The organism is Candidatus Stoquefichus sp. SB1 (assembly GCF_001244545.1).
Taxonomy (GTDB): Bacteria; Bacillota_I; Bacilli_A; order Erysipelotrichales; family Coprobacillaceae; genus Stoquefichus.
Genome location: NZ_LN852694.1, coordinates 249,843 through 305,390, shown reverse-complemented (window position 1 = coordinate 305,390; position 55,548 = coordinate 249,843). Strand labels below are relative to the sequence as shown.

The window sequence follows — 55,548 nt, the reverse complement described above, 5'->3', positions numbered from 1 at the left end:
TACAATTTTTTTGAGCCATTTTGAAACTACAATGTTAATAAAACCAAATGAATAAGTTTCTTTTACATACCTATCCTCCAATGACCAATTTTCAAAATCTTGTATAAAATATAATTTTTTATAAACATTATTTATTTCTTTAAGTTTTATAGATGTATATACACTTGTTGCAAAAATAATATCATCATTACAAAAATATTTTTTATTGATATTATAAATCGATTTTTTTTGTATAGTTTCATTTAACTTATACCATGTAGGTTCTAAAATGCACAATATTTTTCTTACTAAAACGCATATAAAACCGGGTATATTTTTGCTATTCTTTCCTCTGTTGCAATCATAAAAAATACACACCGCATACCCATTTTCCGACAAATAATTAGCATATGTGTATACCATTTTATATCCTCCAACTATTTTTTTCGTTATAGCCGGCAACACAAAAATAATTCTATTTGTTTTCATATAACTCCTTCTATTCTTTTTTATAAATTTATAAAATCTATTACCTCTTAATCTTCTTTGTCCCTTCGACTTTCAAATCAAAAAACAATAGAATATCTATTATATTCATCGTTTATATTTTGAATTTAGGAACACATAATATATTACATATTACTTTAATAATAAATATAAATTATTAGACATTCACAAAAGAAATACCAAATCTCATAATTTCTTTAATTTATTTCTTTTTCCCTTTTCCAAACTCACCTTTTTTATAATCAATCCACGCATACATCAACATTGATAATTTTTTCTTCTTCTTGTTTTCATATAGTACAATTAAAAATATATGTCTTGCTGTTTGTAAAAAATTTATAATAATTCTTTTGATAAAAGAATGAACATATTTTTTATTAAAATAAAATCTATTTCTAAACAGATAATAGTGTCTTATGGGATTATGATTAGGATGCATGTGTCCACTATCTTCACCTAATCTTTGATGTAATAATGAACCATTATATTGATATATAATATAATTTTTATTAATTAATTGCTGACATAAATCTATTTCAAATTTATCAATAAAATAATTTTCATCATATTTTATATTCTCTTGTTTAAGAATCCTAATGTTTAAAAAACTTCCTGATGTAATTACCCATTTTCTTTTTTGTAACTTTTCTTCTATCTGAACATTTGAACTATGATATATAACTTTTGGAGCCATTATTGCAATATTAGTCATATCTATATGATTGATTTTATAGATAATTCTTTTAATATCTTCTTTACTAAAAATACTATCCTGATCTAATGTACATAAATAATTCACATTAACAGGCATTTTACTTATAATTTTATTAAAAGCATATGGTAATCCCATATTCTCATACTCTGATAAATATATTATGTTACTGATATTTTCAAATTCGTCTTTATTACTATTTGACAATTCAGTATTATCAAAAACATATATATAATCAAATACTTGAGCATATTCCCTTATTCTTTCAAAAGCATTATAATCAGGGTTATATAAAGTTACTCCTGCCACAAATACATTACCACTCATTTTTCAACTCCATAATTTTATTAATCTTTGTATTATCGCCCCATACTGCTTTTGAATCATATGCTCTATCTGGAAATACACCATACTCCAATCTAATTTTAAAATCATTGTCTTTGATAAATCTCTCTACTCTATCTGATAGCTTTTCTGGATAACCTGAACATGCATTAATTATTCCATTGATTTCTGTCTGATTGACAACTGATGAAATCTGTTGACAGAACTCCTCATAGTCAATAAAATCCCATTGATTTATTCCTGTCGTAAAAGGGAATCTATCCTGTCCTTCTCTTTCTGCTTTTGTTATCTTAGAAAATATTGATGATCCATATTGAGTATTTCCGACAATATAAAATCCTCTTATCCATTGACATATGACTTTGTTTTCATTGCATAATAAAAAGACGCTTTTGCGTAAAGCATCTTTTGCTATTCCATATAAACTCTGTGGATTTGTGGGTGTATTTTCATTTATACTTCCTTCATAGAAACCAATCTCATGCATTGTACCTAATACAGCCAAATGTTTCAGCCCACTTTCTATCATCTGTTTTATAAACAGATAGTGTGATGATAAATCTTCTATATGACTGATTGCATTATGTACAAATCCATTTCTCCATGCCAGATGTAAAAGGACATCAGGTTCTTTAAAGTGTTCAAATGGATGAGAAACAGAAAATATATCACTCTCTATCAGTGTAGCCCTTTTGTCTACATTTTCTAGAGATAGATCAGTTGCTATTACCTGATGACCATCTTCAATCAATTGTTTGACAATTCCTTGACCTAAATAGCCATTGGCTCCTGTTACTAATATCTTCATCTTTACTTTCCTCCCAGTTCCCTATCAGATACAAAATCAACTCCCATTAATCTTCCAATTCCCTTTAATGGCTTTTTTAATATTGCTGGTGAATATTCACTAAAATACAGTTTACTTCTATATTTCACTGTTTCCAATAATGACATTTGTTCTCTATCCTTTAAATTGAAATAATATTTTTGTCTCTTAAAAGTTCTTACTGCTTTTCTTAAATATTTACTCTGTACTACAGTATGGGTGATTTCCAGTACATTTCTATCATCAGCAATACAGTTGATATATTTCTCATTTTGTATTTTATTTTCTATTTGATTCAATTCAAATATCCATGCATTATAATTTTCATTTCCTAGCAATGTTAACAAAAAGTCTTTATTCCAAATACTAGGTTGTAGACTTATGCCATAATTTTCATTCTTATCTATAATATGAAGATAACTATAATTTTGAAAACAGATGCCTTTTATTTTTGATTGATTCAATAATTTACAATAATCAATATTATTTTTTTTGATAATATCAAAAAGTTCAACAAAGCAATCATTATTGACAAATGTTGTTGTAAAAAAATCTTCCAATAATAATACTATATATTTTTCTTTTATTTTGTTTGAAGCAACATAAACTTTTTTACTCCACTCTGCATTTTCACCTACCGGAATAACTTCTACATTATCATAGACAGGTGTTAGGGAATTAGTTGCTAAATAAGTTTTTGGTCTTATTTTCCAATATTTGTTTAATAAATCAAAATAGTGATTCCAGACATCAACATAGGGATCATATCCTATAATTAATAAAGCAATATCGTCAAATTTATATTCTTGCTTAGAATCATCCATATTAATCCCTCCTAAATAGATCTCTTGTGTAGATTTTCTCTTCTACATCTCTTATCTCTTCTGTCACTCTGTTGACAACTACTACATCACTTATCTTCTTGAATTCCTCTATTTCTTTGATCACTCTGCTTTTATAGAATTCCTCTTCCTTTAGTGTTGGCTCATAGACAACAACTTCTATTCCCTTTGCCTTGATTCTCTTCATGATGCCCTGTATTGCACTCGCCCTAAAGTTATCCGACCCACTCTTCATTGTCAGTCTATAGATTCCTACTACCTTAGGCCCTCTATCAATGATTTCCTGTGCTATGTGATCTTTTCTTGTTCTGTTGCTTTCCACTATTGCACTGATGAGGTTCTCTGGTACATCCTGATAGTTTGCCTTTAATTGCTTTGTATCCTTTGGCAGACAGTATCCTCCATATCCAAATGATGGATTGTTGTAATGACTTCCTATTCTTGGATCAAGACATACTCCTTCTATGATATCCTTTGTATTCAGTCCCTTCATCTCTGCATAGGTATCAAGCTCATTGAAGTATGAGACTCTTAATGCCAGATATGTATTGGCAAACAGCTTGATTGCTTCTGCTTCTGTACTGTCTGTAAACAGTACTGGTATATCCTTCTTGATGGCTCCTTCAGCTAATAGATTGGCAAACTCTCTTGCACGTTCTGACTTCTCTCCTACAACAATTCTTGAAGGATAGAGATTATCATATAATGCCTTTCCTTCTCTTAAAAATTCAGGTGAGAAGATCAGATTCTCTATTCCATACTTTTCTTTCATCTGCTTCGTGAATCCAACAGGTATCGTTGACTTGATAATCATGATAGCCTGTGGATTAATCTCTAATACAGATTCAATGGTTTCCTCTACACTTGAAGTATCAAAGTAGTTCTTTGACTCATCATAGTTAGTCGGTGTACTGATGACAATAAACTTTGCATTTTTAAAAGCAACATCTTTATCAAGAGTTGCTTTTAAGGTTAAATCCTTATTTTTTAAATAATCTTCAATTTCCTTATCCTGGATAGGTGAGATATGATTATTAATCATATCTACCTTTTCCCTGATAATATCTAAAGCAACAACATCATGATGCTGTGCTAATAATGTAGCGATACTTAGTCCTACATATCCTGTCCCTGCAACTGCGATTTTCATTTGATTATTCCTCCAAATTATTGACGTGTTGTTTTTGATTTCTCCCATGTTGCTTTAGATTTTCCTAATAATGTATTTTTAATTGAAAAAACTTGTGCAACTATTGTTAAACAATAATGATAAGGTAAATAAAATAATACAGATGTTTCTTTATTACGCAAAAAATATCCCACTAAAGCAAAAAAATAAAATAATAATTGCATATAAAACGTTATATCATAAAAAATATTTATACCTAATAAGACATAATTAACTATTAACAAAACAGGATGAAATAAATATAATAAATACTTCAAGTATTTATGTCCTATATAAAAATATGTAAACCATCCATATTTAAAAACATTAAATTTTTTAATGTCATAATATTTTTTAAAAGGTTGTCCTCGTTGCATCCTTATTTTTCTTTGAAATTCGTCATTACTATCTTCACTTGCTTTCTCAAATGCAATAGCCATAGGTTCACTTTTAGCATTATATCCATTTATTACCATTTTGGTTGGCATAAATCCATCATGAGATAAAAGTGGTGGTAAATCGATATAATATTCATTTCTAATAGCATAAATTGATCCATTTCCACCTACAATATTAGAAATAGACGATTCCATTTCTCTTATTTTTAAATCAAAATTCCAATAACTACTTTCTGCATAGGAAGTATTATCTATGCTTGAATTTATATATTGTAAATTACCACTTATGTAACCTATTTTTTTATCTTTAAATCTACTTATTAACCAATATAAAGAATCATCTTTCCAAAGACTATTTGCATCCGAAAATGCTATAATTTCTCCACTGCATATTTTTCTTGCTTGATTCTGTACAATCGTTTTTCCAACTCGTCCTTTAACAATATACAATTTTAAATTTAATTCATTATGATTTTGTATATATTGGCTCTGTGTCAAGAGTGGAGGATAAAGGAATAACTATTGAAAAATAGGGATTCCTTTTTTTCTGTCTTTATAAGTAAAAGTATAACTATATCCAAGATGTAAAAATATGCGTTTTCTTAAATTGTAGAAATATCTGAAACCATATGCATTCCTTTTGACAAGTTTGATTTTATTATTCATTCCTTCAATGAATCCATTATTAAAGCTCGTTCTATATGATCTGTTTCTTCTTTTGTATATGGTTGTATAGGATAATGAACATAAAAGAGGAATAAACCATCTCTTTCTAAAGTTTTTAGCAGTTATCTGATAATAACTATTTTGAGTATCAAAGATATAATCAAGCCATCTGTTTAATTCTTTTTTGTAGTCATTATGTTTTTCATGTATAAGTTTCAATAGATTCTGATAAATTTCATAGTTATCAAGCATTTCTAAAATGACAAGAGAATCGAACATAGTATTATCATCACAGTCTTTATCATTTCTTCTTTCACTAAGATCATAAAGATAATCAATATAGGAAGCACAGGTAAAGTATCTTTTCAGATGAAAATCATACCATGTCTTTTCATTATCCAGATCTTTTCTGAATTTATAGAATAATCGAAGCTGTCTTTTGATAGATTTAGCTAATGGCTGATAGTGAAGAGAAGAACAGGCATCGAGTCTTGACTGGATAAAATTCTGACCAGCAAGTCTGACGTAATGAAACCTGTCACATATAATCTGGGCATGAGGGAAAAGAGAATGCATAATACAGTAAAAAGGACCAGAAAGATCCATAATGATAAACTTAACCTTCTTTCTTTCAGAGAAGGGAAACCTAAGGAAATAGTTTTTCAGGAAGGAAGCTTTTCTATCTTCGATAATATCAAGAGTTTTACCAGTGATAGGATTGACTATATTAAAAGCATAAGTTCCCTTATCGCTGGTAGCCTTAAATTCATCAATAGAGATAACAGAGGAAAGATGATAGAATCTATCAGGAATATGGATATTTTCACTGAAGATGCGATACATAGTATTTTTACCAAGGCCATGCATTCTGGAGATGGAAGCCATAGAATGATTTTCATTCAATTCAAAAAGAGCGGACTGAACATTAGGAATAGTAGCCTTTCTATTGTAAAACTGAAAAGGAATATCTTCAACGAAATAGGAAGAACAGTCATGACAAATATATCTGTGATAGGAAACCACAAGAACGACAGGGAGAGAGCCAAAGGAGAAATGCTTAAGATTGATAGATCTTGTTCCTTTAGATATGTGATGATTATATGAACCGCAGTGAGGACAGACAAGAGGAGAGACTTGAGATTTAAGATGGATGAATAAAGTGAGAACACCGTTAGAATCAGGAACTTTTTTAAGACATGAAGAAGAATCATCAAAGGGAGCAGGAATAAAAAGATGAGAAAAATGATTAATTTGTAGAATTTCAAGAATAAGATTGATATAATCAGAAGTGGACATAATATATAACCTCCAAAGAATTTTAGTTAGCACATAAATTTTACAGTAAGGTTATAGTTATGTCTATTTTTATATAAAAAATAAAACTGAAAGATTTATTTAAATCCTCCAGTTAAATTATAGAGCCTATATATTCATTTACGATTTCGTGTGTTTTATCATTGCTATCATCTGATGCAATGATATACTCAACTTTATCCTTAGGATATTTTAAAGACATAATATTTTCTAATTTTTTTAAAATGACATTTTCCTCATTATAAACTGTAACAATATATGATATTTTAGGTAGTTCATCTAGAGAATATCTATCCTTTTTTTCATTCTTATAAAATATAGATATTATGTATAGTGATAGTGGATATATGCATAATGGATATAAAATTAAAATTATTAAGAGCCAATATACGATTTTCATTATTTTACCTCAGTTAGCCATTTCATATATTTTTTATTTTTGCCTCTAACAATATCCATATATAAATTATAAATTTTCTTTGTTATTTCTCCCATTTTATTATTAATCTCATAACCATCAACCGAATATATTGGAGTAATTTCCATGGCTGACCCACATAAAAATGCTTCATCACAAATATATACTTCAGTTCTATCAATTTCCCTTTCGACCACTATTAAATCTAAATCAGTAGCAATTTGTATTATTGTATCTCGGGTAATCGATTCTAAAATTGACGATGATAAAGAAGGAGTTATCAATTTATTATCACGAACAATAAATAGACAAGAGCCTGGTCCTTCAGCAAGTTTACCATTTTCATTTAAAAGAATAGCACAATCATAATTATTATCCCAAGCCTCTAACTGAGCCATTCTACTATTCATATAATTTGCTCCACATTTTATTCTTGGTGATAAATTTTGATCACTAATTCTACGCCATGTAGAAATGCAACAATTTAATCCTTTTTTATTATATTCCACACTAGATAAACCCTTAGGAATTGGAGCAACAAACATTCCAGCTGGTCCTTTTGAAGACCATGAGCCATTTCCATCAACAAATACAGTCTGTCTCACAGCAATATCCTCATCATATTGTTCTTTATTGACAACATCAAACAATGCTTGTTTCATTTCTTTCAAAGAATACTTTTCTTCAATTTTTAACATTCTAATAGATTTTTGTAATCTTAAATAATGTTCATCTAATCTGAATCCATATAGTTTTTTATTATCAGAATTCCAATAACATCTAATTCCTTCAAAGACATTTGCTCCAAATTGAGAAGTAGGTGACAAAATATTTATTTGAGCATTTTTAAAATTAATTATTTCACCATTAAGCCATATATATCTATTTTCAATTGTATTAATCATCTTAATTCCCCTCTTTATCATATGCACCTTCATTTTTCAGTACTTTAATAATAGTTTTAAAAATAATTTTTAAATCTTGTATAAATCCAACAATACCATGACAAGATTCAACATATTTCTTATCATATATAATTTTTTCATCCCAAGACAATTCATTTCTACCATTAACTTGTGCTAATCCTGTTATTCCAGGCTTAACTGTAAATCTAATTAAAAATTTTTTGTCTATATTAGGATAATTTATGAACGTTTTATATACAGGTGGTCTCGGTCCAACAATACTCATATCACCTTTTAAAATATTAAATAGTTGTGGAATTTCATCTAAACTAGTATTTCTTAAAAAATATCCTATTTTAGTGACACGAAAATCATCTGAATAGCTATCTAATCCTGTTCCTACATTTTCAGCATTCTCTATCATCGTCCTAAATTTATATATTTTAAATTTTTGTCCATTAATTCCCATTCTGTCTTGTAAAAACAGAATTGGTCCTCCATCTTCTTTTTTTATCAATAATGCAATAATCCCCATTGGCAATAGTAGCACTATTAAACCAAATAAAGATAATGTAAAATCTATAATTCTTTTGAAAACTTTATACATTTACATTCTCCTTTGATTTATCTATTATTTTATTTTCAGTGACTTCTATGATAGAATTAATAAAAACATCTCCACAAAAATTCAAACACTCTTCTAGTTTGCGCAATTTGCATAATTCATTATTAAAATCTTTTTCAAAACTTGTATATGAACTATATTTATCAAAATTACAAAAACTTCTTGATAAAATAACTTGTGATGAATGCAGTTTAATATGTTTTGAAAGAATGAATTCTGCTGGAATATCTCCATATCCTATTTTTGCTATACCACCAAAACCATATGGTATTTTACTATTTTTAAATGTTTCACATAATCTATCAACTTTACCATTCACCAATAATTCAAACATGAAATTGAGTTTGTATGATAAATGTAAATCATTAAGTCCTATATGCACATAATCTATCTTTCCACAATTTAAAATTTGTTCTACATTTTCAACAGATTCTTTAGTTTCAAACAAAAGCATAGTTTGACATCTATTATTTACAGTATCAAGAAAGAATTTAACATCTTTTTCGTCTTTAAACATAGGAAGCATGATAATGTCTGCTCCTGCTTCAATAACATCTTTAATTTCTTCTTTTGAATTCAAATTTATTGGATTTATTCTTACTAATAATTTACTATTTTTTAAATACGGTTTTATTTTTCTTATATCTTCAATTGAGTGGTTTGATTTGACAGTATTCATTCCTTTTTGTCGTTCTTCTTTACCTAAATATTCTAAATCTATCCAAGGTATAACACCGTTTATATCACAAATTTTTGCTATGTTTACGTCATTTGTAATATATAAATAATTCATATTTTTCCCCATATTAAATTTCCCCTCCAATCCTTATTAAAAAAAGCTTGGTTCTTCACCAAACTGTCTCTTATAATCCTCTTGCCAATCTTTTGATTCATTAACTTCTTTTAATTCAAAAACTATATAGTCCTTCTTTATATCAATAGATTTAATCACATAATTGCCTTCCATAGATTCATAAGCTTCTATACCATTTCTAAATTCAAATTCTCTTTCTTTAACTATACACAATACTTTTGAAGTCACTTTTTTTTAATACTGATAACATGAATTTACCTCCCTAAAACAAAAAAAGAATATAGTTATCCAGTCTCGTAGCTTATTGACTACGTGACTTGTTATAACTATATTCAAATATGAATAGTAGGTGGATACCCCTGCGCTACGCTTCTATATCTTGCCTTAATAATAAACATGCGAGTATTGGTCTATCTAAAAATGATATATTTAATACTGCACATCTTTCCTTTGTATTGACTTTACTAATTTGATTTTGAAAATGAATTAATGGTCCTGATGTAATTACAGTTTTACCATTTTGTTTATAACCCTTACTCATTCTAAGCACTTTCTTTTCATCTAATAATTGATCTAATAAATGAATTTCATCATCTGTTAGTGCAGATACATCTGGTTTCTTTAATTCTTTGATAATACCATCTCTTCTTTCATTAAGACTCATTAACAAATCATTAAAACTCAACTGATTGAAATCAGTTTCAACAAACAAATAACCAGGAAACAAAATATAATCATCAATGATTATATCCTTAGACCCTATATATTTTTCCATCCTTGGAATATATGCATGAATGTTTTCATTTTGATTAAGTGTTCTACAGATTTTTTCTATCTTTGCTATTTGACAATATAAGACATAACAGTTCATATCATTTTGCTTTTGAGATTCGCTTATTTGACCAGCTTTTTAAACAATTAAAAACCTGTTCATAAGTTAAACATTCACATGAATCATTAATTAAAACAATTTCATTATCTATAGCTATTTCTACCAATTCCCTAATCGCAAAATCAAGCATGTTTACTATGTGCTCTTCATTATCATCAAACAATTTTTGATTTTGTTTTGAAATTGGACCATATATATCATCTAAAGCCATAAGTAAATGCCCCCTCATCCATGAATTTGATATAATTACTTAGTTGAATGCATAAATAAATAGTAATTTCATTTTCATCATTTTTCGCAGAACAATTAATTCTGCGAAAAGAAATCTTACTTTCTTGAATTTTCATTTATCTAACAAGAATTGAACATATAAGTTAAGTATTATATTAGACACAAAATTTTGTTAAAGTTAAATTCACTATATAATGTAAAAAAGATTGTCTATAAGAGAAGATTATAGTAAACAAAAAAGTAATTGAATAAATTTATTTATTGTTAATCATTGTCTGTGTACTTACTTCTCTTATTAATATCAATTAACAAATTATATTTGATTATATCCTTAAATATAGAGATAAGATAAAATGATGTTAAAGCAAGAAATACGAATTCATCCAAAATATACTATTTTTGATTGAAAAATGAACCAAATGTGCTATAATTGCTTTCGTAGAATTAATTGTTCTACGAAATATAGACAAAAATATAACAAAATGAGGTCAAAACTTAAGTATTATACTTATTTTCTGACCTCTTTTATTTAATTATATTTATTAAAAATGTTAATAACAAATCCAAATATATTCTATAATGATTTATCAAAATTATCATAATTAGAAAAAACACACCTTGATTTTATTATGGTTTACAGACATTTGTAACTTATTTGTAACTTTTAAACTAACTTTTATGAAACTTATATATAAAAAAAGCACACAAATGTGTGCAAAAACTACCCCTTATCAAATTGATGTTTTGGGTCAAAAGCTAATATATAAAATATATTTTCATAGTTAACACCAAATATGACAAAACTTCCTTTTCCGTTTTTCTTTGTATGAATATGAATTATTCCAGATTCCAATAACCCTTTTTCATTGGGATAAGCCTTTTCAAATTTTTTTATTATTCTTTTAATATATCTGTTACTATCATCGATTTTACTACCCTTTGGTGATGTATAATCTGTTATCATTTCTTCTAAAGAATTACAATTATCTATCTCATTCAAAAACTTTTGTAAATCATCAAATATACTAGGATCCCTATCCTTACGGGCAATTTTATTTAAACCTTTAAAGCAGCATACATCACATTTATATAAATATTTAAAACTTATTTCAGGATGATTATGTTTATTATCATTTTGAATTAATAGAGAATCATCTGATTTCTGGTTGATTTTTTTATTTGTATTAGTTAATTTCATTATTCTATTACTCTTGAGCGATAATATTCTTTCATAGTACTCTCTGAAATTTCATCATTACAACTTTCAAATTTTCCTATACCCTTTCTTTTCTCTAACCACGGTTTTTCTTCATGTGTCATTTTTTCTAATTCATCAGCACTGAATTCTCCATAAGTTTCCCAAACAGATTCGAGTATTTTATTTTGACTTTCAGAAAATTTTGTGTTCAATATTTCTCTAACACGTTCTGGCTCAGTAAGTTGAAATTCGCTCCACCCAAAACACTTAAACCTATTCCATAGTGTTTTGTTAACAGGACCATGTACCCACGCTTCAAATTTACTATCCGTAGCAATTGGAGAATCATAAAGAGCTAAACTCCATGCCTGTGCATAATAGCATAATTTTTGTACTTTTTTATTTGACATAGCACCTTTTAACATGAACCAATCAGCAACATCATTAATATTTGCATTTACTTCTTCCTTGATTGCTTCTACTTTTTCCATATGATTTCCCTCCGTCTTTTTACCTCTTACCATCTTCATTATAATTGCACCTATTCCCAAAATCAACACCATTCCACCTAAAAAATTGCGTTTTTGCATATTTTTTCTCCTTTTTTAGTATATTTTAATACATATTTGATTATGTTTTCATACATTTTTGAGTATATTTTTGTTATTTTAAATATTCCCCTCTACTATATATACGCAATTATTTCCCATTTTTCTTTTTTTATTTGAAATTTTTTTAATTTTTCTCAAAACGTAAAAAAGCCCACTCCCTAATTAGGGACTAGGCTACAAAAATCTATCTATATACTTTTTATCAAAAATATAAACGCTATCACTATGTTCATACTTCACGAACACAGTTTTTTCTGTTTCTCTTACTATTTCTAAATCTTCATCATACATAAAGTTAGGCATACATCCACCATCCACTTTAATTGCAGACTGTTTTATTCTACATCTTTTTTGTATACCCATGAGACAATTTCCTTTAACAATACTTTTCCCCCATTGATTTTTTTAATAGTATGAGTTTTCTTTTTAACCCAATCAGGAATTATCTGTCCAGTTGCATACTTTTTAGCACTAGATTTAATCTTCACCTTAGAACCGACTTTTAAAGTACTTTGTGATTGAATTACAATGCATGAATCATTAACCCAACCAATGTTACCATTTTCTAATAAATAAGGGTTTCTAGCATTAGCAATAATTTTTGTAATCTTTCCTTTTTTAGTGTAGGGATTCAATTTCTCGTTACTGTCTGATGATGAATAAACACCATTGATAGAAACAACATCCCCTACTTTATACTTTAATGATGTAGATGTGTTTTCTTCTTTCTTGGGTGTTTCTACCTTATCTACAGTTTGTTGCTTAGAAAAGCCATTTAAGCCTTTATCTTTAATTGTTTTCATAACAGAAGCATCATATAAAACATTTGCATCATATTTACCCTTATATTGAGAAGTAAACTGATACATTTTATACTTTCCATTATTGAAATCTTTTTGAACAGTACCATCATTAGTGCCATAAGATGCAATCCACAACCAAAATCTATCAGTTGCATTCTTTAAAAAGTATTCATAAGAATACAAACCTACAAAGTAACCATAACTTTCTAATTTCTTTCCTAGACTTTCAATTACTTCATTACATTTCTTAGTACCTAATGAATTAATGACTTTGCTATATTCATAATCAATAAACAATGGTAATTCAAATTTTTCATTTTTCAGCAATGAGTGAATGAAATCTGCCTCTCTTTTTGCATCACTTTCATTCTTTGCACAAGAATAATAATAGAATCCGTAAGGGATATTTGTTTTCTTAATCTCCCTTAAGTTTCTATCAAATTTTTCATCTTTGTAACACTTGTTGCTTGTCTGGCCAGTATATCCACAGCGAATAATAACAAAATCTTTTAAAGGTGCATTGTTGAAATCAAAGTCACCCTGATATTTAGAAATATCTAAACCATATAATAAACTCATAAATAATCCTCCTTGTTTTATGTAAAATTAAAATAGTGCAAAAAATGCACTATTTGTGATTTTTATCTGTTGTCGGCATTTCATCCGTGAATGTTTCCAAGAAATTCTTGATCCATGCATTAACACTCTTGAACATTGGTAATCCTAATAAAGTCCAGTTCTTTATAATGCTTAAGCATTCAAAGACGATAAACAGTAAACCAAAAATATCACTCGCCCCTACATTTTTAATTCCAATATTAGAAAATAACTCTAAAATCTGTGCTGGTAGCCATCCGATTAGATTAAGTTTTAATAGCCAGTCAACGACGATTAGAAAGCCTAAGCAACCAATCATTGCTACTTTTCTAATCATGCCATCAATTCCTATTGCACTATTTGTTCTCTTGTCCTTAAATGCAAGCATAACACCTACAAATAAGTCAAATAAGATTGCGATAATAACAAATACAATCATTTTATGATTGCTCATATAAAATAGTAATTTTTCCATATTCTTTCTCCTTTAATTTAAAAGAGAGACTTTTGTCTCTCATTATTGTTGTTCTGCATCTTTAATTGTATAGATAACCTTCATAGTTTGACTAGCTGTCTTTGTGACAGGTGTTGCTAGGTTATCTATTGTGAATTTTATATATGGAGTAACTGCCATAGTATTTCCTTTACCAGATGCATACACACTATCTCCACTAAATGATCTGCCAATCATAAATGGATATTTAAAATATTCTTGATTGATAGGCATGAACTTATTAGTATCATAACTATTATCTATTTCATATATATTCAAATCACTATCAACAAATGTTGTTTTACATATAGATAATTCTCCGCTTGTTCCTGGTAAATAAATATGCCGTATATATAAGTAATCGCCTATATAACTACACATTGTAGCCGTATATATTCCCTTATATTTATGACTTGAATTATATAAATCATATGATATTTTCTTATGAATTGTTAGATTGTTTCTATTTATAAATAATAAACTTACAAAAAGTTCATTTGAATTAAATTGGGAAACCACATAGTAATTCTTATATACAAAAATAGTCCTAGCATAACTGTTAGGTATTCCATTATTTAATCCCCCTTGTTCAAATGACTGTTCCAGATTTTCAACTACATCAAATGTTGATAATGATATCTTTTTAACTTTTATTATTTTATCATATGCATTAGTAAAATAAATATTATTATCATAATAATAAGTTGACCAAACAATTCTTGAAATATCAAAATTATCATTACTAATTATCATATCAGAATAGCTTATTGATTTTTCTAGTAATAGTGTAAAATAGTTATTATTATATTCCAATTTATCATCTACAATAACTTCGTTTAAGTGTATTTCATTTTTTATCTTGTATTTTCTTAATATAAATGATTTTGAAGTAGTATCAATTGTATGAATAACAACAATTTCAAAATTTTTTGTAATTGTAATAATCGCTTGTTTATTATTTATATGATAACCTTTATATGATAATGAAGAATAATTTTGATTGTTATTTATTATTTGTTCAACTGGATTAATTCTATTGAACTTATAATTATTATATAAATTCGGGTCAGAAGATGATCCACCACTAAAAAAGTCAAAGCAAAAGTTATTATTCAATAAATCATTTGCTCCTACATCTGTCGTTAAAGAGACACTCCTAATTGTCCCATTACCTTTATTTGTTGCAAAATCAAAAACAAATTTTATACCAATAATTTTACCATCATCATTATAAATGACATTAGATTCACTAACGTTCCAAATTCCTATATGACTATTATTTATATCTGATGTTGATAAACTACAACTACCAACAATTTTAGCAAAATTTGGTATAATATTATCTACAGATTCTTCTTGTATATCACTAAACAAATATACTCCACCTATTAACCTTTGAAGAATAGGAGTAGATAAATTATAATGTTTTAATTTTGTTGATATATTAAATAATTTCATAATCATATTATCATCTATATTAACTAAATTTGACATTCCATTCGTCACCATATTCTTATCTTTGGTTCTTTGAACAACATTCCCTTGCTCGTCACGTAGTTCTATTTCACACACACCTTGCAAAGCCATAACATCACCTTCCTTAATTTATAAAATTGACTTTCACTTGCTCTATATTGCATACTGCATTGATATTTAAGTAGTCTATAATAATCGCTATTCTAAATTTAAAGACATCTTGTATTAAGAAAATACTTTCTAACTGTTCTTGTGTTAGATTTTCCAACACTTCTTTAGTCATACCACTATTCAAAAACACTTCTTGATCAGCAATATCTATTACAACCCATGTATCATTTACAAATGAACAGTAAGTTGTATTGTCGAATGTTATTGCAAACCGTACATTAGCAAACTCATTTATCTCACCTATTACTTCAAAACTTCCTATTCCTTTTATTGTCTCATCAGAATAGAAAGAATCGTAGTTTTGCACGATTGTTTGTCTCTTTGGAATTGCCTTAACACTTGCATTTAACTTCACATCAATATCCATTCTTGAGTGCCACTCTAACAGTTTAGGATTAACTAATTCTTTCATAAAATTTCCATTAGGTATGTTTGTCATCCCATGCAAACTAAATAAAGAAGAAGATAACTCTGTTTCTTCTAACTTTACAAGACTAGAGTTATCTTCACTTATTTTATATAATCCATTGTTATCCTTGAGCAAATACCTAATTTCTATATCGGTATAAGTATACAGTTCTTCAACAAGATTAAATATCTTTCCATTTCCTTTATCTTCACAGTACATAGAAATATACTTACCAGGTCCTGGAGCGAATGTTCCAGTTCCACCTAACAAATCAAAACTATGTGTACCATTCGTTGGTATATCAATACAGTTCAGGAAAATATCGTTGTTGTCAAATATGAATAACTCCCATGTCAACTTGTTTTCGGTCGTTGTTGAATTATAGACAGAATATCCATCCCATCTATACTTAATACAATTGCATGTTTGCAATGCTATTTCTTGTCTGTAGAGGTTGTGACATTTTGCATCACGTCTACAAATCTTCATCTGCTCGCTTGATGTTCCAAATCCAATCCAACTGTTACCACTTATATAAATGTTATTTGCAATTATGCTATTGTATTTAAACCAATCAGCACCAGCACAAGAAACAGTCTGATCATCTTGTTGTGTAGCAAGCAAAGTCATTCCTTCGCTTGTGTTTAGATACTTTTCTAAATCATTCATCACATTACCTCCAACGATATATTCTCAACACTCTTGAACTGTTCTAAATCTATAGATAATTCTTGCAACTTACCACTATCAACATCTAATGGTGTTGATTGATCAAACGTATAATCTGTTATCAAACTTGCATTTTCATTAAACAATACATACTTGCTATCATATATGAAATTCTGTTTTGATAACGAATTGAATTTGATCTGTTCATCTACAATTATTTTAGAATATCCTATACCTGCCTCAATGCCTTTAATTGTTATGTTAGGACCAGCAAAACTAATAGATATTGGTTGTACTTCGTTTACCATGTTAAATCCTGATGGTTGACTATCTTTAAATTCTAAAGACGTTTCTATACCTTTAATAGTAATGTTAGAATTAGTAATATTTCTAATAGTGATAGGATCTACTTCTGTAATGATTTGAATTGTTCCATCCCAGTCATTTCCAACAACTTCAAGACCTTGTCCATTGACTGTAGCCTGAATTTGGTTTCTGCTAATACTTCCAGCTGCATCTAAAGAATTAACATACACGACAATGTCGTGTGCTTTATTGCCTTCTAGTTGATAAAAAGGTACAAATAGATGTAATGTACACCAGCCTTCTACTACACTATGCTTTGGATGTACATAGTACTCAAGATTATCTAAAATATATGTAAACTCAAGAAGTCCTGGTGTGTCTATTTTCATTATCAGATTAGCGTTAAAAAGTGGTGTTGCCTGAACCTTAGAGGTAAAACGAATTCTAATGATTTCGACATCTTGATTAGTTATCCTCAAAGTATCATCATTTGTGTAATAGTAGACAGCATCTTGTAGATCCTCAGTTGTATCTTTTATTAAGTCCTGTATGTTATTGGTCTTTGTGTAATCAACAATATATTGATTATCAATCTGACAACTTATCGTCTCATTAAGTCCTGTTGTAACCGTTATTGTATCTGACATAATTAAAGACTTATGAGCCACACCGTTTAGGTCTGTTATTGTTACATAATCATATGGCTCAAAGAATGTGTATCCAAAACTATCTAATTCAAATTGATAGAACTCAAGACCTTTAATTTGTTCAAATAACTTTGTTGAAAAATCGCCTCTTGAACTATTAACAATTACATTATTAATCAATTCTGTTTCATACAATCCATTTGTCTTTATAGAGTCTTCATCTTTCTTATAGCTTGTATCATTTTTAGATGCTATTGTTAGACCTAAACTGTTTAACGGTCCAAATTCATTAGAAATACTTAACTTCTTTAGATTGTTTTCATCTATCACATAATTTGTTTCTGTTGGATACTTAATATACAAATCAGATCCATTCAGATAGATAATTCCACCTGCTGCACCTGCTATATTGTTTAAGATATCTCTATAAGTGTATTTTATATTTCCTATAAATTTATCATCATGAAGAGCGGTATCAAAATTAGCGAACTCTTCTGTCTTGAGTGTATAGCCCAGCACATTGCAGATTGCTTCTAAATATCCTTTTAGTGTTGTAGGATATTCTATCTTCATTTCCTCATAATTCTTGCTTGCTTTTTTGAGATAGTCATATGCGGTAAATTTAGTCGTATTTGTATCTATTTTCTTTTCGATAGAGTCATTGTCTACAATATAAGTCCCCCAATTAATATACTCATATTCATCTGTTTCATCTGCCTTTACACCAAATTCTAATGTAAACTCCTTATAGCGTACGTTTATGGAGTTCTTTATCTCTATATCTACAAATTGCATAACAGTTTTAAAAGGCTCACAATCGAAAGCCTTTTGACAGTAAGTAATATCATCTTTTTCATAGATTGTTCCATCATTGAAGGTTATCCTAACAGAAATCATCTTACCAAACTTTAATATGTTGTTTTTGAATTGTTCTGATACCATTAGAGCACCCTCTTTTTGTTTGGAATAAGATTAAAACTAAATGGTTTGTAATTACCATTTCCTTTTAAAGAAATTGTGAAGTCATTTATATAATAGGAGATATTTTCACGTTTCTTCATTCCCTCTGCATCATACCATGTTACACTTAATTCTGCCTTATTTGCTCTTTTAAGAAACTCGGACATTTCGGACTTTGTAAACGATCCTACCTCAATTTGCAATTTAGGATAGATGCCTATAAGAGTAGCCTTGTTGTTTCCAGCCATATCTCTACCACTATCATCAGCCCATAAACGGTTATAGGCTACCTCATATTTGGTTAGCTTAGGCACAAGCCAACCGTCTATATAAAGCAATTGTTTTTGTGCCATATTCTAACCTCCCATTACAAAGTCATATTTCTTTTTCATGTTAATAAACCACTTGTAGAACTCTTTATCACCTATCTTAAGAACAATATTAATAGGCTGACTTGTATCAATTCTCTTAGCGATTTCTTCTGCGAAATCAGCAATGAATTGACTATCTGTGATAGGCATAACAGCCTCTGGCCCTTTTTCTCCTGCAATATAGTTACCCATATTAACTCCTGGACCTGGATTGTTTACAATACCACCTTTAGCAAGTTTAGGTATTTGTGGTACGCTTATTGTTCCTAAGAAACCGAATGGACTAATACCAAGAAAACTTATATTTCTAATTGATTTCAGAGCAGAATTAATCCCATTGAATGGAATCGCTATAACTTTATTAATTCCACTAATCAAAGCGTTAATGACTACCTTTAGTCCGTTCAGGATTCCGTCTTTAATACCGTCGAAAATTTTTCCACCACTAGAGAACACATTTTTAACTGCGGTCCAAGCCTTAGAGAAAGTTGATCTAAACCACTCGCTAATATTTCCGAATGCACTCTTGATATTAGACCAAACACCAGTAAAGAATAGACCAGTATCCTTGAAAGTAGTACAAATAGAATTATAAGCCTCACCGAATCTATCATTGAACCATTGTCCAATACTATCAAACACACCGTGAATACTATCTAGTATGCCACTAAAGAATTCACCTGCCTGATTCCATTTTTCACAAATCCAATCCCAACAGTCAGAGGCTGCTTTTGATACATCATCCCAATAAATAATTAATAAAGAAACAATCGCAATGATTGCTCCTATTGCTGCAACAACAAGCGCAATAGGTGAAGTTAAAAATGTCATAACAGCCGATAATGCTCCGCCTGCAACAGAAGCCGCATTAAAACCTACAACCATTATCCATGAAGCAATTCGAACTAATCCGAACGCTGTTGCAAGACTTCCAGCGACAACCGCCATTATCGTAAATGCTGTTTGATTATCACTTATCCAGTCGCCTATCGTTTCTAAAACAATTGCTAGTCCTTCTAAAACAGTAACAATAATGCCACCTGTCCAATTAGCTATTGGAGATAGAAAATTATCCCATAATGTCTGTGCTGGTCCACTTAATGCATCTAATACACTCGTGAGTATGTTAAGTGCTCCTGAAAGAATATCGATTGTTGCTGGTAATGTATCTTCTATTATCCAACTTCCTAAAGGTTCTAAGACATTTTCAAATGCCCACAATACTGCTCCGCTTATTAACTCTGTTAGCGGTTTAAGTTTATCTGTTAATTTCTCAATACTTTGTAGAATTGGTGTAAAATTAATCGAACCAGACCATTCTGACAATGATTTAGTTAATTTTCTAACACCATCTAATAAAATATTAACAACATCCCAAACGTTTTGAATAATCTTTGTCCCTACACCTGCAGATTCCCAAGCAATTCTAAATTGCCTTGCAATATTACCAATAGTATTAAATATATCAATTAATATCTGTAAAATTAAAGAACAGGTCAATTCTCCTGTTCCATTTAGCCATACTTCTTCAAAACTTTTACCAATACTTTTAATTAAATTCCAAATCTCACCTAATGCAAAATTGAAAGAATTTGTAAAATCTTCCCCATAATTAGCCCAAGCATTTTTTAAAGGTTCAAATAATTTTGACATCTTATCAGCAATACCAGATACATCTAAACTTTCAGGTGTGAATAATTGTAAATCACTGCCACCACTTGATGATTTATCTTTATCAAAATTAAGTTTGTTCATTTCATCAAACGAGGCAAGTTGCCGATTAGCATCTTTCGTAGCCTTAGCAACACCTTTTGTTGCATTTGCTTGGTTCTTTAACGCACTAGCGTTCGCTCTTGCGATTAAATCTACACCAGTCAACGCTTTAACAATCGCATTGATATAACTAATAAATTTGGATATATAGCCGACTATCGTGTTTATGATAGGACCTAGCACATTTCCCATAGTGGTCCATATGCCTTGAACTTGATTAGCCATATTTTCGTTGGTTTGCAGATACTGATTAGCTGCTTTGCTGACTAATGTATATGCTGTACGAATACTAAAGATTGCTAAAGCCATTCTACCAAGTTTTCTTATTCCTTTATCAGTTGTTTGCACAACTGTATTACCTAAATTCTTTGTTTCTTTTGTTGTATCCTTTAAAGAAGAGCGTGTTTTTTCAGACTCTTTTACCATATTTAGATTTTTCTTTAAAGATTGTAATTTATTAGATAAAATCTCAACTTTGTTTCTAGCCTTATCAGTTTCTTCTGATAATTTTTTAATATTACTAGAATAGTCATCTGATAACGTTTCTTTTGTATTTGCTAATGTTTTATTTAAAGTAGATAGATTATTCTCTGCTTTTTTAATACCTAAACTATATTCATCTATTTTAGCAACTAATTCATTCTCTTGAGAAATTAATTTTTGATAGTCTTTATTCATACTTAATGACTGTTCAACTCTACGATCCACATTTTCATCAGTATCATTCATACCGATTCTACTATTTTTAATTACATCATCAGTAATGGTTGACTTTTTGATATCTAATTCATCAAGTTTTCTTTCATACTCTTCAATTTTCTTTTTACCTTTTTCTATTTCTTTATTTGATTGTTCAATTTCCTTTTTGATAGATGACATTCCCTTATCAGCATCTATATTATTAAGCTTGTTTTGGTATGATTGTATCTGCTTCTCACTATCTTTAATGAATTGTTCATTCTCTTTAATAGCCTTGTTTAAATCATTTATCTCTTGTTGTAGGTCATCAGTTGTAACACCTTTAAAAAGCCTAGACATCCCCTTAGCACAATCACTAACCATTTTTTCAAGGTCCTTGATATCACCTTTAACCTCATCATTATCTAATTTGGTATTAATTCTTATACTTCCATCTGCCATAGAGTCACCTCCTATCTAAACAATGACTCAAATTCATCTATTGCCTCTTGCTCTTCCTGTGTTAATTCACTTTTTAATGCAACACTCTGTTGAGCCTTAATGATTTTATTTCTTTGTTTTTGGTCCTTGACTTCACTCAAATCATAATTGCGTAAATCTCTCACACGATTCATGACACTGTTTTCTGTAAAGCCTTGAATAAGATTAATAAACTGATACCAATGCATGTCACTTTCTACAAGATTTATGTGGTAATCACTCATAAAACTAGCGACTAAGTACTTAAAGTCTTGCTCAAAGTCCATATCTTTCTTGCGTTCTTTATGTTGCTCTTGCGACTCTCCACAAGCTAGATATTTCTCTACTTTTTCAACAAAGATAGGCATATCTTCATCTTTAGGAATGAAACCAAACAACTTATAGACAACTGCATAGGTTCTTTCTGTATCACTAATATTCTCATCATTAATGATGTCAAAACACTTTAATGCAACTCTAAAATCTGTATTGATTGGATATTTCACACCGTCAATAGTTACATGTTTTGGATATTTCATTACAATTCTTCTTCATCCTCATCTGTGTATTTATTGACGATTTCTTCCTTAAGTTTTTCTGCATTAAGTTTTAATGCGATAAAGTGTGGCTCCAACTGTTCAAACAGATCTTCAAACATTCCAATATAATTGGTATCACCAAATATTTTTTGACATGCATCTTTGCCTAAGAACTCATTAACAGCCTCACGCATTTTCTTAAACGTCTTAGCCAATAATTCGGCTTTTGCTCTATCATTCTTGCTAAGAAGATAATCAGTCTTTTCATCTTGACGTTTATCAATGATTTGTTCCTCGATTTTCATTTCACTTTCAAACTTCTTGACTTTCTGTAATGCATTGTCGCATTTTAGCATTAATTCAGGATCATCAGGATTCAATGAAATTGTTTCCCCTTTATCATTAACCTCAATCACATACTCATTTTTCCTTGCAACTCTTAATTTTTCCATAATTTCCTCCTATAAAAAAAGAAAAGCTACTATTTTGTAGCCTTTCCTTCATTCAATACATTTGCAGGTGCTGGTGTACTATTTTTAGTAAATGTGACAACTCCATCAACAATTGTTGCAGTTCCTGCCTCGGCTTCACCACAGAAACCAATATCATAAGATAAAGTAACTGCTCCACCTGCTTCTCCACCAAACTCATTTACAGAGATAGTCACTTCTTGCTTTTCTGCCTTATATTTACCCTCTGCTTCCTTGTCATAAATATAAACCATCAACAACTCAGTTTTCGCATCATTACCAACTGCACGAGTTTGACGCAAACTGTCAATATAGTCAAACACTTCATCACCTTTAAATGCTGTTTGTTCGCCTGCCATTGTTGGTGCGTAACTGTCTACTTCTTTATTTCCACTATCTTGATGAATATATTGTTCCTCATTGACTGTTGGGTTATAAGAAACACTAGCACTTGTAATACCCACACCCATTCTACCCCATTTTTGTATATCTCCTGTTGGAGTAACGTTTAAAAATGAGGCAAACTGACTTCTTTTAACTCTTACTGGTTTTACCATTTTAATTCTCCTTTACATATAATAGTTTTAATTGTATCTGATAGATTGCTCTATCTTTTTTTTCAGGTATGTAATATAAATAGCCTGTTGTTGTTACTTCAATAGAAAATGGATCAAGTCCTTCTCCTAAATTAGGATAGACTTCGTTTAATTCGTTGTTTTCTATCCACTTTTGGAAGTTTTCAAAGAATCCACTATTTTCTATGTTTGTTTCTAAATCTTCACTATAATCAAAAATACAAGCGAATACGAAGTTAAATTCTCTTTCAGTTGTTCCATCTAGATAACTTTTAACAATATTTCCATTAGGACTAGGTATTTCCTCAATCGAACAGTTATCAACATTCTTAGGCAAGAAATTGACATTTACTTTTTTCAAGTCCTTTAAATAAGGACATGAGAGAATGTAATTCCTAACACTTTCTATAATTGTCATTTCATTAATTTCCTTTCTAGATTTGATAATATTTCATCACCATGTTGCGCCCATGCTCTTTCAACCCATTTCGGACCTCTTTGTGGTGCTCCTGAATACTTCATAGGTGTTTCTGTCAAGACTTTTTGAGTATTAGGTCTAGACCAAAAGCCATAGGAAGGATTAAAGAAAGCGCCTTTCTTTGTTTGAGGATCAACCATTAGTTTTCCAAACCAATGATATCTTGCATATGGTGCCACATGTTCAAACCATGTGTAGTCATGTGCAAATACCACATGATTCTTAAGAAAACTACTATCAAACGGTACAAAAGGATCGCTTATCCTTTGTATCTCACTTGTTAGCATTTTCTGTATCATGCCACCAGGTGCCAAGCCATGTGATTTGATAATTTCATCAGCGTTCTTTAAATCAATATTGACTGTCGTTCTCATGATGCATAAACCTCAAAATGATTTAGACATGTTACAGAATAATCAATAACATCAACCGATTTAATTGTATAAGAATCGTCTAGATGTTTGAGATATTTTGGACTGTCAATATCATTTTCAATCACTCCAACAACAATGATATCTCCCTCTTGCAATGTCCATTTATCTAGAAAGTTTTCTTGATATTCTTTTGGTTTTACATATCCTTCAAAGGAAAAAGGAATGCTGACAAATAATGTATCATTTGCTCGCATTTCCTTATCTGTAAAATCGCTTGATTGTGTCATTTCTGTATGTACGCCTTTAAGAACTGTTCTTTTATAGACATCTGTTCTTTTTTCCTTATTATACAGTTTATTAAAGATTGTAATATCCTTATTGAACATATCCAATACCTCTATATAGCAAACCTGTCATAGATAGGTTCTTTCTAATAATCTTGCTAATCATTTCATCACGTTCCTTCTCAACAACTTTAATGTCTCTTAATGTTGCTTTTTGATATGAAACAGATTGCTTTCCAACCGTTTCACTAGCAACCACACCTTGAATTGACTTATCTTCGTACTCTTTGATTTTCTTGACTTCCTGATCATAGTTATAAAGCAAGTCAATGAGCTTGCATTCACACATCTTGACTTTATTCATCTTATCTTCATTAACGAAAGGAATTCGCATACGTGTGTAATAGTTGAGCTCATCACGTGCCTTTAATTCATATTTTGGATACTCTGTATCACTTACGAGTTCACCAAAATATTTAGTTGTGTAAAACTCGTAATCGGCATACATTTTTATACCTCCAATAAAGCGATTAATTCATCTTTTGTCATAGATGTTGTGTATTGAATACCTTGTTCATCTAACAACGCCTTTAATTCATCTTTTGTCATTGATTTATAAGGTGATTCTAATGTGTTCCCTTCATCTAAAGATAAATTAGCAGGTGCTGGTGTTGCTTGAGGTACATAAACAGCAAATGGGAAACGAGTTGCTTCATTTGGGCTTAATGCATTGATAGGGTTTGGTAATTCCCAACCTAAACGCATAACAAATCTTAATGCCACCATATCTTGTTGTGCTAAGTTGTAAATGATAGATCCATCAGTATCTTGAATGACCGCTTCTGTTAATAACTTAACTGTCATGTCCTGACGAATAGAGTAAACTGCTTGTGACATATCACCCATAATCATATGGGCTTTTGTTGTATCCCAAGCACCATTAACTAAGAATGACATAGGCATACCATCTAATGCATAAGTTGTATTACCATCTGACATAGATTTCATGAAGATAGGATTCTTGTTATCATCACGCACCCCTCTTAATTTACCTCTCATTTGTACACTTGAAATAGCACCATTAGGGATGAATCCACTATTTTCAACTTTCGCTTCCAAACCATCTTCACCAAATAAATCAATAAAGATATCACCTGTTGAAGTAACAACATTACCAGCTGCAATCGCAGATTTTACTAAACCGTCACGCCAAGTTGATGGCTTTTGTACATCAAACATAATTGCATTATCAATAACTTTACCAAATGATTCCTGTACACGAGGTGTAACTTCACTCCAAATATCATACCCACTATCTCTAGCATCATCTAATACAGCTTCTGGAATAGGTACGATAACTGCGATTTCTTCTGCAATAATATATTTATTTTTCCATGCCATTTTTGTTGTTTTCTTTTGACCTGTATCGCCATTAACAAAATATGCCATTGGTAGCATATCTAATACAGGCATTTTATATTTGTTTGATGCCATGTTAGGTAATCTTCTAAAAATACTTAACACTGCTGATTGTGCGACCGCTCCTTGAATAATCTCATGCGATACTTCTTCTGGAATAATTGCCTCTGTTCCACTTCTTAAAATTACATCTATTTCTGCCATTTTCTTTTCCTCCTATTTTTTTCCTGCTCCAACTAAGATAGCTTCTGTCATTCTCTGACTTGTAGATTTTGTTTTACCACCTTCACCATCTAAGTCTGGACCTGATTTAACTTTAATTTTTTGACCTGCTTTAAATTGTGGGTTGCTTTCAATGTACTCACCTAAAGCAGTATCGAAGTCTTTAGTCTCTGTTACAAGCTGATTGACTTCATGTGTCACATATCCTACAAATGATTGATCAATGCCTGCTTTTGTGACTTTTTCTTTACAGATATAACCATTTAATTGAGTAGACATTTTATTGATGTCTGTTTCATAGGCATTGACCTTTGTTGTTAGAGCACCTACTTGTGTTTCAAAATTTTGCTTTGCTGTTACAAGAGTATCTCTTTCTCCAACCACCTTGTTGTACTCATTAACACTCTTATAGCTTTTTAAGACGTCTTTTCTTAAATTTTCTTGTTGATCTTCTGGAATGGTAATTCCATAATTTCCAATAATATCTAAAATATCCATAATATCCTCCTCACCTTTTTATAGAGGTCGGTCCCTCTCTTGGATTCACACTTATACTCGTGTCGAGTAGCAAATAGTTTACTGACTTATTCAGGTCAAATTAAAAACCTATCTTCGTTTTAGAAAATAGGTTCTTTCAACATGCTCATATCCGCATATGGCACATTTGTAAATAGTTTTATGTACATTAATATTCAATTGTTGATCATAGAATGTTTTATCTTGCTTTACAACATATCTATGCCAGTGGTCTGTTAGACCGTCGTTTCTGTCTCATTTTATCAAGCCTCCTTAATAAACTCTTTCTCTCATATAGTCACGTTTCAATTCATCATGCTCATTAATGAACTGTTGTAAGCTATTTTGCCATTGCTTTATTTTCTTCTTACAACGAACAATGTTTATTTCATCATTCAATCCTTCATAGATTGCAAGTTGCTTTTTCCAATTACGAATACCACGTTCATAATATCGTTGCTTTTGAATCAATTCATACAATTTAGAGTTTTCTTCATCATCAACTAATCTTTTAGGCATTGTGCTAAAACCTGGAAAGAAAGCATAATGATAATGTCTGCAATTCACACCAGCCAATCCATCAACCTTGCCATATCCTGTTGTCAATTCAAAATTTTTGTAATGATCATCACTGCCATTAATAAGATAAACTTGACCTTGCCAACTTTCATGATTCTGCCAAGCAATACCACTGTTTCTAGCACCCATATGCTCACTTACATAAACATGTTTTGCTTGCATATCATAAATAAACTTATCATTCGCTTTGTTAGCCATCTGATTAGCCATTGTTAATGTATCTCTACGAACAACTGATTCAATCGACATCTTAACCTCTTTACCATTTCTTAGATAAGTCGCACATGTTATTCCTTGCTTAGCCATTTTCTTACAAGCATTTTGAATAGATGTATTGTAATCATAGTAGCCACCACTTACCTCTAAATAAGATTGATTTAGAACGTCCATGTAAGCCTTTTTTGTACCCTCTAATGCTTTTGTATGGATTAACTTAAATGTCTCTTGTGCCTCAATATATGAATTTTCTATAACTCTTGCTATATTAATGGCATCAGGATTGATTAATGTTCCACGTGCTTTATAGACTTCTCTAAACTCTGCAATAGGAATTGATTTATAGCCAGCATCATTTAACATCTGCTTAATTTTTGTTTCACTTCGTTTTGAATACTTAGCAATAATCTTAATAGCCTCTTGATTAAGACCACCTAATTCATCCAATTTAGCAACATACCATTCAAGGCTTCCACCAACATTACGATATGTTTCAAATCTTCTTGCTACTTCTAAAAGTAATTCGTACTCCATTTCATTGTACATATCAATAATTGGTCTTATAAGTTCTTCAAAATCCTTATCATTTAACATACTTTATTCCTCAATTGGTGGCTCTTCTTCAATTGGAGAACGATTTCTTATCTTATCAACAAATTCTTGTGCCTGTTCCTCTGTATAATTTCTTGTTATCATAAAATATTCTACACCATCAATAAGTCCAGCGTTTTTCTCTAATAACGCCTGACGCTTTTTCTCTGCTTTATCTTCTATAATGGAATCATCAAAATCAATTGTAATTTCATCATCTTCATTGACATCTAAATTAAGAAAATTCTTACAGATATAAATTATAGACTTAAACATATCTACTAGAGTATCTTCTAAAACAATTTCATGTTTCTTGATTGTTCTATATAAATCAGAGTTTTCACTAATGACTTCTGTTGCTGTTTTCACACCTTTACCATCAAAAGTATAATAACTATCTCCCATGCCACACTTACTTGATAATAAATTTAGATTAAGTTGTATACCTTCTTTATGTTCAGCGATTCTTAATGTCATATTAGACTCCATAATAGGCTGTCTATTCTTTCCTTCTCCCATTTCTCCTGTTGGTAATTGGTGGAATACAACATCATTTGTGTCAAACGTAAATTTCAATTGTCCTGTACTCTCATCAACCTTTGTCAGATCCTCTTCAATGAATATTCTTTTCTTTCCTAAAACAAATTCATTGATGAAACTGTCATATGTAATATCTGTTCCTTCTAATTCATCTATGGCATTAGCAAAAACAGATATACCAAATGGTGAGCCATCTTGAATATTATTGATAATATTAGGCTTTATAATAAAGAACCACGGTAAATGACTTTGTGTGTCAAACTCTCGTAGGCTGTCATCCATTTCATTACTTATATCTGTTAGATTTCCACCTCTATTAATCTTTAATAAATAGTTTTTAATAATATATCTATCTTCTCTTAATAGATGAATAGATACCACTAAAACATTCTTGTTTCCTATTTTCTTTTGAACTGCAAATGCACATTCTGTTATCTTACCATTTGCATAAGACAAAGGGATAATCTTATCAGCTGTTGCAAATTCAATCTTTAATTTAGATTCTTTTGAATCAATATATTTTGTATTAGAATCAACAATTAAATCTGTTAACGAAAGAACAAATGCTCCTGTACCCATTGAGAAAGATTTTTCAATGCTTTCATTTGCCAATACATAAAAACAGTTATCATTAAGTATTTGATCAATGCATTTTCTTGTCTTTTCATCCTTAAAATTGAAAGATACTTTTTCATTCATCAAGTGTCCTGAATAATCTTCACTTATCTTCTTTGCCATTTTAAGTGTCTTTCTGTGCATTGGAACATTTTTATTGCCATTGTAGATATAATAATGATGAAAACTAGCGACATCACCTTTATACCAGCTTTTCCACTTATCAATGTATGGCATCATGATTTCTCTAGGTTCTATATCATATCCTAGTCTTTTAAAGAAAGTATTTAGCTGCACTATTTATTCCTCCTTCTCAATTAAAAACGGAAGTAATCTTCTTAAATACTTCCAAACATACATTACATAATATCTAATTGCATCCATACAGTGGTCATTAGCCTTAATAGGTACTTCCTGACCTTTTTCAACAAGGTCAATATTCCATTCATATAGTTGAAATTCATCAATTGCATGTTTCTGTTTTGAGCTTAATGTCATTATAAAAAAAGACAACAACTTTTGTACCCTGTTGATGCCTTTTATAACTGTATTGTCTGCACTTATAAATTTTATATGTGGACAGACTCTTTTAATTTCTTCTGCTAATCCCTTTGCTGATGGATCAATGACTGCAAATGTAACTTTATTCATTGTTCTTTTTTCAATGTTTTCAACAAACTCTTTAAAGTCATTAGCATATTGACTAGGTGATTTCTGATGTCCGCTCTCACGTCCACTATGATAGTATTCATCAACACCCCTTAATTTTCTATTCTTAAAATCTATTCCAAAGCATTCAAATGTTGTTGCATTCATTTGACCATAGTCAATACCAATACCTAACATCTTTAAATCACTTAGTATCTCTTGTGTTGGTTCTTCAATATGCCTCTTATTAAACATATAATAAATAAGTTCATCTAAACCAGTGCATAAACCCAACCATACCCAGTTATACATCTTCTCGTCAGACTTAAGCATTTGTAAGGCTGAATCAATTAATTTTTGTCCCAGCCATTTTTTAGGAACGTCTCTATAATCTGTGTGAATATGAATTGTATCACTTCTTTGTTCCATCTTTTTAACCCACTGCATAACTGGTGCTTTTGGATTTCGAGGTGGATTGAAATAGTACTCCATACAGAATTCTTGATCATTGCCACGAATGAAAGTAGCCTCTATATTTGCTAATTCATCTTCGCCATCACCTTTATCAAAGAACTCTGTTAATTCGTCAACTTCAACAAGCTTAATAGGTTTGGATTCATCAATCATACCTTTTGTATCGTCAATACTGTCATTACCTGTAAAATAGATTGTATTTCCATTTGGTAAGTATTTAATTTCCATTGGTGATACTGTAATCTTAAAATCTCTTTTGTCTAAGCCTAATCTTCTTATTGCTCTTAATGTTTCTTTATAAACAGTTTTCTTTAATTTGTTATGGAACTTTCTCATAATGACCACAGAACAATCAGGATCACTTACAATCTTATATACTGCTCTTATCCCTCCACGTGATGATTTCGTTCCAGCGCGACCACTTGTGAATATCTTATGTACATATGATATGTCATTAAATGTATCATGATACTTAGGAATAATTAAATCACTCAATTTTACTGTCTTGCAAATCATTGACTATCACAACCCTTTCATCATTATTGCTCGCTTGATCCTTTGGATAGAACTTATCTACAATAATTCCTATTGAAGTTGCTAAAGCCTGAATACCTGAACGTTCTAGTTTTTCTTCTTTCATCATTTCCTTTAATGCTAAATCAATGAATTTCATTGCATCTTGTTTCTTTGAATCCATGTACTCTATCATGTCTTTGGTATTCTCTTCTTTTTTATGTTCGCATTTTCTTGCAAATTCATCATTTGAACAAATTATATTCTTTACTGTATTTGCTGATATCTTATATTTTCTAGCAACTGCTGAATAGTTTTGACACTCAACATAATCAGCTATAATTTTTTTCTTCTGTTTATCTGTTAAGCGTTTAGCCATTCAGTTCACTTCCTTTCATTAAAATAAAAAGCAACCAACTTTAAATTGATTGCTTAAAAGAGGTGGACGGATTCGAACCGTCATTTCAACCATAGTTTCACCTATATTATCTAGTCGAGTGCACACCATAAAGTGATTTTACTTAGACTATTCTCATATAAATGCATTTTTACAAACTATGCATTGCGTTTGCCTCTTAAACTACTACCTCTTACGCTTATTATTCCATAACTGTATTACTTTGTCAATTATGTCATTGTCACTTTTTGATGGCTTAAAAGTACCTTTTTCATCATGAAAATAACCATAATGCGAATGTGGTAAAACCCATTTGCCATCAATCTTATGTGGTTTACCTGATATGTCAATTTGTTTTGTTCTTTTACCACTTTTATCATAATATGTTATTGCTTTTAAATCTCCACTATCATTAACAGTAACATACACTCTACCCTTTGTCATGGTTTCTTGTGGTGTCTTTGCCGATTTAGAATCATTGTATTTTACAAACTTTATGTTTTCACTTTTCAGCAGTGTACTATATTCACTACCATATACTTTTCCTTTATCACTTATACCGCTGCTTGCGCCTCTGCCACCCATTTAATCATCTCCTAATCGATTGAATCTTTTTACAATTTTGTTTTCATAGTATATAACTTCTATATTCTTAAAATCATAGTCGACTTTACCACCATAGCATAATATACATGGTGGATTGAGAATCTTTATCAATTGATCTACTCCATCTTTCCATATTTGCAACGATTTATCATTACGTTTAACTCCTAAAGTCGATATAGCAACTATACTTCCTTTCTCTATACCATCAAAACAAAACTTAAATGTTTCTTTTTCTGCCCAACTAATCGTTGGTATAACATGTACTCCATTTTTTTGAAGATACTGTCCTATTATTCTACTTCTATAGACATTCCATAGTTTCATAGCTATAGGCATATCTAAATATAAAGAGAAATCAGGACTTAATACACATTCATATTCTTTTAATACATCTATATACTTATCAGGATTATTCCATAATCTTTCAAACTGACTATCATCAAGGAACATATGAATACCAACATTCTTATTTTTATAAGACTTTATATAATTAAATCCAACTAAATCTGTAGGTTTGACATATTCTTTCCTTATGATTGGCATATTATAGAATCCATCTACATGATCTTCGTTATAAATATCCAATCTTAGACGTTTGATTGTTAATATCTTTTCCTTGTTCATTGTATAGTCCTTTCTTTGTATAATAAAAAGCAATCCATAAAGATTGCTCATATAACGTTTTTAATGTTTGAATATATATTACTTTTGCTTTATATACATTATTACCAATATTATACTGCTAAGCATAACAGGAAGAATAAATAAAATATTCTCATCAGAAAACATATTTGGAAAAGTTATAACAATTGATATATAAATTCCAAGTATTGTACTAAACATAGCAATTGATCCCGCCAATTTATTTGATAAATCCATTTTTCTATCGAATAATGACTTTCTAGTTTCTGTGAAGTTTAAATATTCAGCTTCCAAAGACTTAGTTTCTTTTTCATTTAAAAAACTAAAACTATCCATTATCTCAATGATAAGTTCTTTTTTTGCAATTTCATCAATATACATAGTGTTTGAAATATCATATATTAATACACACATTAAATCTTTTAATGTCATAAATTTTTTATCGTCAATACTGTATTCCTTAATAATATTACTTCTTAAATAAAATAATACATCTTCTGATAAATTTATTTTTTTTATAAAAAACGGTCTAACAATATCAACTAGTTTCGTCTCCGCTATTTTAATTGTGTCTAATTCTTTTACTACTTTCTTTCTTTTCAAAATAATTCTTAAGATATAACCCAAAAAAACAACTATAGATCCCGTAACAATTGGAGCAACCCATATTTTTACTGTTTCACTATTTAAAACATTATTAATTATATCTATCACATAATTTCCTCCCAAACAATTAATATAAGGTATTATACCATTTTTTGTAATATTATGAAACTATCACAAAAGAAAAAGAAACCACATTTAGTGATTTCTTACTGTTTGGGAAAGATATAAGGACTTTGCCCTAAATCCTTACAATAACATTTTAACATATAATTTAGTGGATAAAATCCGAAATTATATAATTTTTAGTATCAAACTTTCTCTATCATCATATAATTGACTTCTTGATCGTGGAACTAAATCTATTAAGTCATCTATGCACTTATTATTACAATAATGTTCTTCTATAAGCGTTTTTTGCCATGCTTCATCTAATTTATTCAAACAATCCTCCACAAACTTAACACGTGCTTTAAATCCATATATATCTTTTTGCTTTAAATCAACAAGTTCATCACGTCTCTTTATGTGCTTCTCTTGCTCTGCTAATAAAGTTAGAAGTGGTTCCTTAACGCCAGTTGTTGGTGTATATCCATATTCAATACTTTTTGCATTGCCAGCATTTAATTGTATATCAATTTCTTTAATCTTTTTATCATACCATGCAATACGATCATCAAAAACATATTCATCTTTCTCAATCCATTCTTTCATTGAATTATAGCTACGCAATTCATTTTTTAAATATTCTGCTTTTTTATTTATTTTTGCCATAATATCTCCTTAAAACTGAATATCATCTTCCATGATATCAAATGAGTTAAAAGAATTATCAAAATTCTTTTCCAAATCAACTGAATTTATATCATAGAAATTATCCTGATCCACTTGAGATTGTTGTGAATTTTCTTTTTTCTTTGTTTCTAAGAATTGTACGCTACTACATATAACTTCTACAACATATACTTTCTGTCCTTGTGCATTATCATAACTACGAGAACGTAGTCTTCCTTCTACACCAACTAAAGATCCTTTAGAACAATACTTTTCAACATTTTCAGCCACTTTATTCCAAACAACACAGTTAATATAATCTGCTTGTTGTCCATCAGCAGATTGAAAATTACGATTCAATGCTAAAGTAAAACTTGTTACGGCATCACCTGTATTTGTTCTTCTTAATTCTGGGTCTCTTACTAATCTTCCAACACCAATAAATTTATTTATCATGTCTTTTCTTCCTTTCTATATTGTGAAATCTAGTATGCTCACCAAATTTCATTATTTTTAAATTTTCTATTCTATTATCGTTTTTTATACCATTTATATGGTGTACCACTTCATCATCTTTCAAATATCTACCTATACTTTTCTCAACAATAACTCTATGTTCCATAACATATCCGTTAATATCAGCTTTAGGATGTAATTTATCAAGGATCATAATATAACCCTTTTTAATTTGCTTTCTACCCCCATTCCAAAAATTACAATTCTCATTTTGCTTGTTTTTACTTCTAATAAGATACATTGCATCATCATCTTTTTTTAATTTTAAACAAGTTGCTTTATGTTGTATTGATGAAACACTCCTTCTAAAAAGTATTGATAGATCATTATTTTTATAGTAGGGATATAATTTTTTTAATTTTGCTATTTCATCTTTTCCCCATTTTTTTGACAATATAACACCTCCTAATTATTGTAACTTTATCTATTCCTCAAAAATACTTTTAACATCTATTTTTCCTTTTGTCTCAAACATAATATCTAATATTGCTTTTGGATCATGACCTCTATTATAAGCATCTTCTACAATATCAAATTTTGATGACTCCTTAACCATGTTATAAAAATCACTGAACGTTACTTCTACTCTATCTTCTCTTGATAATACATCTAATAATCCCATTATTCCTTTCTCCTTTCATTGTCATAAATTGCATAAATAATAATTGCTGCTAACTCCACTAATAAAGTGGCACCCACTCCTACCCAAAATTCACTTATGTACATATTCTAATCCTCCAAAAGTGTAATGCGATATTCTAAAGCACATTCATGCTCGATTCGACATCCACGTGCTTCTTCCCATCCTTCTGCGAAATATACATAATCTGCATCTGCTAGAACCATTAAAGACTTAGCTAGAAACTTTAGAGGTGTTGCACCTTTAAAATCTTCAAATACTGTGTCCAAAATCACGAATTGCTCATCTTCCATAATAGCTTCTATGTCGTTTATGATCAACTCACGTTCTTTCTTAATTTCTTCATTACTTTTGCCTTTCATAGGCTGACTAATAAATATTTTTTTCATTTTCTAATATCTCCTTTTGTTTTTTTAATTTTTTAACAATACCTGACCATTTGAAAATATTTATCTCATTAGGATAGTTTAAAATATAATCAATTTCTTCAACTGTTAGTTGAACTTCATTCATCATCTTTCACTTCCTCTCAAAAATAGCTCTTTGAATAGAACTATATTCATTACTAAAGAAGTAAGTAACAAAGTTCCTTGTATTGTATTAGTTAATAAATAATTAAATAAAAGCAATATAATAGCATGAATTAATAGTTCTTTTTTTGTCATTCTTTAACTTCCTTTCTCTAAAATTCTGTACTAGCAATTTCATAAGGCTCTGTGTATTCTCCACTTCTTTTCAATGCTTCTCTATAAGATATAAACTCAAATACTTCATTATAATTTCTAGTCATCAATGAACCAAATTTAGTTTCTGTCATTGTCTCTTCGATACATTCATTTAGAAATTCATGTATTCTATTTTCATCTGTTAGCAACCACCACATTCCCTCACTATCCAAATCAACTTCTCTAATATCTTCTATATCATTTACATCATCAAACTCTTTTTCATACCATGCGTTTGTTTCTTCAACAGATAGATCACTAGCAACAAAACTAAAATCATTCATTCGATAAACTTTAACCATACTTTCACCTCTCTTTCCTTGCAACATAACCACTATATTATGTTGCGTTATCTCAATGCCCCAAAGTCCTTATGTTTCAAGGGCTTTGAGACTGTTTCTAATGTTAAATAGTTTTTATGATTTTTTTCTCTAAAATTCACTTATTTCAATACTGTTTATATCTCCTTTACATATTACAGTTACATCATCTGTTTCAGGATAATAAATTTCGATATCATATTTACAAAATGCCACATCTTCTATTTCATCAATTTCTGCTTGTTGATTATTTTTATATTCGATTATTGCTTTCATTGTTTGCTATCCTCCCATTTCATGTCTATCTCCTATCGCCTCTGTTGCTTTACTATTAGAAAATCCAATCTTTTGACACTTGTGATAATTCTTATTGTTATAATGCATACATTCATGATATACACAATCTTTACATCTGTTTGTTTTATCATAACCATACTTCATCCTAAATTTGCCTTTTATTGTTGGTCTTGATATAGTTTTCTTTTTTAATTCTTCATTGAGTTTTGCTACATCTGTTTCTTTTCCAAAGATATCTAACTGTTTCACTGTTCTTTACCTTGATTTGCTTTTGATGGTGGATAGAAACGATTTTCTTTAAATTCTAAAACATTTTCATAATGATAATTAACGCTTATTCCATTAAATGATAGAATATCACATATTTGACAGCATATTTGTTCTTTATCGTCCCATACCCACATATCTTCATGAAGTTCTTCAAATTTGTATGGCTTAGGATTATTAAGTTCATACAACTCACAATCTAGCGAATGAATTGTTGCATGTAGTTCTTCTATTTTATCAAGCAAACTTTCATATTTTTCTTTAAGTTCAAAATAATCCACCACTAAATCATATAAGAAACCTTTTAAATCATTTACGTTGTCATCATCACGCATAAATTTATTATTCAAACAGTTTATACAATAGTATAAAAATTCTTTTTCACTAACACCATGTTTTTTTATATATTCTTCTTTAGTCAACATCTTCATCACTCCAATCTAATCTTTGACCACACTCAGGACAATAATTTAGTTTTCTGTCTGCGTAATAATTCCAACTAACTTTATGATCACAATTTGGACATCTTTTATATATTTTAGTTGGTTTCTTAGGCGTTGCTTTATCAACTAATTCCTGTAAAATATCACACTCTTTCGAATCGTTGTTTAGATACTCTTTTCTCAACGTATTTAAAGATTTTTGATATTTATTCATCTTTAATCACCATTTTAAGATATGCAAATGCATTATCTTCACCTAATTCATCTTTGTAGTAACAATCATAACAATCATGTATCCATGCTAAAGCGTTTTGAACTTTATCGCCTTGAATATTTGATAACATTTCAAATTCTTCTGCATGAGTGTTTTCATCTTTTTCCCATGAGCATCTATTCATCATATAAAATGCATCGTATTCATTCTTTAAATCATCTACAGCTTTTAATAGTTTTTCTTTATTCATCTTTCATACACCACTCTTTCCAACTTTCTGAATTTTCACATTGCATTCTACAAGTGCTCGTATCAAACTTATCATCAACGTTGCAATAGACATGGTCACACATCACTGCTTTTTTACCCATTTCAGCTAATCTTTTACATGCTTTATCCAATGCCTTATCTAAATTATCTATCTTCTTTAGTAAGTCTATTCTGTCACACATTTTAAAACTTCCTCCAACTCTTTTCCTATTATTTGCTCTGTTCCCAATACTACAAAACCGTCTTTTAACGCTATAAAGTTATCTAATACATACGTAACCTTAACGCAGATAAACACTCCTGTATAATTGCCATTCTCCCATTCATTTAATAGAAGAATATCTCCAACCCGATAATCTCTATCGTTATATCTAACTTCAAAATTTTTGCGTCCATCTACTTGTGCTACAAGATATTTTGTTGATATTTTTAGTCTATGTACTTTCATGTTTTCACTTCTTTCTTCAATTGTTTCAGCAATCTCTTTTTATGCTTCTTTAAATCATTTCTATTCTTGTAAGAAGTAGAGTTTCTAATTCTTTTCTCTACTTCTTTTAGTTTTTCTTGTGTTGTCATATTATTTGCTAAAATAAACTTAATTGTTCACATTCCATTTTTTTCTCAAAATCACCGCAGACATGCGACTTTAATTTTATATCGATTTCGTCTTGCGTTTCATCAAATCTTATTCCAAAACCAACATCACCACATTTTGAGCATCCATAAGAAAAAAAATCATATTCCTTTTTCTTTATCTTTTTATTTAAATGTTTGCATGTAAAGCATGTATCTTCTCTCCAAAAAAATGATTCCATTTCAATCACCTCAATTTTTTTCTCTTATCTAAAAACATTGTATAAATACAAACCATAAATGGCGTTGGATGAATACTTAATTCGATATTGTGTTGTTCACTATACTCAAACAGTTCATCAAGATTAAGTTCGTTTATTTTTTTCATGTACAATGGATTTTTTTCATAGTATTTAAAATAATCCTTTTCAATGTCATCATTGTAAATATAGTTCATACTCAAACGATAACCATACTTTTCGCCATCTTCCCATATACCGAACTCCTTTTCCCATAGTTCCGTAAACGTTCCATCATCAAGATATGGTTGCATTAATTTTTCGACAAGTTCAACAATATGGTTAATATCATCATCAAAACAAAATTTATCTTCGTTAATAAATTCAAATATATCTAATTGATCCACATCATCACTTCCATTCTTCTTTAATTCCATTTTCAAAAACTTTATCTGGAAGCATGGACATGCAATACGCTGGACCTGACTTCCTATCCATAAAGTACCTTACATAATCGTATTCAATGCATATACCACAAGAATTATTTTCATATGTTGTTAAATTTAGATACTTTTTACATAGTTCACAAAACTCATTAAAATATTCAATATATCTCGTTTGCCTGCAAAGTTCATTTTTGATTTTACCTAATGTTAATTGTTTTGGTTTCACCCTATTCACATAAAAATCATCAATTCCAAATTTAGACAAATGCTCTTCAAATATATGTTTTATGCATACAGATTTAGCAAAAGAAATTTCTTCTAATGATGGATTGTACTGATCAAATTCATTAAATAAATCAAATTGAAGTTGTTGCATATTGTCACTTCCTACTCTTTAATTTACGATACATATTTCTGTACATATCTCTTTCTTGCTTTAACTTAATAGCCATGTCACGATAATTTGTTGTATCATCGCCGATTGAACTTTTTAACTCATTGTATTTATTCTTGTAACGTGTTGCCTTGTTATTAAGCTGAATATTCTTTCTTCTTAATTCATCACATTCCATTTCAAGAGGGACAATGTAATTTACATTAATCCCTACAAGAAACTCTGTAAGAATTTTTTCGACTTCTTGTCTAAATTTCATACTTCATCATCTTGTGGCATTTGGAAAACAACAGTTGCAACTCTTTCACATGTATCCCAATCAGATCCATTTGAGTATGGTTTTATTTGCGTTCTTGTTTCTGTGCATGTCTCCATTTGTGCAACTATTTTATCCAAGACTTTTAACGCTTTTTCTTTTGTTGAGTATTCACCTAATGCAATCGTATAATTATTAGTTAATACGGACAATAGACTAAACATATCATTATTGTTATGTACAATACTAGCACCATAACATTTAACTATTTCTTCTTTATTTTGACTTCTAATCCACATCTTCTACCACCTCACAATTATTCAAAATATCTTTAATCTTGTACGGTTCATTATCTTCCCATTTTATGAATTTAAACAAATTGTCAAACGGTATTCGAGAAAAATGACCACCATCAAGAAACATCATTCTATCAACTTTTGATTTCATTGGTTTTCTTTCATGACAAAATAAATAATTATTTTCACCCCTTGCAATCCATTTAAAATTACTATCTATATTCTCTAAGATAATCTTTTCTGCAAGTGTTAATTTAATAAGTTCAACGTATTCGCTGTTAGCCCATATGTTTCTTTTTTCATCACATATACCTTTTCCTGTTCTAAACAAACAATTATCACATTCTAATATCGTACATTTACATAGTTTTCCTATACGTGTATCAAATGCAATGTTTTCTGGAGATTTCATTGTTACAATCTCCACTATCTCTTTTGCATATTTTTCTTTATTTAACATAGTTCTACCTCTTTTCTAAATATTTTTTGCATATATGTATCATAGTCGTGACCAGTTACTTTATTAAAGTCATGCTTACATTCTGCTAAAACATCACCTTGTGCATCTTTCATCTTGTGTAATATAAGACATATCATTTCATCTTCTCTATAATCGTAATTATCATCAAAATCATTATCATACTTTTTCATTAGAGATTGTTTACTCTCTAACAAATTGCTTGTATTGTATTTAGCAATCACCGACTTAACTTGTGCAATGTTAGGAGCAAACTCTCTTGTGTCTGTATAAATAATTTCTTTAACTGCTTTAATAACTAATATGACATCATTATTTTTGAATGCCTCATGCCACAATGACAAATAGTTATAACTTTCTTCGCTAGACATGCTTTTAAATGAATTAGGATAATTTGTTTTTAATACTTTTAGTATCTGTTGTGTTTCCTGTTCAGTCATTAGAATGCCATACCCCTTCCATTTGACTTATTAACATATCTATCCTCTAAAACCTTTGCCATGTTCTGTTGGTTAATAAGCCAATCAAAATCACATTTCCACCCTCTGTCATTAATGCCACATAAGAAATCACTTAAATTTGCTTTGTTAAATAATGTTTCAAAAATCGATAAATCATTGCTACATTCTTTAAACCTTGCACTCATTGATTTTTTTCTCTTATCTGTAAGTTTAATGACACTAGGTAAACGACTACAAATAGAATTGTAAAGACTGATGATTTCCTGATAAGGAACTCTTATCTCTATCTCTTTATCTATATCTTTACTCTTATCTCTATCTCTAAACTCTATCTCTATCTCTTGTGTTACTTCATTGTTATTTTGTAACTCTTCTTGTAACGGTTCTTCTGTTACATTATCGTTACATTGTAACGCCTTTTGACGTTCTCTATACTCTCTTACACGCTTTGCGCTTGATGTTTCTCCACCAACCATTTCATCAAAATTTGATATATATAAAACCCCTTCTTGAGACTCATATATAAGCCCTAATTTCCTATATAATTCCATAGCAATTAAAACTGTATCAACATCAAAATACTTTGTATCTCTCGATATTTTTTCGGCATCAAACGGTACAATCATTTCACCGATTTCTGTTGCTAGAATGCCATTGTTATTTGATGTTTTTAGACATAGCATTTGATATAAAACTATGTACTCACAACCGTTTTTTTGAGACAAAAGAAAATCAATTGTTGGTTCATCAAAGAAGTTATTTTTAAGCTTTATCCAATAATATTTTTTTGACACCTAATCACCTACGTTTCCAACTTTTATAAATAATTTTTGTGATACCTATTTCTAAATTCTTCTAATGTATGATTTTTCATATATGCACGTTGTGCTATTTGTTTATATTTCATGTCTAGTTGTGCATCTGAGTCATGCAATCTTCTATGGCAGTTAATACACAACAACACAAATAATCCATCTTTATCAGCCTTTGGTTTAATACCTATGCCATGTAAACAATGATGCAGATGTAATAAATTATGGCTACCACATTCCATACAACAATATGATGCTTTTTGAATAATTGATTTCTTTTTAACCTTATCAATACTATTCATTTTAATAACCCCTCCCAATATGGAGTATAAATATCTACCTCGCTTGCATAATCAAGCACAATGTCAATAAGATCAGTCATTTCTTTTGTGTTCATATGTGATGAACCTCAAAAGCATTCAACGTTTATATAATCAATACCATTTATTGTTTCTTTGCCTATCTCACGAGTTGCTCTAAATTGACGTTTAAGCATATCTAATCCATCTTCAACACATAGATAGAAATTAGATTTTGCATGAGCACGCTCAAGACATTGAATATAAATCTCTACAGGATTATTAGCCTTTCCACCATTGATTTTTTTATCAATTTCGGTTAGTAATGCCCACATATAAGAATTCTGCTCTAGTGACCTCTTAGAACGATATTCAGCAATATCAATCTTGTACTTCTTGCTTTCATCAATCTGTATAGGAGTAGGGCTTTCAATTGCTAAAACCCTATCTCCTATTTTTTTAATTGCTCCTACTATCTTCATTATCCAGTTCCTTAGAAAAGTCATATCCAATATTGAGGTAGAATTCTACAATTTTATTTTTTTGCTTGATGTCAGAACCTGCTAATCTAAGTGCTTCACGCCCTAGCCTTTCCCAACTTTTTATATATTCAATTTTTTTATCTTTTTGTACAACTTCCTTTATTCTTGAATTTTGATTATACAACTTGTGCCATTTGTGATTAGACATATTAACACAGTTTAGTTCTTCTTCTAGTTTTAACAATTGATATGAATTTAAATGCGATAAATCCGTCCACAACTCTTTAGATATGACATCATTTAACTCTGCTTGAATAATTCCATTTTTTCTAATAAGATCATAGATTGTTAATTTAATAATCTCCCTAGCATAACTTTCATCAACATACATGTCTAATGATATTTCAAATCTTTCATTGTCATTTTTGGGATTGCTTGTTTGTTGATCAGGGTCCTCTCCTGTTGAAATTTTATAAGATTTCATAAGTGCGTACTTATCAGCGTATGTCATTGCTTTTCCACTAGCTTTATCTCCGTTGTCTAAGCCATCTGCAAAAGTTGTTGTCTCTAACACCTCTTGAGGATTGTCTATATTTACAAATTTATAGATAACCTCAATTCTCATAAAGTATGTATTTAATTTATTTCCTGTTGATTTATTCTCTCTTTCAAATACATTACTTTCTACTATCTTTCTTTGCTTAGCATAAGAATAAACTCCATATTTTTGTTCTAATGGTTTAACGGCATTTAAAATAGCTGTTTCGCTTAACGCTCTATAGCTAGATTTATTGCCAGTACTGACAGTCAAATCCTTTTCTATATTTTTTAGTTCATTAGTAATGTGAGACATCTTTTCATAGATATTCATTTTTTGACGCTCTTCTAAGGACAATATTGTTTCTACATTAGCATCTGACATATTTAATACTCCTCCTCTTTCTTTTTTACTTCAATTAGAGCGATCTTTATGTAATCAACTTCATCTTTAAATTCATCAAAAGGTTTTAAGCAATCAATTGCATTTTCTAAACATGTGTGACATTCAATTAAACTTGCTTGTTTTTCATAGAAATCTTCACCTTTGTAGATTTCCATGTGATAATCGCTATTCATTTAACATATCCTCTAACATTTTGATAACCGTTTCTGTATGAAGTGTTTTGCCTATACATCTATAACGATTATCCAAATAGACAAAATACATCTGCGATTCGTTATCTTCGGAGTATCCTTCTTTATGAATAACAACATCAACATTATTTACATGTGGAGCATAATTAACAAATACATCTGCTTTTTTTGCAGTAGATACCTTATAAGCAAGTTCAGTAATTTTCAATAGACTATTCATTTCTTCATTCATTTAACACACCTCTTTCATTTTTAAATATAAAACTAACAAGAACGTTGTAATTGCTATTATCCAATAACATACAATGCGTATTATTAAATATGTATTATCTTCCATTTAGACACCTCTCAAAACTTATAAACGAACTAATCATAACCATTACAATAATTAATTGAACATTCATAGAACATTCAACGAAGTTTGACAAGAACAAAATTACAGTAAAGAATATCATTAACATTAAACTTATTCTTTCTTTCATAACAAAGGATCATATCCTCTCTTTGAAAGTTGCTTCTCTGTCATATTTGCCTTTGAAAGCATGTCATAAGCACGTGCCCTTAAATCGGCTGTACTTGCTCTTATAATGTTTTCATCAAGAGTAGCAATATACCCATACTCATTACTATGTGCGATATATAATTCTCTTTGTCCTTCTGCAAATAAAATATTGTTATAGGCAACAAGACCTCTAAATACTCTTTCATTCATCTTGTTACCACTTTGTTCTAATAACTTTAAAATAGTTTTCTTCTTACACCAGTTACTCATATCTATAACTTCATATAAAACAAAGCCATGATATACACTGTTTTCATTAATTTTCATTTACTTTTCCTTTCCAATCGCTTACAATATAAGCGATTAAATATTTGATATTCATTTAATCTCTTGAGTCATTGTTTGCGGCAATGGCTCTTTTTCTTTACGAACAAAACGTTCAGCAAAGTCATAAAACGCTTTTTTTGGTATAAAGAAATTTGTACGCTCTCGAACTTTTGCGTAAGCACCTGGTAGACTACCATTTATAATTGCCTGTCTTACAAACTGTTCACCTTTATGCAATGCTTTAGCAGCTTCTTGTACACTAATTTCTTCAATTTCGGCAACCAATTGTTATCACCTCCTTTCTGTTTTAAATAACTCTCACCCTCTTTTCGTGATATAATCAGTTTGAAAGGAGGTGATTATATGTCTGTTGAATTAACAACAATGTCTGATAAACTTCTTTGTGAAATATACAAACATTACTTAACACGTTTATCCAACAACATTTCAAAAGAAGTCGCTCAATCATTTTCAAATGATGAACTAGGTTCTGTTGAATCATTTCTACTTGAGTTTAATGGTGGAGATTATGAATATTATTTAGAAGAACTTAATAAACAAAATCTTATTGCTCAAGATATAATAGGTAACTTCATTATTACTGATGAAGCAATCGTTTATATGCAGAAAAGATTTAAGAATGGAATAAAAGATTTGGTTAGCTTTGTTTCAAAACTCAATCATTAGTGTGTTTATCTAAAACACACTTTCTATATTCATCTTTATTCAGTGTTTCAATATCACATTCAATTTCTAATAATAGTTTTGGATATGATCCACCTTTTTTTATTTCTGCTAATAATACATGGTTTAACTCAACACCATCTATACTAATGTGCATACAAGTTCCATTTGAATACATTTTAACTTTATTGTGTTTATTAATAACATTCACTTCCTTTCTAATTTGTATTGAATAGTTTGACAAACATATTTCGCTAAAATTCGACAATTACCAAATATTAACAAATAATAATGTGGTAAAATTTGGTATAATATATGTGGTCAGCAATTCCTATGAGTATCCTATGTGGATGCTCTTTTTATTCATAATCTACTCCTTTCTCTTTTTCTGTTTCATATTGAAACATATTAATTAAAAAAAATTTCTTCAACTGTTAAACCATAAAAACTAGCTAATTTAATTTTAACTTCATCCCTCGGAATTCTTACTCCTAATTCATAGTTCGTAATTGCCGATAACGATACTCCAATTGATTGAGCAACTTTAGATTGAGTTATTCCTTTTTTTAACCTTAAATTTCTCAATCTTTCACCTATCATAACATTGCTTGGCATTTTATCACCTCCTTTTTTGTTTCGATTTGTGTCTACGTATGTATAATACCACTTGTTTCATTATGTGTCAACACATTTTGAAACATTTTTGTGTTGATTATGACACGCAATGTGTTATAATATAGAAAAGAGGTGAGATTATGGGTGTTTTTGGAGAAAGATTAAAGCAACTTCGTACTAGTATGAATTTATCTCAGCAGGAATTATCTGACGAACTAAAAATAGGAAGAAGTACTTTAGCTAATTATGAACAAGGAAAACGCGAACCAAACTTTGAAACTCTTGAAATTATCGCTGACTATTTTAATGTCGATATGAATTATTTAACTGGTTGGAAACAAGATCAATACTTTAAAAACCTAGAAAACAATCCTGATGCATTAAAAGAAGGATATGATGAAAACATTAAATATCTAATGGAACATGAAGGCGGACATCTTGTTGACTTATACAAAGAACTTATTAACAACGAAAGTTTAATATTGCTAATGGATAAAGCAACCAAATTAAAACCAGCAGATGTCGCAAACTTAATAAGAATTGCTGATGCATTTGAAAAAGAAACATTCGGTGACAAAGATGAACCTAAATAAAGAAATTGGTAGGATATTAAAAGAGATTAGAATAAGTAAAGGTATGTCTGTACAGTATCTATCTTGCAAACTTGACATTGATCAAGATACTTTATTAGATTATGAAAACGGTAAAAGAATAGGATCAACTGTTCTTGAAAAGATATGTGATATATTAGAGGTTGATAAGATAAATGTTTTAGAAAAAGCAAAACTAAACGCAAAATATGTTATAGGAGATAAAAAAAACTTGAATAAAGAAGAACTCGTAATTAAATTTTTAGAAGAAAAAAATGAGTATGAATTAATAGAACTCTATAAAGAAATTATCGAAAATAATAGTCTAATGATATTGCTAGATGAGGATAAAGATTTATCTGTCGAGGAGGTGTATCAAATTTTAAAAATAATAAGAGATTTGGACTAAATCTTTAAAGTTGTTGTGTACTTTGACCAAAAGAATTGCTGACACAATAAAAAAGATTGAAGGGATATTAATGTATTTTAGTAATGATAGTATTGAGGAATTTTTAAAGAAACATAAAATAGTATACAGACCTATAAATATGCCTTATAGCAATATGAAAGGTTTTGCATACTATAAAAACAACACATATTTAGTAATTGTTAATAAAAAATATATTCAACATCAGATGGAGTTATATGGAAATATTATTAATATATTAAGAAACAACTTCATATACGAAGATGAGAACAAGGAACTTCACTATAATACAATAACGAAAATTATAAAGAATTTAGAACAACTGTGTAAAGAGACCGAAAATTAGTTTGTGAAGGAATAATTAAATAGTTAGATATAAAGTAATCTCACAAAAAATTTATTTTTACATTGGCAAAGAAAAGAGAGGCGATTTTACTTGAGAGTATATGCTCATCCAAAAAAAGAAAAGCTAAGTTTTATTAAATTAATCTTATGTATATCTTTTGGAATTATATTAATTAGTATATTTTTCTATGCTGGCATTATATATCTAATATTCATGTCTATTAAATATATAATACCTAAAATATACAAATATATAAAAAGTAAAACGCATATAGAAAAAGAGATGAATTTTGATGATGATTTAAGTTATTCTTTAATTAATACAGAATTTAATGATATATCTAATGAAAGCAATGATGCATACACTGCTATCAATTTTTATGAAAAAGATGAATTAAAATTATATGAAGAATGTAAGAAATTTATTATTCAAACTCAAATGGCAAGCACGTCATCATTGCAAAGAAAATTCAATATAGGCTATAATCTATCTGCTAGAATTATCGATAACTTAGAAAAAGAAGGTGTTATCGGTCCACAGATACGAGCACTTCCACGTGAAGTACTATGGAAAGAATATTATATTAGTAACTATCAATATGATTATGATATTAACATTTTTAAAGATAAAGTAATTACGTCTTCAAATCGTTACATAAATATTTTCTATAATACTATTAAAACAAAAGGATATGTAGACAAGGAATATTTTATGGACCTATTATCCCTTAATGAATATCAGTACGATCATACAATAGAAGAACTTCTAACTAATAATGTGATTGTGATGAGTGATGGAAAATATATTTTATCAAATATTTCAGTCAATTATGATTTTGTATATAAACAAGATGATGTATATGACACTTTTAGCAAAATATATGATTCAAATATTTATAAAGAATACGAAAAAATATCCAATGGTTTAGAATTTGAAGTTTTCTTATCAACATTATTAAATAAAATTGGTTACAAATCATATATAACTCAAAAATCTAATGATTTTGGTGCTGATATAATAGCAGAAAAAGATAACATAAAGTATGCAATACAATGTAAATTTTATTCATCGCCTATTGGAGTTTCTGCTATTCAAGAGGTATTAGGTGGAAAAGAATATTATAATTGTAATATCGGTATAGTAGCGACTAACAGTAGTTTCACAAGACAGGCAATAGAATTATCTAGTAAAAGTAATGTTGTTTTATGGGATGGTAATTATATTATTGAAAATTTCATGACCAGTGAATAGGAGATTATTATGAAGGATACTATAATTAAAATTTATGAAAAAAACAATCAAAAAATTGGTATGATGAAGTCCGCAGCAAAATATTTAGATGAATTAATGGAAATAGATGAAAATCCTATTTATGCTACAACATGCAATATAGAAAACAATAGTAATGATGACAAATTAAATATAAACAATCTTTCAATGAAAAATAAAACATCTGGAATTGTTGTGGTTACTAATAAAAGAATTATGTTTTGCCAAAAGGTATTAATGCAAGTGATATTTAAACAAATAAATATTAGCGATATAACCTCCATTGATAGTAAGACAACGCCACTTGCTGGATATGGAAAATTAAGAATAAAAGGTATAACAGAAATGTTGATAATCGATTGTAACAATCACACAGTTATGCAGAATATTACAAATGCTATCAATAAAGCAAAATCAATTAGCTCTAATCAAACTTCGAATAATACTTCTTTTGATAATTACGAAGAACTAAAAAAAGTAAAAGAATTATTAGACATGGGAATCATTACTCAAGAGGAATTTGAGATAAAGAAAAAAGAATTATTAGGAATATAAAAAAAGACACATGCTGGTAACATGTGCCAAAGAGATACTGGTAATATCTCTAATGTAAAAAGAATTTAACGTTATTAAGGATATCCTTTTACATACCCAATTTTAGCATATTTATCGGGCGTGTACAAGGTTTTAAAAAGAAAGGATGTTGTATATGCCTAAGAAAAGAAAACTCAAAAGACGTGCTAATGGTGCGTTATCTATAACACAATTAAAAGGCAATCGTTCTAAACCTTTTGCGATCCGTGAAACTGTAGAAATGTCTTATTCGCAAAAACAAAAATATATTGCGTACTTTGAGACAAGAGAAGAAGCAGAGGATTTTATAAAACTATATACTCTCATGAAGAAAAAGAAAATTAATGCAACTCAAGCAAATTCATTGGATCAGGATTTGACCGAACAAGTCATGCAATCAATCACTCCCGATATGCTTACATTTAAAGAAATATTTTATATTCTTTTTGAAGAAAAATATAAGTTTCAAAATAACAAAGCCTCTGTAAAGAGTTGGTTTAATAAATTAACAGACATACATAATAAAAATATAAACACTATTAATCTTTACGATTTACAAAGCATCTTTGACAACATTAAAGAGGCAGGACTAGGAACAGGTACTTTATCTCATGTGAAAGGTGTTACTATGGATATTTTCAAATATGCTGTTAAACATCAATATATTAGCCGCGATGATGATTATACTGAATTTATAGATATATCATTAAAAGGTTACGATAAAAAAGAAGATAATACGGATAAAAGAAAATCATTTACAGTTGACGAAGTGCGTAACATTATGAAGCATAATACATTAGAATCTAAATATGCATTATTATATATTTTTACTGGTTGCAGACCTAACGAACTTCTAGAAATAGACACAAGTAAAATTTATATAGATGTAGATTGCAATGATGATGGTGTAAAGAGAAAGATATCTTATATGATTACTGGCTCTAAAACAGAGGCAGGGAGAGATAGAATAGTCCCTATTCATGATACAATTAAACCTATTATAATAGATTTGTTGGAAAAACATCCTAATTATCTTATTATCAAACAGTGTGATAATATTGTAAATAAATATCATCGTGATTTATTTGAGCCATTGATGAAAGAACTGAATTATAACAAAGTTCCTTACGCATGTAGACATACATTTGTATCACTTGCAAAACTTTATAATATGGATCCGTTTGCAAGAAAAAGAATTGTTGGCCATAAATCTAATGACCTTACAGATGATGTATATACAGACATTTTTATTAACAAGTTGTATACAGAAATAAATAAAATAAAGCTATAATATTTGTAACTTGTTTGTAACTTTTAAATAAGTTTTTACTAACTTTAACTAACATTAGACCTTATAAAACCGTGGTTTAATGCTAGTTTTCTTTTCATAATTATAAAAATGAATGAACAATTAAAATTCTGATTAACTTTTATAGTTTATGTTATTTTTCTCTTATGTTTTGCGTTTTTTGGAGGTTTTATGTATTTTTGAATTGCGGAAATTGGAGGTACGCCATAAATATTAGTATTTTATTTAGATATAATACGATTATGAAGATGTTAAAAAAGAATATTCATACAGTTCTCATGGTAAAACTATTTTATTAATTGAAGGTGCTAGACGTGTAGGAAAGTCGACAGTTATTTTAATTGATTTTTCTACAGTCTCAAGCAATGTAAAAGAATTATTTGATGATATATCAGATGTTAATTATTTTTTCTACAACTTCAATTACAATAACATACTGAATTGAAAACTAGAAAATCTGTTACTATCTTGATGAAGTTCAACTATGTTCTAAAGCAAAATAAGCAAATGAAAAAAAAGGAATAAAGTCCTTGATAAAAACTTAATTTCCTCTTCTAAATTTATTTATATTGACACCTTTAAACAAGTAAGGACATAAAAAATAAATAATCTCATTATCTTCCATATTTTCTTATTCTACTTACAAATACTCTACTTTTCAACTCAAGCCAACTTATCTTTAATAAATTATTTATTCCTATATTTTTTCAATACTAAATAATTACCCAAAACTAATATGACACAACCAAAACCGACTATACACATAGCTATTTCCTTTTGATTACTAGCATCAATTAGTGAGACACCTGCCATTATTAATCCAAATATAAAGTACAGTATTGCAATACTTTTATTATATTTTTCTATATTTGAAATATCAGAATCTTGAATTGATCTCATTATGTTAAAAAAACTAACTGCATGTTTTGACTTTCTAGCCTGGTTACACAATATGAAAAAAAATATTGCAACAGCTGAGAAAAGTAAATGACTCATCATATTTTCCATATTCATAAACTAAATACCTACCCTTTCATTAACTAAATTATATCATAAAATTTGAAGATCATATAAAAAAACACAAGCAAATTTAATTATGTTATAATCTAAATAAAGACACGTGTATCTTTTATAATGGAGACGTTATTATGAAAAAAAACACGTTTATGATTGGACTCATCATATCAATAGTCGTATTATGTTTTGTTATATATATGATATATCTAGAATGGGGAACTAGATTAGTACCTCTTCTATTCATAATATTAGTAGCAAATATCTTCCATGTTTATTACTATTACAAAAACATGAAAAGATAAACTTATTTAAATGATTATCTAAGGTACGTGTGTTTTTATGATTGCTATTTGATTTAATCAATAATTATGATAAGTTCTACTAAAATAATAATCTATGAATAATTGATTATTATTTTTTCTTAATTTGTTTATATAATAACGTATTCTTTGCCTATTATCCTATAGTCTAGTTAAGAAATTTTTTTGTTAAAGAGATGACCTTACGCTTTAGAAGCTAAATTTTCTTTTTTCATATTAAAGTATCATGTGAACAAAACATATATTTTATATAACATATCTAAACCTTTTTATAAGTTACATAGCCAATTCATTTGAGTAAGCTCATAAAATATGACCTATAGAAAGATTATAGCAATTACTAATGAAAACTCTTTAATATAGAAGTTACACTATGAAGTATTGAGGATAAAGAAACAGTTTTAAAAGATGTGCTTACACCAATTCAAGATAACAGAGTAAATACACTTTTTAAATTTTGTCAGATTACATAAAAGACATATTTTAATATCTAATAATTGTATATAGTTTATTTGCATACTATAATTCAAATATCAGATGTTGATATGGAAGGAGCTTATTTAAATGAGAAAATTCGATATAAAAAAGATCATAAAATCTTTTCTTTATAGCAATCTTATATTAATCGTCATATTTGCAATAAATTCATTTAATTATATTAAGTATGGTGAAATAAATTTATTTATATTTTTTATACAAATTGTTATATGTGAATTTGCATTTGCTGTCATTGCGTTGTTCTACAGTAGAAATAAATAATAAAATGAATTATCAAGCTGAATATCTTAACTGAAATTATTATATTTTAACTCAACGTAGTATATATTCATAGTTAAATATTTTCTTATAATTATTCAATTTCACAATTTTCTATGATAGTTCTTATTGTTTCATTTTCCAGTAATTTCTCATGATTACCACTATTATCATATAAAATGATGAAAATCAGCTGAGTATTTTCAGATTATTAATAGTATCATTTCTGAGTTCAATCAATTTCTCCAGTTTTTTATCTCAATGAACTAAATTTATAAATACTCTAACATCTTCATCTCGTTGTCGATAATGCCATTGGTGAAGTCGTAGAAGCTTATTCGTACGCTAAATAACACAGTTCATCTTTGTGAAGCCCCTATTGATGCATTATCATTAGCCATTCTATTTACTTTAGATAAGATGGATTTTAATCATCATATCTTAGCATTATCTCAATTTCTAGAGAATCACCCACAAGTCAACCAGATTATTTTTCATCTTGATTTAGATAAAGTTGGTAGACAAGCCACAAGGTTAATTATTGAAAGTATGAAGTCAAAAATGCCAATATACAATTGTTATGATCAAACACCAAAATATTATAAGGATATGAATGATAGCTTATGTCTTAGAATTGGTATTACATCAAATAAATCTAGATTGAATGAAAAAGAAATTTGTAGTACCCGTTAAATATATTTCATTATCATTATTTTTCTTGACATGAAGTACACTCCAAGGTTTATAGTTTTCTTATTGAAGGAGGATTTTTTATGGAATATGTAACTTTAAATAATCATTTAAAAATGCCTGTTTTAGGATTTGGGGTCTTTAGAGTTCCTGATAAAAATGAATGTGCTGAAATAGTGTATCAAGCTATTAAAGCTGGGTATCGTTTAATTGATACAGCAGCAGTGTACACAAATGAAGATGCTGTAGGTGATGGTATAAGAAAAGCAATGTCTGAGGGTATTTGTAGTCGAGAAGATTTATTCATTACTTCAAAACTGTGGGTACAGGACATGAAAGATTTTGATAGTGCAAAACAAGCAATTGATACTTCACTTAAAAAAAGCGGTTTAGAATATTTTGACTTATATTTATTGCATCAAGCATTAGGCGATTATTTTGCTGCTTGGAGAGCATTAGAAGTTGCTTACAAAGAGGGAAAACTAAAAAGTATTGGTGTATCTAACTTTTATCCTCATATTTTAACTAACTTTTGTGAAACGGTAGAAATTAAACCAATGGTTAACCAAATTGAACTGCATCCTTATTTCATACAAGAAGATGCTTTGAAAGTGATGAAAGAATATAATGTAATTCCCGAAGCTTGGGCACCTCTTGGGGGTGGAAGATATAACCCCTTTGAAGATCAAATGCTTCAAGAAATTGCAACTAAATACAATAAAACAGTAGGACAAGTTATTCTTCGCTGGAATATTCAAAGAGGTGTTGTTGTTATTCCAAAATCAACACATCAAGAAAGAATTGTTGAGAATATAGATGTATTTGATTTTTGTCTTAATGATGAAGAAATGAAGCTTATTTCTTCACTCGATAAAGGATATGGTGGAAGCAGAACCAAGCACTTTGATCCGGAATTTGTAAAAACTGTTTTAGCAAATAAAATTCATGACTAATTTATTTTATTATTCAAATATCGAAAGCAGCAATTCATAAAACATTGCTGTTTTTTTAAAGTTATAAATACACCTACTATCTAATATGAATGCACTATACCAACAAGCACTGGATATGGATAGCCTCTATATCTTTTTAAGGGGAGTTTCCCCTTTTTTCATTGAACTCAACTCTTTAATCTGAGACAATGTTTTAAAAGATAATCTGATAATAAAAAATAAAGATGAAGCAAAATATCAATACTATATTCCAAAAGTTTATCTCAAAGCATGGTGCTTTTCCAATAATTCAGTATGGTATTATGACAAACACAAAATGAACAAAGAAATATTAACTCATTATCTATTCTTCTCAGTCATGTTTGGAAAACATTTTTTTGTTAGAGAAATGAGTTCAAGGAGTTCAACTCCTTGTTAGGAGAAAAGCCAAAAAAAGACATGTCAATGACATGTCTTTAGGGGCTTATTATTTAGCAATAAAACCCCTTAAAATGCTTAAAAATGGCGGTACATATGCGATTCGAACGCATGACCTTACGCTTAGGAGGCGTATGCTCTATCCTGCTGAGCTAATGCACCATATTAAATTTTTAGTATTTTGATAACAATTTGGGGAGTGTTCAACAAAACCCTAGGAAGCGTGTGCTCTATCTTGCTGAGTGATAAGGACATAATATTTTATAGTTATTTAAAAAAATAAAACAATGAAACATCCTCAATAAATAGCCAATCATCTATTTTCATAAGCATGTTTCATTTTAACATGAACAATTCATATTTTCAATATGAACACAAACAAATAATCATATCATACCCATTAATATATAACCTAATATTTGACGTATACGTTGATTAAATATAACCCCTATTCCTAATAAAAACGATGCTATTATTATATAACCCAATCCTATTTTACCATTAATTTCAATAAAAAAGATAAACCCAAACATACCAATACTCAATATAAAGAATATCATGGATAAAAAGGATTGATATTTTTTAAAGTATTTTTGAACTTGATGAAAAGAAGCTATTGATCCAAAACAAAGCAAAAGACTCATGCCAAATAAAAATTCATTAACCATATTATTGGGCTGACACCAAAAAAATAAACTTCCAAACATACCAAAAAGAAGTAATGTGATAGCTAATCGCCTTCTTGCATAAATTGACAAGAAGAAGTTTCTAACACTCTTTAAACTTAAAATAATAGGAACAAATAAAGAGAAAAAAGCCATAATTATTAAAG

The 55,548-nt window shown here is 29.3% G+C and carries 82 protein-coding genes and 1 tRNA gene (2 of these 83 running past the window's edge); 8 read left to right on the top strand and 75 right to left on the bottom strand.

Features of this window, described 5'->3' with window-relative positions:
• From BN1865_RS05265 to BN1865_RS04935, 70 genes are all read right to left on the bottom strand, one after another.
• Positions 1-468: the 5' end (the start) of a glycosyltransferase family 4 protein gene (locus tag BN1865_RS05265; protein ID WP_050636212.1), read on the bottom strand. 603 nt of this gene lie to the left of the window's left edge; 468 of the gene's 1,071 nt are visible here — the first part of the coding sequence; the start codon lies at positions 466-468; the stop codon falls past the left edge of the window.
• A gap of 220 nt (positions 469-688) precedes the next feature.
• Positions 689-1,525 carry a glycosyltransferase family protein gene (locus tag BN1865_RS05260; RefSeq protein WP_050636211.1) on the bottom strand — a complete coding sequence of 279 codons (837 nt, stop codon included), beginning with the start codon at positions 1,523-1,525 and terminating at the stop codon, positions 689-691.
• The gene (locus BN1865_RS05255; RefSeq protein ID WP_050636210.1) at positions 1,515-2,351 is read right to left on the bottom strand and encodes an NAD-dependent epimerase/dehydratase family protein; all 837 of its coding nucleotides are present in this window, start codon (positions 2,349-2,351) and stop codon (positions 1,515-1,517) included. Before BN1865_RS05255 ends, BN1865_RS05260 begins: the two co-directional genes overlap by 11 nt.
• A 2-nt stretch (positions 2,352-2,353) precedes the next feature.
• Positions 2,354-3,193, bottom strand: a complete 840-nt coding sequence (locus BN1865_RS05250) for a hypothetical protein (RefSeq protein WP_050636209.1) — start codon at positions 3,191-3,193, stop codon at positions 2,354-2,356.
• Between the two features lies 1 nt (position 3,194).
• Positions 3,195-4,361: a nucleotide sugar dehydrogenase gene (locus tag BN1865_RS05245; protein WP_050636208.1), complete on the bottom strand. Its 1,167-nt coding sequence runs from the start codon at positions 4,359-4,361 to the stop codon at positions 3,195-3,197.
• Between the two features lie 17 nt (positions 4,362-4,378).
• On the bottom strand, positions 4,379-5,275 hold the full coding sequence (locus BN1865_RS05240) for a glycosyltransferase (protein WP_338140352.1): 897 nt from the start codon (positions 5,273-5,275) through the stop codon (positions 4,379-4,381).
• Between the two features lie 21 nt (positions 5,276-5,296).
• Positions 5,297-6,739: an ISL3 family transposase gene (locus tag BN1865_RS05235; protein ID WP_050636206.1), complete on the bottom strand. Its 1,443-nt coding sequence runs from the start codon at positions 6,737-6,739 to the stop codon at positions 5,297-5,299.
• 112 nt (positions 6,740-6,851) lie between these two features.
• Entirely contained in the window at positions 6,852-7,157 is a 306-nt protein-coding gene (locus tag BN1865_RS19065) for a glycosyltransferase (protein ID WP_050636205.1), read from the bottom strand.
• Positions 7,157-8,080, bottom strand: coding sequence for a branched-chain amino acid transaminase (locus BN1865_RS05225; RefSeq protein ID WP_050636204.1), 924 nt, complete (start codon positions 8,078-8,080; stop codon positions 7,157-7,159). Before BN1865_RS05225 ends, BN1865_RS19065 begins: the two co-directional genes overlap by 1 nt.
• A 1-nt stretch (position 8,081) precedes the next feature.
• Complete coding sequence (locus BN1865_RS05220) at positions 8,082-8,687, bottom strand: sugar transferase (protein WP_050636203.1); 606 nt, start codon at positions 8,685-8,687, stop codon at positions 8,082-8,084.
• Positions 8,680-9,510 carry an aldolase/citrate lyase family protein gene (locus BN1865_RS05215; RefSeq protein ID WP_050636202.1) on the bottom strand — a complete coding sequence of 277 codons (831 nt, stop codon included), beginning with the start codon at positions 9,508-9,510 and terminating at the stop codon, positions 8,680-8,682. The genes BN1865_RS05220 and BN1865_RS05215 overlap by 8 nt, the downstream gene beginning before the upstream one ends.
• Before the next feature lie 24 nt (positions 9,511-9,534).
• The gene (locus tag BN1865_RS05210; protein WP_050636201.1) at positions 9,535-9,747 is read right to left on the bottom strand and encodes a hypothetical protein; all 213 of its coding nucleotides are present in this window, start codon (positions 9,745-9,747) and stop codon (positions 9,535-9,537) included.
• 136 nt (positions 9,748-9,883) lie between these two features.
• On the bottom strand, positions 9,884-10,390 hold the full coding sequence (locus tag BN1865_RS05205; protein WP_050636200.1) for a transcription termination/antitermination NusG family protein: 507 nt from the start codon (positions 10,388-10,390) through the stop codon (positions 9,884-9,886).
• Between the two features lies 1 nt (position 10,391).
• On the bottom strand, positions 10,392-10,622 hold the full coding sequence (locus tag BN1865_RS05200; RefSeq protein WP_050636199.1) for a hypothetical protein: 231 nt from the start codon (positions 10,620-10,622) through the stop codon (positions 10,392-10,394).
• Between the two features lie 741 nt (positions 10,623-11,363).
• Positions 11,364-11,840, bottom strand: a complete 477-nt coding sequence (locus BN1865_RS05195) for a hypothetical protein (protein WP_050636198.1) — start codon at positions 11,838-11,840, stop codon at positions 11,364-11,366.
• Complete coding sequence (locus BN1865_RS05190) at positions 11,840-12,430, bottom strand: Panacea domain-containing protein (RefSeq protein WP_050636197.1); 591 nt, start codon at positions 12,428-12,430, stop codon at positions 11,840-11,842. The genes BN1865_RS05195 and BN1865_RS05190 overlap by 1 nt, the downstream gene beginning before the upstream one ends.
• A gap of 195 nt (positions 12,431-12,625) precedes the next feature.
• Positions 12,626-12,814 (bottom strand): hypothetical protein, encoded by a 189-nt coding sequence (locus BN1865_RS05185; protein WP_050636196.1) that lies wholly within the window; start codon positions 12,812-12,814, stop codon positions 12,626-12,628.
• The gene (locus tag BN1865_RS05180) at positions 12,787-13,833 is read right to left on the bottom strand and encodes a GH25 family lysozyme (protein ID WP_050636195.1); all 1,047 of its coding nucleotides are present in this window, start codon (positions 13,831-13,833) and stop codon (positions 12,787-12,789) included. Before BN1865_RS05180 ends, BN1865_RS05185 begins: the two co-directional genes overlap by 28 nt.
• A 49-nt stretch (positions 13,834-13,882) precedes the next feature.
• A complete protein-coding gene (locus tag BN1865_RS05175) occupies positions 13,883-14,326 on the bottom strand; it encodes a phage holin family protein (RefSeq protein WP_050636194.1) in 444 nt (147 codons plus the stop codon).
• A 42-nt stretch (positions 14,327-14,368) separates the two neighbouring features.
• Positions 14,369-15,931, bottom strand: coding sequence for a hypothetical protein (locus BN1865_RS05170; RefSeq protein ID WP_050636193.1), 1,563 nt, complete (start codon positions 15,929-15,931; stop codon positions 14,369-14,371).
• A gap of 13 nt (positions 15,932-15,944) precedes the next feature.
• Positions 15,945-17,030: a hypothetical protein gene (locus tag BN1865_RS05165; protein ID WP_157844089.1), complete on the bottom strand. Its 1,086-nt coding sequence runs from the start codon at positions 17,028-17,030 to the stop codon at positions 15,945-15,947.
• A gap of 38 nt (positions 17,031-17,068) precedes the next feature.
• Entirely contained in the window at positions 17,069-18,919 is a 1,851-nt protein-coding gene (locus BN1865_RS05160; protein ID WP_157844088.1) for a hypothetical protein, read from the bottom strand.
• A gap of 44 nt (positions 18,920-18,963) precedes the next feature.
• The gene (locus tag BN1865_RS05155; RefSeq protein WP_050636190.1) at positions 18,964-19,335 is read right to left on the bottom strand and encodes a hypothetical protein; all 372 of its coding nucleotides are present in this window, start codon (positions 19,333-19,335) and stop codon (positions 18,964-18,966) included.
• 3 nt (positions 19,336-19,338) lie between these two features.
• Positions 19,339-22,266: a hypothetical protein gene (locus BN1865_RS05150; protein WP_050636189.1), complete on the bottom strand. Its 2,928-nt coding sequence runs from the start codon at positions 22,264-22,266 to the stop codon at positions 19,339-19,341.
• A gap of 11 nt (positions 22,267-22,277) precedes the next feature.
• Positions 22,278-22,823, bottom strand: a complete 546-nt coding sequence (locus BN1865_RS05145; protein WP_050636188.1) for a Gp15 family bacteriophage protein — start codon at positions 22,821-22,823, stop codon at positions 22,278-22,280.
• Positions 22,823-23,275 carry a hypothetical protein gene (locus BN1865_RS05140; RefSeq protein ID WP_050636187.1) on the bottom strand — a complete coding sequence of 151 codons (453 nt, stop codon included), beginning with the start codon at positions 23,273-23,275 and terminating at the stop codon, positions 22,823-22,825. Before BN1865_RS05140 ends, BN1865_RS05145 begins: the two co-directional genes overlap by 1 nt.
• A gap of 29 nt (positions 23,276-23,304) precedes the next feature.
• A complete protein-coding gene (locus BN1865_RS05135; RefSeq protein WP_050636186.1) occupies positions 23,305-23,850 on the bottom strand; it encodes a phage tail tube protein in 546 nt (181 codons plus the stop codon).
• 1 nt (position 23,851) lies between these two features.
• Entirely contained in the window at positions 23,852-24,229 is a 378-nt protein-coding gene (locus tag BN1865_RS05130) for a hypothetical protein (RefSeq protein WP_198527240.1), read from the bottom strand.
• A 53-nt stretch (positions 24,230-24,282) separates the two neighbouring features.
• The gene (locus BN1865_RS05125) at positions 24,283-24,720 is read right to left on the bottom strand and encodes a minor capsid protein (RefSeq protein WP_050636184.1); all 438 of its coding nucleotides are present in this window, start codon (positions 24,718-24,720) and stop codon (positions 24,283-24,285) included.
• Positions 24,717-25,106: a DUF6751 family protein gene (locus tag BN1865_RS05120; RefSeq protein WP_050636183.1), complete on the bottom strand. Its 390-nt coding sequence runs from the start codon at positions 25,104-25,106 to the stop codon at positions 24,717-24,719. Before BN1865_RS05120 ends, BN1865_RS05125 begins: the two co-directional genes overlap by 4 nt.
• Positions 25,096-25,512 (bottom strand): head-tail connector protein, encoded by a 417-nt coding sequence (locus BN1865_RS05115; protein ID WP_050636182.1) that lies wholly within the window; start codon positions 25,510-25,512, stop codon positions 25,096-25,098. The genes BN1865_RS05120 and BN1865_RS05115 overlap by 11 nt, the downstream gene beginning before the upstream one ends.
• A gap of 2 nt (positions 25,513-25,514) precedes the next feature.
• The gene (locus BN1865_RS05110; protein WP_082189907.1) at positions 25,515-26,627 is read right to left on the bottom strand and encodes a phage major capsid protein; all 1,113 of its coding nucleotides are present in this window, start codon (positions 26,625-26,627) and stop codon (positions 25,515-25,517) included.
• 12 nt (positions 26,628-26,639) lie between these two features.
• Positions 26,640-27,143 (bottom strand): hypothetical protein, encoded by a 504-nt coding sequence (locus BN1865_RS05105; RefSeq protein ID WP_050636181.1) that lies wholly within the window; start codon positions 27,141-27,143, stop codon positions 26,640-26,642.
• A gap of 291 nt (positions 27,144-27,434) precedes the next feature.
• Positions 27,435-28,550 (bottom strand): phage minor capsid protein, encoded by a 1,116-nt coding sequence (locus BN1865_RS05100; RefSeq protein ID WP_050636180.1) that lies wholly within the window; start codon positions 28,548-28,550, stop codon positions 27,435-27,437.
• Positions 28,551-28,553: 3 nt separating this feature from the next.
• Positions 28,554-29,999: a phage portal protein gene (locus BN1865_RS05095; RefSeq protein WP_050636179.1), complete on the bottom strand. Its 1,446-nt coding sequence runs from the start codon at positions 29,997-29,999 to the stop codon at positions 28,554-28,556.
• Between the two features lie 3 nt (positions 30,000-30,002).
• Positions 30,003-31,340, bottom strand: a complete 1,338-nt coding sequence (locus BN1865_RS05090; protein ID WP_050636178.1) for a PBSX family phage terminase large subunit — start codon at positions 31,338-31,340, stop codon at positions 30,003-30,005.
• Positions 31,312-31,716: a helix-turn-helix domain-containing protein gene (locus BN1865_RS05085; protein WP_050636177.1), complete on the bottom strand. Its 405-nt coding sequence runs from the start codon at positions 31,714-31,716 to the stop codon at positions 31,312-31,314. The genes BN1865_RS05090 and BN1865_RS05085 overlap by 29 nt, the downstream gene beginning before the upstream one ends.
• 204 nt (positions 31,717-31,920) lie before the next feature.
• On the bottom strand, positions 31,921-32,319 hold the full coding sequence (locus BN1865_RS05080) for a hypothetical protein (RefSeq protein ID WP_050636176.1): 399 nt from the start codon (positions 32,317-32,319) through the stop codon (positions 31,921-31,923).
• Positions 32,320-33,015 (bottom strand): DUF4417 domain-containing protein, encoded by a 696-nt coding sequence (locus BN1865_RS05075; RefSeq protein WP_082189906.1) that lies wholly within the window; start codon positions 33,013-33,015, stop codon positions 32,320-32,322.
• 27 nt (positions 33,016-33,042) lie between these two features.
• Positions 33,043-33,696 (bottom strand): hypothetical protein, encoded by a 654-nt coding sequence (locus tag BN1865_RS05070; RefSeq protein ID WP_050636174.1) that lies wholly within the window; start codon positions 33,694-33,696, stop codon positions 33,043-33,045.
• A gap of 183 nt (positions 33,697-33,879) precedes the next feature.
• Complete coding sequence (locus tag BN1865_RS05065) at positions 33,880-34,359, bottom strand: hypothetical protein (protein WP_050636173.1); 480 nt, start codon at positions 34,357-34,359, stop codon at positions 33,880-33,882.
• Positions 34,360-34,368: 9 nt separating this feature from the next.
• Positions 34,369-34,815, bottom strand: a complete 447-nt coding sequence (locus tag BN1865_RS05060; protein ID WP_050636172.1) for a single-stranded DNA-binding protein — start codon at positions 34,813-34,815, stop codon at positions 34,369-34,371.
• Complete coding sequence (locus tag BN1865_RS05055) at positions 34,805-35,269, bottom strand: HNH endonuclease (protein WP_050636171.1); 465 nt, start codon at positions 35,267-35,269, stop codon at positions 34,805-34,807. Before BN1865_RS05055 ends, BN1865_RS05060 begins: the two co-directional genes overlap by 11 nt.
• 30 nt (positions 35,270-35,299) lie before the next feature.
• Entirely contained in the window at positions 35,300-35,497 is a 198-nt protein-coding gene (locus BN1865_RS05050; protein ID WP_050636170.1) for a hypothetical protein, read from the bottom strand.
• Positions 35,498-35,604: 107 nt separating this feature from the next.
• The gene (locus BN1865_RS05045; protein WP_050636169.1) at positions 35,605-35,904 is read right to left on the bottom strand and encodes a DUF4406 domain-containing protein; all 300 of its coding nucleotides are present in this window, start codon (positions 35,902-35,904) and stop codon (positions 35,605-35,607) included.
• Positions 35,885-36,031, bottom strand: a complete 147-nt coding sequence (locus tag BN1865_RS18305) for a hypothetical protein (RefSeq protein ID WP_157844086.1) — start codon at positions 36,029-36,031, stop codon at positions 35,885-35,887. The genes BN1865_RS05045 and BN1865_RS18305 overlap by 20 nt, the downstream gene beginning before the upstream one ends.
• A 166-nt stretch (positions 36,032-36,197) precedes the next feature.
• On the bottom strand, positions 36,198-36,542 hold the full coding sequence (locus BN1865_RS05040) for a hypothetical protein (RefSeq protein WP_050636168.1): 345 nt from the start codon (positions 36,540-36,542) through the stop codon (positions 36,198-36,200).
• A 129-nt stretch (positions 36,543-36,671) separates the two neighbouring features.
• Complete coding sequence (locus BN1865_RS18300) at positions 36,672-36,836, bottom strand: hypothetical protein (protein ID WP_157844085.1); 165 nt, start codon at positions 36,834-36,836, stop codon at positions 36,672-36,674.
• Between the two features lie 6 nt (positions 36,837-36,842).
• Positions 36,843-37,106 (bottom strand): hypothetical protein, encoded by a 264-nt coding sequence (locus tag BN1865_RS05035; protein WP_050636167.1) that lies wholly within the window; start codon positions 37,104-37,106, stop codon positions 36,843-36,845.
• A complete protein-coding gene (locus BN1865_RS05030; protein ID WP_050636166.1) occupies positions 37,103-37,549 on the bottom strand; it encodes a hypothetical protein in 447 nt (148 codons plus the stop codon). The genes BN1865_RS05035 and BN1865_RS05030 overlap by 4 nt, the downstream gene beginning before the upstream one ends.
• Positions 37,539-37,781, bottom strand: coding sequence for a hypothetical protein (locus BN1865_RS05025; protein WP_050636165.1), 243 nt, complete (start codon positions 37,779-37,781; stop codon positions 37,539-37,541). Before BN1865_RS05025 ends, BN1865_RS05030 begins: the two co-directional genes overlap by 11 nt.
• Entirely contained in the window at positions 37,774-38,031 is a 258-nt protein-coding gene (locus BN1865_RS05020) for a hypothetical protein (RefSeq protein ID WP_050636164.1), read from the bottom strand. The genes BN1865_RS05025 and BN1865_RS05020 overlap by 8 nt, the downstream gene beginning before the upstream one ends.
• Positions 38,024-38,233 carry a hypothetical protein gene (locus tag BN1865_RS05015; RefSeq protein ID WP_050636163.1) on the bottom strand — a complete coding sequence of 70 codons (210 nt, stop codon included), beginning with the start codon at positions 38,231-38,233 and terminating at the stop codon, positions 38,024-38,026. The genes BN1865_RS05020 and BN1865_RS05015 overlap by 8 nt, the downstream gene beginning before the upstream one ends.
• Positions 38,218-38,499 carry a DUF3850 domain-containing protein gene (locus BN1865_RS05010; protein WP_050636162.1) on the bottom strand — a complete coding sequence of 94 codons (282 nt, stop codon included), beginning with the start codon at positions 38,497-38,499 and terminating at the stop codon, positions 38,218-38,220. Before BN1865_RS05010 ends, BN1865_RS05015 begins: the two co-directional genes overlap by 16 nt.
• Positions 38,496-38,627, bottom strand: coding sequence for a hypothetical protein (locus BN1865_RS18925; protein ID WP_255351751.1), 132 nt, complete (start codon positions 38,625-38,627; stop codon positions 38,496-38,498). Before BN1865_RS18925 ends, BN1865_RS05010 begins: the two co-directional genes overlap by 4 nt.
• Positions 38,628-38,635: 8 nt before the next feature.
• On the bottom strand, positions 38,636-38,866 hold the full coding sequence (locus BN1865_RS05005) for a hypothetical protein (protein WP_050636161.1): 231 nt from the start codon (positions 38,864-38,866) through the stop codon (positions 38,636-38,638).
• A 5-nt stretch (positions 38,867-38,871) separates the two neighbouring features.
• A complete protein-coding gene (locus tag BN1865_RS05000; protein WP_050636160.1) occupies positions 38,872-39,300 on the bottom strand; it encodes a hypothetical protein in 429 nt (142 codons plus the stop codon).
• Positions 39,275-39,685 carry a hypothetical protein gene (locus BN1865_RS04995; protein WP_050636159.1) on the bottom strand — a complete coding sequence of 137 codons (411 nt, stop codon included), beginning with the start codon at positions 39,683-39,685 and terminating at the stop codon, positions 39,275-39,277. The genes BN1865_RS05000 and BN1865_RS04995 overlap by 26 nt, the downstream gene beginning before the upstream one ends.
• Positions 39,686-39,689: 4 nt before the next feature.
• The gene (locus tag BN1865_RS04990) at positions 39,690-39,962 is read right to left on the bottom strand and encodes a hypothetical protein (RefSeq protein WP_050636158.1); all 273 of its coding nucleotides are present in this window, start codon (positions 39,960-39,962) and stop codon (positions 39,690-39,692) included.
• Complete coding sequence (locus tag BN1865_RS04985; RefSeq protein WP_050636157.1) at positions 39,959-40,258, bottom strand: hypothetical protein; 300 nt, start codon at positions 40,256-40,258, stop codon at positions 39,959-39,961. Before BN1865_RS04985 ends, BN1865_RS04990 begins: the two co-directional genes overlap by 4 nt.
• Positions 40,248-40,715 carry a hypothetical protein gene (locus BN1865_RS04980; RefSeq protein ID WP_050636156.1) on the bottom strand — a complete coding sequence of 156 codons (468 nt, stop codon included), beginning with the start codon at positions 40,713-40,715 and terminating at the stop codon, positions 40,248-40,250. The genes BN1865_RS04985 and BN1865_RS04980 overlap by 11 nt, the downstream gene beginning before the upstream one ends.
• The gene (locus tag BN1865_RS04975) at positions 40,709-41,173 is read right to left on the bottom strand and encodes a replicative helicase loader/inhibitor (protein ID WP_050636155.1); all 465 of its coding nucleotides are present in this window, start codon (positions 41,171-41,173) and stop codon (positions 40,709-40,711) included. Before BN1865_RS04975 ends, BN1865_RS04980 begins: the two co-directional genes overlap by 7 nt.
• Positions 41,173-41,988, bottom strand: coding sequence for a phage replisome organizer N-terminal domain-containing protein (locus BN1865_RS04970; RefSeq protein ID WP_050636154.1), 816 nt, complete (start codon positions 41,986-41,988; stop codon positions 41,173-41,175). Before BN1865_RS04970 ends, BN1865_RS04975 begins: the two co-directional genes overlap by 1 nt.
• A gap of 23 nt (positions 41,989-42,011) precedes the next feature.
• Positions 42,012-42,308, bottom strand: coding sequence for a hypothetical protein (locus BN1865_RS04965; protein ID WP_050636153.1), 297 nt, complete (start codon positions 42,306-42,308; stop codon positions 42,012-42,014).
• A 107-nt stretch (positions 42,309-42,415) separates the two neighbouring features.
• Positions 42,416-42,787, bottom strand: coding sequence for a recombination protein NinB (locus BN1865_RS04960; RefSeq protein WP_050636152.1), 372 nt, complete (start codon positions 42,785-42,787; stop codon positions 42,416-42,418).
• On the bottom strand, positions 42,765-43,709 hold the full coding sequence (locus BN1865_RS04955) for an ERF family protein (protein ID WP_050636151.1): 945 nt from the start codon (positions 43,707-43,709) through the stop codon (positions 42,765-42,767). The genes BN1865_RS04960 and BN1865_RS04955 overlap by 23 nt, the downstream gene beginning before the upstream one ends.
• Positions 43,710-43,711: 2 nt before the next feature.
• Positions 43,712-43,885, bottom strand: a complete 174-nt coding sequence (locus BN1865_RS04950) for a hypothetical protein (protein ID WP_157844084.1) — start codon at positions 43,883-43,885, stop codon at positions 43,712-43,714.
• A gap of 10 nt (positions 43,886-43,895) precedes the next feature.
• A complete protein-coding gene (locus BN1865_RS04945; protein WP_050636149.1) occupies positions 43,896-44,153 on the bottom strand; it encodes a hypothetical protein in 258 nt (85 codons plus the stop codon).
• A gap of 246 nt (positions 44,154-44,399) precedes the next feature.
• Entirely contained in the window at positions 44,400-44,750 is a 351-nt protein-coding gene (locus tag BN1865_RS04940; protein ID WP_050636148.1) for a hypothetical protein, read from the bottom strand.
• A gap of 51 nt (positions 44,751-44,801) precedes the next feature.
• A complete protein-coding gene (locus BN1865_RS04935) occupies positions 44,802-45,035 on the bottom strand; it encodes a hypothetical protein (protein WP_050636147.1) in 234 nt (77 codons plus the stop codon).
• 78 nt (positions 45,036-45,113) lie between these two features.
• Between BN1865_RS04935 and BN1865_RS04930 the strand changes: the two genes are divergently transcribed.
• The gene (locus BN1865_RS04930; RefSeq protein ID WP_050636146.1) at positions 45,114-45,437 is read left to right on the top strand and encodes a hypothetical protein; all 324 of its coding nucleotides are present in this window, start codon (positions 45,114-45,116) and stop codon (positions 45,435-45,437) included.
• Here the strand turns inward: BN1865_RS04930 and BN1865_RS04925 are convergent.
• Together BN1865_RS04925 and BN1865_RS04920 are read right to left on the bottom strand one after the other, a co-directional pair.
• Complete coding sequence (locus BN1865_RS04925) at positions 45,427-45,612, bottom strand: hypothetical protein (RefSeq protein ID WP_050636145.1); 186 nt, start codon at positions 45,610-45,612, stop codon at positions 45,427-45,429. The genes BN1865_RS04930 and BN1865_RS04925 overlap by 11 nt on opposite strands.
• 230 nt (positions 45,613-45,842) lie before the next feature.
• Complete coding sequence (locus tag BN1865_RS04920; RefSeq protein WP_198527239.1) at positions 45,843-46,049, bottom strand: helix-turn-helix transcriptional regulator; 207 nt, start codon at positions 46,047-46,049, stop codon at positions 45,843-45,845.
• 140 nt (positions 46,050-46,189) lie between these two features.
• Here BN1865_RS04920 and BN1865_RS04915 point away from each other — a divergent pair, with 140 nt between their 5' ends.
• The 5 genes from BN1865_RS04915 (at position 46,190) to BN1865_RS04890 (ending at position 50,545) form a co-directional block, all read left to right on the top strand.
• On the top strand, positions 46,190-46,642 hold the full coding sequence (locus BN1865_RS04915) for a helix-turn-helix domain-containing protein (protein WP_050636144.1): 453 nt from the start codon (positions 46,190-46,192) through the stop codon (positions 46,640-46,642).
• The gene (locus BN1865_RS04910; protein ID WP_050636143.1) at positions 46,629-47,048 is read left to right on the top strand and encodes a helix-turn-helix domain-containing protein; all 420 of its coding nucleotides are present in this window, start codon (positions 46,629-46,631) and stop codon (positions 47,046-47,048) included. The genes BN1865_RS04915 and BN1865_RS04910 overlap by 14 nt, the downstream gene beginning before the upstream one ends.
• A gap of 646 nt (positions 47,049-47,694) precedes the next feature.
• Positions 47,695-48,663 (top strand): restriction endonuclease, encoded by a 969-nt coding sequence (locus tag BN1865_RS04900; RefSeq protein WP_232780333.1) that lies wholly within the window; start codon positions 47,695-47,697, stop codon positions 48,661-48,663.
• Between the two features lie 9 nt (positions 48,664-48,672).
• Positions 48,673-49,236 carry an SHOCT domain-containing protein gene (locus BN1865_RS18710; RefSeq protein WP_050636140.1) on the top strand — a complete coding sequence of 188 codons (564 nt, stop codon included), beginning with the start codon at positions 48,673-48,675 and terminating at the stop codon, positions 49,234-49,236.
• Between the two features lie 154 nt (positions 49,237-49,390).
• Positions 49,391-50,545, top strand: a complete 1,155-nt coding sequence (locus BN1865_RS04890; protein WP_050636139.1) for a tyrosine-type recombinase/integrase — start codon at positions 49,391-49,393, stop codon at positions 50,543-50,545.
• Positions 50,546-51,250: 705 nt separating this feature from the next.
• On the opposite strand, the gene BN1865_RS04885 is transcribed toward BN1865_RS04890, so the two are convergent.
• On the bottom strand, positions 51,251-51,571 hold the full coding sequence (locus BN1865_RS04885; RefSeq protein WP_157844083.1) for a hypothetical protein: 321 nt from the start codon (positions 51,569-51,571) through the stop codon (positions 51,251-51,253).
• A 1,421-nt stretch (positions 51,572-52,992) separates the two neighbouring features.
• Between BN1865_RS04885 and BN1865_RS04875 the strand changes: the two genes are divergently transcribed.
• Entirely contained in the window at positions 52,993-53,349 is a 357-nt protein-coding gene (locus BN1865_RS04875) for a toprim domain-containing protein (protein ID WP_082189903.1), read from the top strand.
• A gap of 80 nt (positions 53,350-53,429) precedes the next feature.
• Positions 53,430-54,299 (top strand): aldo/keto reductase, encoded by an 870-nt coding sequence (locus BN1865_RS04870; protein ID WP_050636135.1) that lies wholly within the window; start codon positions 53,430-53,432, stop codon positions 54,297-54,299.
• Positions 54,300-54,801: 502 nt separating this feature from the next.
• On the opposite strand, the gene BN1865_RS04865 is transcribed toward BN1865_RS04870, so the two are convergent.
• Positions 54,802-54,878 (bottom strand) — tRNA-Arg (locus BN1865_RS04865).
• Positions 54,879-55,102: 224 nt separating this feature from the next.
• On the bottom strand, positions 55,103-55,548 hold the 3' portion of the coding sequence (locus tag BN1865_RS04860; RefSeq protein WP_050636134.1) for a MerR family transcriptional regulator. 472 nt of this gene lie beyond the right edge of the window; the window shows 446 of its 918 coding nt (coding positions 473-918); its start codon lies beyond the right edge, outside the window; the stop codon is at positions 55,103-55,105.

Excerpts from the sequence above, each read along its gene's own strand:
- BN1865_RS18710 (WP_050636140.1), top strand. The coding sequence starts at position 48,673 with ATGAAGGATACTATAATTAAAATTTATGAAAAAAACAATCAAAAAATT.
- BN1865_RS04920 (WP_198527239.1), bottom strand. The coding sequence starts at position 46,049 with ATGCCAAGCAATGTTATGATAGGTGAAAGATTGAGAAATTTAAGGTTA.
- BN1865_RS05010 (WP_050636162.1), bottom strand. The coding sequence starts at position 38,499 with ATGAAAGTACATAGACTAAAAATATCAACAAAATATCTTGTAGCACAA.
- BN1865_RS05155 (WP_050636190.1), bottom strand. The coding sequence starts at position 19,335 with ATGGCACAAAAACAATTGCTTTATATAGACGGTTGGCTTGTGCCTAAG.
- BN1865_RS04950 (WP_157844084.1), bottom strand. The coding sequence starts at position 43,885 with ATGGAAATCTACAAAGGTGAAGATTTCTATGAAAAACAAGCAAGTTTA.
- BN1865_RS05225 (WP_050636204.1), bottom strand. The coding sequence starts at position 8,080 with ATGATTAATACAATTGAAAATAGATATATATGGCTTAATGGTGAAATA.
- BN1865_RS05185 (WP_050636196.1), bottom strand. The coding sequence starts at position 12,814 with ATGGGTATACAAAAAAGATGTAGAATAAAACAGTCTGCAATTAAAGTG.
- BN1865_RS05260 (WP_050636211.1), bottom strand. The coding sequence starts at position 1,525 with ATGAGTGGTAATGTATTTGTGGCAGGAGTAACTTTATATAACCCTGAT.
- BN1865_RS04980 (WP_050636156.1), bottom strand. The coding sequence starts at position 40,715 with ATGTTAAATAAAGAAAAATATGCAAAAGAGATAGTGGAGATTGTAACA.
- BN1865_RS04975 (WP_050636155.1), bottom strand. The coding sequence starts at position 41,173 with ATGACTGAACAGGAAACACAACAGATACTAAAAGTATTAAAAACAAAT.
- BN1865_RS05140 (WP_050636187.1), bottom strand. The coding sequence starts at position 23,275 with ATGGAAAAATTAAGAGTTGCAAGGAAAAATGAGTATGTGATTGAGGTT.
- BN1865_RS05120 (WP_050636183.1), bottom strand. The coding sequence starts at position 25,106 with ATGTTCAATAAGGATATTACAATCTTTAATAAACTGTATAATAAGGAA.
- BN1865_RS04915 (WP_050636144.1), top strand. The coding sequence starts at position 46,190 with ATGGGTGTTTTTGGAGAAAGATTAAAGCAACTTCGTACTAGTATGAAT.
- BN1865_RS05090 (WP_050636178.1), bottom strand. The coding sequence starts at position 31,340 with ATGATTTGCAAGACAGTAAAATTGAGTGATTTAATTATTCCTAAGTAT.
- BN1865_RS04900 (WP_232780333.1), top strand. The coding sequence starts at position 47,695 with ATGAATTTTGATGATGATTTAAGTTATTCTTTAATTAATACAGAATTT.
- BN1865_RS05245 (WP_050636208.1), bottom strand. The coding sequence starts at position 4,361 with ATGAAAATCGCAGTTGCAGGGACAGGATATGTAGGACTAAGTATCGCT.
- BN1865_RS05165 (WP_157844089.1), bottom strand. The coding sequence starts at position 17,030 with ATGACTTTGCTTGCTACACAACAAGATGATCAGACTGTTTCTTGTGCT.
- BN1865_RS04940 (WP_050636148.1), bottom strand. The coding sequence starts at position 44,750 with ATGAAAATTAATGAAAACAGTGTATATCATGGCTTTGTTTTATATGAA.
- BN1865_RS05250 (WP_050636209.1), bottom strand. The coding sequence starts at position 3,193 with ATGGATGATTCTAAGCAAGAATATAAATTTGACGATATTGCTTTATTA.
- BN1865_RS05060 (WP_050636172.1), bottom strand. The coding sequence starts at position 34,815 with ATGATAAATAAATTTATTGGTGTTGGAAGATTAGTAAGAGACCCAGAA.
- BN1865_RS05080 (WP_050636176.1), bottom strand. The coding sequence starts at position 32,319 with ATGGGTGGCAGAGGCGCAAGCAGCGGTATAAGTGATAAAGGAAAAGTA.
- BN1865_RS05205 (WP_050636200.1), bottom strand. The coding sequence starts at position 10,390 with ATGAACTGTTATGTCTTATATTGTCAAATAGCAAAGATAGAAAAAATC.
- BN1865_RS05175 (WP_050636194.1), bottom strand. The coding sequence starts at position 14,326 with ATGGAAAAATTACTATTTTATATGAGCAATCATAAAATGATTGTATTT.
- BN1865_RS05105 (WP_050636181.1), bottom strand. The coding sequence starts at position 27,143 with ATGGATATTTTAGATATTATTGGAAATTATGGAATTACCATTCCAGAA.
- BN1865_RS05050 (WP_050636170.1), bottom strand. The coding sequence starts at position 35,497 with ATGGGATTATTAGATGTATTATCAAGAGAAGATAGAGTAGAAGTAACG.
- BN1865_RS04925 (WP_050636145.1), bottom strand. The coding sequence starts at position 45,612 with ATGTATTCAAATGGAACTTGTATGCACATTAGTATAGATGGTGTTGAG.
- BN1865_RS04965 (WP_050636153.1), bottom strand. The coding sequence starts at position 42,308 with ATGAATAGTATTGATAAGGTTAAAAAGAAATCAATTATTCAAAAAGCA.
- BN1865_RS05195 (WP_050636198.1), bottom strand. The coding sequence starts at position 11,840 with ATGAAATTAACTAATACAAATAAAAAAATCAACCAGAAATCAGATGAT.
- BN1865_RS18300 (WP_157844085.1), bottom strand. The coding sequence starts at position 36,836 with ATGAAAGCAATAATCGAATATAAAAATAATCAACAAGCAGAAATTGAT.
- BN1865_RS05115 (WP_050636182.1), bottom strand. The coding sequence starts at position 25,512 with ATGTATGCCGATTACGAGTTTTACACAACTAAATATTTTGGTGAACTC.
- BN1865_RS04960 (WP_050636152.1), bottom strand. The coding sequence starts at position 42,787 with ATGAAGATAGTAGGAGCAATTAAAAAAATAGGAGATAGGGTTTTAGCA.
- BN1865_RS05135 (WP_050636186.1), bottom strand. The coding sequence starts at position 23,850 with ATGGTAAAACCAGTAAGAGTTAAAAGAAGTCAGTTTGCCTCATTTTTA.
- BN1865_RS04870 (WP_050636135.1), top strand. The coding sequence starts at position 53,430 with ATGGAATATGTAACTTTAAATAATCATTTAAAAATGCCTGTTTTAGGA.
- BN1865_RS05045 (WP_050636169.1), bottom strand. The coding sequence starts at position 35,904 with ATGAAAAAAATATTTATTAGTCAGCCTATGAAAGGCAAAAGTAATGAA.
- BN1865_RS05150 (WP_050636189.1), bottom strand. The coding sequence starts at position 22,266 with ATGGCAGATGGAAGTATAAGAATTAATACCAAATTAGATAATGATGAG.
- BN1865_RS05125 (WP_050636184.1), bottom strand. The coding sequence starts at position 24,720 with ATGAGAACGACAGTCAATATTGATTTAAAGAACGCTGATGAAATTATC.
- BN1865_RS05160 (WP_157844088.1), bottom strand. The coding sequence starts at position 18,919 with ATGATTTCTGTTAGGATAACCTTCAATGATGGAACAATCTATGAAAAA.
- BN1865_RS04885 (WP_157844083.1), bottom strand. The coding sequence starts at position 51,571 with ATGGAAAATATGATGAGTCATTTACTTTTCTCAGCTGTTGCAATATTT.
- BN1865_RS04995 (WP_050636159.1), bottom strand. The coding sequence starts at position 39,685 with ATGCAACAACTTCAATTTGATTTATTTAATGAATTTGATCAGTACAAT.
- BN1865_RS05255 (WP_050636210.1), bottom strand. The coding sequence starts at position 2,351 with ATGAAGATATTAGTAACAGGAGCCAATGGCTATTTAGGTCAAGGAATT.
- BN1865_RS05110 (WP_082189907.1), bottom strand. The coding sequence starts at position 26,627 with ATGGCAGAAATAGATGTAATTTTAAGAAGTGGAACAGAGGCAATTATT.
- BN1865_RS05215 (WP_050636202.1), bottom strand. The coding sequence starts at position 9,510 with ATGGGGAAAAATATGAATTATTTATATATTACAAATGACGTAAACATA.
- BN1865_RS05025 (WP_050636165.1), bottom strand. The coding sequence starts at position 37,781 with ATGAATAAATATCAAAAATCTTTAAATACGTTGAGAAAAGAGTATCTA.
- BN1865_RS05065 (WP_050636173.1), bottom strand. The coding sequence starts at position 34,359 with ATGGCAAAAATAAATAAAAAAGCAGAATATTTAAAAAATGAATTGCGT.
- BN1865_RS05190 (WP_050636197.1), bottom strand. The coding sequence starts at position 12,430 with ATGCAAAAACGCAATTTTTTAGGTGGAATGGTGTTGATTTTGGGAATA.
- BN1865_RS05180 (WP_050636195.1), bottom strand. The coding sequence starts at position 13,833 with ATGAGTTTATTATATGGTTTAGATATTTCTAAATATCAGGGTGACTTT.
- BN1865_RS05020 (WP_050636164.1), bottom strand. The coding sequence starts at position 38,031 with ATGAATAAAGAAAAACTATTAAAAGCTGTAGATGATTTAAAGAATGAA.
- BN1865_RS04945 (WP_050636149.1), bottom strand. The coding sequence starts at position 44,153 with ATGAATGAAGAAATGAATAGTCTATTGAAAATTACTGAACTTGCTTAT.
- BN1865_RS05220 (WP_050636203.1), bottom strand. The coding sequence starts at position 8,687 with ATGTATAAAGTTTTCAAAAGAATTATAGATTTTACATTATCTTTATTT.
- BN1865_RS05075 (WP_082189906.1), bottom strand. The coding sequence starts at position 33,015 with ATGAGCAATCTTTATGGATTGCTTTTTATTATACAAAGAAAGGACTAT.
- BN1865_RS05015 (WP_050636163.1), bottom strand. The coding sequence starts at position 38,233 with ATGTGTGACAGAATAGACTTACTAAAGAAGATAGATAATTTAGATAAG.
- BN1865_RS18925 (WP_255351751.1), bottom strand. The coding sequence starts at position 38,627 with ATGACAACACAAGAAAAACTAAAAGAAGTAGAGAAAAGAATTAGAAAC.
- BN1865_RS19065 (WP_050636205.1), bottom strand. The coding sequence starts at position 7,157 with ATGAAAATCGTATATTGGCTCTTAATAATTTTAATTTTATATCCATTA.
- BN1865_RS04985 (WP_050636157.1), bottom strand. The coding sequence starts at position 40,258 with ATGTGGATTAGAAGTCAAAATAAAGAAGAAATAGTTAAATGTTATGGT.
- BN1865_RS04890 (WP_050636139.1), top strand. The coding sequence starts at position 49,391 with ATGCCTAAGAAAAGAAAACTCAAAAGACGTGCTAATGGTGCGTTATCT.
- BN1865_RS04955 (WP_050636151.1), bottom strand. The coding sequence starts at position 43,709 with ATGTCAGATGCTAATGTAGAAACAATATTGTCCTTAGAAGAGCGTCAA.
- BN1865_RS05000 (WP_050636160.1), bottom strand. The coding sequence starts at position 39,300 with ATGGAATTAAAGAAGAATGGAAGTGATGATGTGGATCAATTAGATATA.
- BN1865_RS04990 (WP_050636158.1), bottom strand. The coding sequence starts at position 39,962 with ATGAAATTTAGACAAGAAGTCGAAAAAATTCTTACAGAGTTTCTTGTA.
- BN1865_RS05145 (WP_050636188.1), bottom strand. The coding sequence starts at position 22,823 with ATGAAATATCCAAAACATGTAACTATTGACGGTGTGAAATATCCAATC.
- BN1865_RS04910 (WP_050636143.1), top strand. The coding sequence starts at position 46,629 with ATGAACCTAAATAAAGAAATTGGTAGGATATTAAAAGAGATTAGAATA.
- BN1865_RS05235 (WP_050636206.1), bottom strand. The coding sequence starts at position 6,739 with ATGTCCACTTCTGATTATATCAATCTTATTCTTGAAATTCTACAAATT.
- BN1865_RS05100 (WP_050636180.1), bottom strand. The coding sequence starts at position 28,550 with ATGTTAAATGATAAGGATTTTGAAGAACTTATAAGACCAATTATTGAT.
- BN1865_RS05030 (WP_050636166.1), bottom strand. The coding sequence starts at position 37,549 with ATGTTGACTAAAGAAGAATATATAAAAAAACATGGTGTTAGTGAAAAA.
- BN1865_RS18305 (WP_157844086.1), bottom strand. The coding sequence starts at position 36,031 with ATGATGAATGAAGTTCAACTAACAGTTGAAGAAATTGATTATATTTTA.
- BN1865_RS05085 (WP_050636177.1), bottom strand. The coding sequence starts at position 31,716 with ATGGCTAAACGCTTAACAGATAAACAGAAGAAAAAAATTATAGCTGAT.
- BN1865_RS05170 (WP_050636193.1), bottom strand. The coding sequence starts at position 15,931 with ATGGCTTTGCAAGGTGTGTGTGAAATAGAACTACGTGACGAGCAAGGG.
- BN1865_RS05200 (WP_050636199.1), bottom strand. The coding sequence starts at position 10,622 with ATGGCTTTAGATGATATATATGGTCCAATTTCAAAACAAAATCAAAAA.
- BN1865_RS04930 (WP_050636146.1), top strand. The coding sequence starts at position 45,114 with ATGTCTGTTGAATTAACAACAATGTCTGATAAACTTCTTTGTGAAATA.
- BN1865_RS05005 (WP_050636161.1), bottom strand. The coding sequence starts at position 38,866 with ATGGAATCATTTTTTTGGAGAGAAGATACATGCTTTACATGCAAACAT.
- BN1865_RS05040 (WP_050636168.1), bottom strand. The coding sequence starts at position 36,542 with ATGGTTAAAGTTTATCGAATGAATGATTTTAGTTTTGTTGCTAGTGAT.